This is a genomic window from Curtobacterium pusillum (genome assembly GCF_007680845.1).
GTDB lineage: Bacteria > Actinomycetota > Actinomycetes > Actinomycetales > Microbacteriaceae > Curtobacterium > Curtobacterium pusillum_B.
The window spans coordinates 54761-107306 of sequence record NZ_VEIY01000009.1 but is presented as its reverse complement, the minus strand read 5'-3'; the positions used below and the strand labels follow the sequence as shown (position 1 = coordinate 107306).

Annotated in this window: 48 protein-coding genes; 21 read left to right on the top strand and 27 right to left on the bottom strand. The window is 70.9% G+C overall.

The features are described from left to right. Positions 1-120: 120 nt before the first annotated feature. The 5 genes from FS825_RS16855 to FS825_RS16835 form a co-directional block, all read right to left on the bottom strand. Positions 121-1062 carry an ROK family protein gene (locus tag FS825_RS16855; protein ID WP_260981292.1) on the bottom strand — a complete coding sequence of 314 codons (942 nt, stop codon included), beginning with the start codon at positions 1060-1062 and terminating at the stop codon, positions 121-123. Then, on the bottom strand, positions 1059-2768 hold the full coding sequence (locus tag FS825_RS16850; protein ID WP_144715296.1) for a dipeptide ABC transporter ATP-binding protein: 1710 nt from the start codon (positions 2766-2768) through the stop codon (positions 1059-1061). Before FS825_RS16850 ends, FS825_RS16855 begins: the two co-directional genes overlap by 4 nt. Beyond that, a complete protein-coding gene (locus FS825_RS16845; RefSeq protein ID WP_144715294.1) occupies positions 2769-3662 on the bottom strand; it encodes an ABC transporter permease in 894 nt (297 codons plus the stop codon). Between the two features lie 55 nt (positions 3663-3717). Then, entirely contained in the window at positions 3718-4677 is a 960-nt protein-coding gene (locus tag FS825_RS16840) for an ABC transporter permease (protein ID WP_144715292.1), read from the bottom strand. 96 nt (positions 4678-4773) lie between these two features. Next, positions 4774-6570 carry a peptide ABC transporter substrate-binding protein gene (locus tag FS825_RS16835; protein ID WP_144715291.1) on the bottom strand — a complete coding sequence of 599 codons (1797 nt, stop codon included), beginning with the start codon at positions 6568-6570 and terminating at the stop codon, positions 4774-4776. Between the two features lie 217 nt (positions 6571-6787). On the opposite strand from FS825_RS16835, the gene FS825_RS16830 reads away from it, so the two are divergent. From FS825_RS16830 to FS825_RS16815, 4 genes are read left to right on the top strand one after another with little or no spacing between them, the layout of a single operon-like run. Further along, positions 6788-7972, top strand: a complete 1185-nt coding sequence (locus FS825_RS16830) for an ROK family protein (protein ID WP_144715289.1) — start codon at positions 6788-6790, stop codon at positions 7970-7972. Next, a complete protein-coding gene (locus tag FS825_RS16825) occupies positions 7965-9488 on the top strand; it encodes a M81 family metallopeptidase (RefSeq protein WP_144715287.1) in 1524 nt (507 codons plus the stop codon). The genes FS825_RS16830 and FS825_RS16825 overlap by 8 nt, the downstream gene beginning before the upstream one ends. Next, on the top strand, positions 9485-10216 hold the full coding sequence (locus FS825_RS16820) for a copper homeostasis protein CutC (protein ID WP_144715286.1): 732 nt from the start codon (positions 9485-9487) through the stop codon (positions 10214-10216). The genes FS825_RS16825 and FS825_RS16820 overlap by 4 nt, the downstream gene beginning before the upstream one ends. A 51-nt stretch (positions 10217-10267) precedes the next feature. Beyond that, on the top strand, positions 10268-11515 hold the full coding sequence (locus tag FS825_RS16815; protein ID WP_144715284.1) for an MFS transporter: 1248 nt from the start codon (positions 10268-10270) through the stop codon (positions 11513-11515). Between the two features lie 74 nt (positions 11516-11589). Here the strand turns inward: FS825_RS16815 and FS825_RS16810 are convergent, their stop codons facing one another. The 5 genes from FS825_RS16810 to FS825_RS16790 all read right to left on the bottom strand — a co-directional run bounded on the left by FS825_RS16810 (position 11590) and on the right by FS825_RS16790 (position 16289). Then, a complete protein-coding gene (locus FS825_RS16810) occupies positions 11590-12249 on the bottom strand; it encodes a TetR/AcrR family transcriptional regulator (protein WP_144715282.1) in 660 nt (219 codons plus the stop codon). Between the two features lie 270 nt (positions 12250-12519). Beyond that, positions 12520-13668, bottom strand: coding sequence for a Fic family protein (locus tag FS825_RS16805; protein WP_222126957.1), 1149 nt, complete (start codon positions 13666-13668; stop codon positions 12520-12522). 137 nt (positions 13669-13805) lie between these two features. Further along, the gene (locus tag FS825_RS16800) at positions 13806-14660 is read right to left on the bottom strand and encodes a LamG domain-containing protein (protein ID WP_144715278.1); all 855 of its coding nucleotides are present in this window, start codon (positions 14658-14660) and stop codon (positions 13806-13808) included. Further along, entirely contained in the window at positions 14657-15541 is an 885-nt protein-coding gene (locus tag FS825_RS16795) for a S26 family signal peptidase (protein WP_144715276.1), read from the bottom strand. Before FS825_RS16795 ends, FS825_RS16800 begins: the two co-directional genes overlap by 4 nt. A gap of 94 nt (positions 15542-15635) precedes the next feature. Then, positions 15636-16289, bottom strand: a complete 654-nt coding sequence (locus tag FS825_RS16790) for a COG1361 family protein (RefSeq protein ID WP_144715274.1) — start codon at positions 16287-16289, stop codon at positions 15636-15638. A 173-nt stretch (positions 16290-16462) separates the two neighbouring features. On the opposite strand from FS825_RS16790, the gene FS825_RS16785 reads away from it, so the two are divergent. Continuing rightward, on the top strand, positions 16463-16909 hold the full coding sequence (locus tag FS825_RS16785) for a MarR family winged helix-turn-helix transcriptional regulator (protein WP_186377310.1): 447 nt from the start codon (positions 16463-16465) through the stop codon (positions 16907-16909). A gap of 42 nt (positions 16910-16951) precedes the next feature. Here FS825_RS16785 and FS825_RS16780 read toward each other — a convergent pair whose 3' ends face one another. After that, positions 16952-18112 (bottom strand): epoxide hydrolase family protein, encoded by a 1161-nt coding sequence (locus tag FS825_RS16780; protein WP_144715270.1) that lies wholly within the window; start codon positions 18110-18112, stop codon positions 16952-16954. A 100-nt stretch (positions 18113-18212) separates the two neighbouring features. Between FS825_RS16780 and FS825_RS16775 the strand changes: the two genes are divergently transcribed. Then, a complete protein-coding gene (locus FS825_RS16775; RefSeq protein WP_144715268.1) occupies positions 18213-18866 on the top strand; it encodes a TetR/AcrR family transcriptional regulator in 654 nt (217 codons plus the stop codon). Positions 18867-19009: 143 nt separating this feature from the next. Next, positions 19010-19618 carry a hypothetical protein gene (locus FS825_RS16770; protein WP_144715266.1) on the top strand — a complete coding sequence of 203 codons (609 nt, stop codon included), beginning with the start codon at positions 19010-19012 and terminating at the stop codon, positions 19616-19618. Positions 19619-19744: 126 nt separating this feature from the next. Here FS825_RS16770 and FS825_RS16765 read toward each other — a convergent pair whose 3' ends face one another. Beyond that, on the bottom strand, positions 19745-20011 hold the full coding sequence (locus FS825_RS16765; RefSeq protein WP_144715264.1) for a hypothetical protein: 267 nt from the start codon (positions 20009-20011) through the stop codon (positions 19745-19747). An 81-nt stretch (positions 20012-20092) separates the two neighbouring features. On the opposite strand from FS825_RS16765, the gene FS825_RS16760 reads away from it, so the two are divergent. The 9 genes from FS825_RS16760 (at position 20093) to msrA (ending at position 31613) form a co-directional block, all read left to right on the top strand. Continuing rightward, positions 20093-20914 carry an aldo/keto reductase gene (locus FS825_RS16760; RefSeq protein WP_144715262.1) on the top strand — a complete coding sequence of 274 codons (822 nt, stop codon included), beginning with the start codon at positions 20093-20095 and terminating at the stop codon, positions 20912-20914. A 204-nt stretch (positions 20915-21118) separates the two neighbouring features. Then, positions 21119-22735 carry an amino acid permease gene (locus FS825_RS16755; RefSeq protein WP_144715260.1) on the top strand — a complete coding sequence of 539 codons (1617 nt, stop codon included), beginning with the start codon at positions 21119-21121 and terminating at the stop codon, positions 22733-22735. A 54-nt stretch (positions 22736-22789) separates the two neighbouring features. Beyond that, positions 22790-23629: an urea amidolyase associated protein UAAP1 gene (locus tag FS825_RS16750; RefSeq protein ID WP_144715258.1), complete on the top strand. Its 840-nt coding sequence runs from the start codon at positions 22790-22792 to the stop codon at positions 23627-23629. Further along, positions 23629-24318, top strand: a complete 690-nt coding sequence (locus tag FS825_RS16745) for an urea amidolyase associated protein UAAP2 (protein WP_144715256.1) — start codon at positions 23629-23631, stop codon at positions 24316-24318. The genes FS825_RS16750 and FS825_RS16745 overlap by 1 nt, the downstream gene beginning before the upstream one ends. Beyond that, complete coding sequence (gene uca, locus FS825_RS16740) at positions 24315-27953, top strand: urea carboxylase (protein ID WP_144715254.1); 3639 nt, start codon at positions 24315-24317, stop codon at positions 27951-27953. The genes FS825_RS16745 and uca overlap by 4 nt, the downstream gene beginning before the upstream one ends. Then, entirely contained in the window at positions 27950-29647 is a 1698-nt protein-coding gene (atzF, locus tag FS825_RS16735) for an allophanate hydrolase (RefSeq protein ID WP_144715252.1), read from the top strand. Before uca ends, atzF begins: the two co-directional genes overlap by 4 nt. A 23-nt stretch (positions 29648-29670) precedes the next feature. Then, the gene (locus tag FS825_RS16730; RefSeq protein WP_144715250.1) at positions 29671-30363 is read left to right on the top strand and encodes a TetR/AcrR family transcriptional regulator; all 693 of its coding nucleotides are present in this window, start codon (positions 29671-29673) and stop codon (positions 30361-30363) included. Between the two features lie 48 nt (positions 30364-30411). After that, complete coding sequence (locus FS825_RS16725; RefSeq protein WP_144715248.1) at positions 30412-31002, top strand: biotin transporter BioY; 591 nt, start codon at positions 30412-30414, stop codon at positions 31000-31002. 89 nt (positions 31003-31091) lie between these two features. Beyond that, positions 31092-31613 carry a peptide-methionine (S)-S-oxide reductase MsrA gene (gene msrA / locus FS825_RS16720; RefSeq protein ID WP_144715246.1) on the top strand — a complete coding sequence of 174 codons (522 nt, stop codon included), beginning with the start codon at positions 31092-31094 and terminating at the stop codon, positions 31611-31613. 13 nt (positions 31614-31626) lie between these two features. Here the strand turns inward: msrA and FS825_RS16715 are convergent, their stop codons facing one another. The 3 genes from FS825_RS16715 to FS825_RS16705 are packed head-to-tail and all read right to left on the bottom strand — an operon-like array spanning position 31627 to position 34191. Next, entirely contained in the window at positions 31627-31986 is a 360-nt protein-coding gene (locus tag FS825_RS16715; protein ID WP_144715244.1) for a UBP-type zinc finger domain-containing protein, read from the bottom strand. A 37-nt stretch (positions 31987-32023) separates the two neighbouring features. After that, positions 32024-33025, bottom strand: a complete 1002-nt coding sequence (locus tag FS825_RS16710; RefSeq protein WP_144715243.1) for an aldo/keto reductase — start codon at positions 33023-33025, stop codon at positions 32024-32026. Positions 33026-33078: 53 nt separating this feature from the next. Continuing rightward, on the bottom strand, positions 33079-34191 hold the full coding sequence (locus tag FS825_RS16705; protein ID WP_144715241.1) for a 5-methyltetrahydropteroyltriglutamate--homocysteine S-methyltransferase: 1113 nt from the start codon (positions 34189-34191) through the stop codon (positions 33079-33081). Between the two features lie 65 nt (positions 34192-34256). Here FS825_RS16705 and FS825_RS16700 point away from each other — a divergent pair, with 65 nt between their 5' ends. Continuing rightward, positions 34257-35297 (top strand): LacI family DNA-binding transcriptional regulator, encoded by a 1041-nt coding sequence (locus tag FS825_RS16700; protein ID WP_144715240.1) that lies wholly within the window; start codon positions 34257-34259, stop codon positions 35295-35297. 66 nt (positions 35298-35363) lie between these two features. Here the strand turns inward: FS825_RS16700 and FS825_RS16695 are convergent, their stop codons facing one another. From FS825_RS16695 to FS825_RS16680, 4 genes are read right to left on the bottom strand one after another with little or no spacing between them, the layout of a single operon-like run. After that, entirely contained in the window at positions 35364-37754 is a 2391-nt protein-coding gene (locus FS825_RS16695; RefSeq protein WP_144715238.1) for a glycoside hydrolase family 31 protein, read from the bottom strand. Between the two features lie 11 nt (positions 37755-37765). Continuing rightward, positions 37766-38677, bottom strand: coding sequence for a carbohydrate ABC transporter permease (locus tag FS825_RS16690; RefSeq protein ID WP_186377309.1), 912 nt, complete (start codon positions 38675-38677; stop codon positions 37766-37768). Continuing rightward, on the bottom strand, positions 38674-39630 hold the full coding sequence (locus tag FS825_RS16685; RefSeq protein WP_144715236.1) for a carbohydrate ABC transporter permease: 957 nt from the start codon (positions 39628-39630) through the stop codon (positions 38674-38676). The genes FS825_RS16690 and FS825_RS16685 overlap by 4 nt, the downstream gene beginning before the upstream one ends. Before the next feature lie 25 nt (positions 39631-39655). Then, positions 39656-40930 (bottom strand): ABC transporter substrate-binding protein, encoded by a 1275-nt coding sequence (locus FS825_RS16680; protein ID WP_144715234.1) that lies wholly within the window; start codon positions 40928-40930, stop codon positions 39656-39658. A gap of 131 nt (positions 40931-41061) precedes the next feature. On the opposite strand from FS825_RS16680, the gene FS825_RS16675 reads away from it, so the two are divergent. Next, complete coding sequence (locus FS825_RS16675) at positions 41062-41526, top strand: heme-degrading domain-containing protein (RefSeq protein ID WP_144715232.1); 465 nt, start codon at positions 41062-41064, stop codon at positions 41524-41526. A 109-nt stretch (positions 41527-41635) separates the two neighbouring features. On the opposite strand, the gene FS825_RS16670 is transcribed toward FS825_RS16675, so the two are convergent. Next, entirely contained in the window at positions 41636-41935 is a 300-nt protein-coding gene (locus FS825_RS16670; RefSeq protein WP_144715230.1) for a Dabb family protein, read from the bottom strand. Next, complete coding sequence (locus FS825_RS16665) at positions 41932-42867, bottom strand: TolB family protein (protein ID WP_144715228.1); 936 nt, start codon at positions 42865-42867, stop codon at positions 41932-41934. The genes FS825_RS16670 and FS825_RS16665 overlap by 4 nt, the downstream gene beginning before the upstream one ends. 66 nt (positions 42868-42933) lie before the next feature. On the opposite strand from FS825_RS16665, the gene FS825_RS16660 reads away from it, so the two are divergent. Beyond that, complete coding sequence (locus tag FS825_RS16660; RefSeq protein WP_186377308.1) at positions 42934-44025, top strand: GntR family transcriptional regulator; 1092 nt, start codon at positions 42934-42936, stop codon at positions 44023-44025. Positions 44026-44079: 54 nt separating this feature from the next. Here FS825_RS16660 and FS825_RS16655 read toward each other — a convergent pair whose 3' ends face one another. From FS825_RS16655 to FS825_RS16635, 5 genes are read right to left on the bottom strand one after another with little or no spacing between them, the layout of a single operon-like run. Beyond that, positions 44080-45138 carry a glycoside hydrolase family 76 protein gene (locus FS825_RS16655; protein ID WP_144715224.1) on the bottom strand — a complete coding sequence of 353 codons (1059 nt, stop codon included), beginning with the start codon at positions 45136-45138 and terminating at the stop codon, positions 44080-44082. Beyond that, positions 45135-46391: an ABC transporter substrate-binding protein gene (locus tag FS825_RS16650; RefSeq protein WP_144715222.1), complete on the bottom strand. Its 1257-nt coding sequence runs from the start codon at positions 46389-46391 to the stop codon at positions 45135-45137. The genes FS825_RS16655 and FS825_RS16650 overlap by 4 nt, the downstream gene beginning before the upstream one ends. Before the next feature lie 47 nt (positions 46392-46438). Continuing rightward, positions 46439-47386 carry a carbohydrate ABC transporter permease gene (locus tag FS825_RS16645; protein WP_144715220.1) on the bottom strand — a complete coding sequence of 316 codons (948 nt, stop codon included), beginning with the start codon at positions 47384-47386 and terminating at the stop codon, positions 46439-46441. Beyond that, positions 47383-48384 (bottom strand): carbohydrate ABC transporter permease, encoded by a 1002-nt coding sequence (locus FS825_RS16640; RefSeq protein ID WP_144715218.1) that lies wholly within the window; start codon positions 48382-48384, stop codon positions 47383-47385. The genes FS825_RS16645 and FS825_RS16640 overlap by 4 nt, the downstream gene beginning before the upstream one ends. Next, a complete protein-coding gene (locus FS825_RS16635; protein ID WP_144715217.1) occupies positions 48381-49703 on the bottom strand; it encodes a glycoside hydrolase family 125 protein in 1323 nt (440 codons plus the stop codon). Before FS825_RS16635 ends, FS825_RS16640 begins: the two co-directional genes overlap by 4 nt. Before the next feature lie 129 nt (positions 49704-49832). On the opposite strand from FS825_RS16635, the gene FS825_RS16630 reads away from it, so the two are divergent. Both FS825_RS16630 and FS825_RS16625 read left to right on the top strand, forming a co-directional pair. Next, the gene (locus tag FS825_RS16630; RefSeq protein WP_144715215.1) at positions 49833-51377 is read left to right on the top strand and encodes a glycoside hydrolase family 76 protein; all 1545 of its coding nucleotides are present in this window, start codon (positions 49833-49835) and stop codon (positions 51375-51377) included. 58 nt (positions 51378-51435) lie between these two features. Beyond that, a complete protein-coding gene (locus FS825_RS16625) occupies positions 51436-52236 on the top strand; it encodes an alpha/beta fold hydrolase (RefSeq protein WP_144715213.1) in 801 nt (266 codons plus the stop codon). Here FS825_RS16625 and FS825_RS16620 read toward each other — a convergent pair. Beyond that, the gene (locus FS825_RS16620; protein WP_260981291.1) at positions 52233-52541 is read right to left on the bottom strand and encodes an ArsR/SmtB family transcription factor; all 309 of its coding nucleotides are present in this window, start codon (positions 52539-52541) and stop codon (positions 52233-52235) included. The two genes, FS825_RS16625 and FS825_RS16620, sit on opposite strands and share 4 nt — an antisense overlap. Between the last annotated feature and the right edge of the window lie 5 nt (positions 52542-52546).

The following is a 52546-nucleotide window of genomic DNA, read 5'->3' as shown; positions in this document are numbered from 1 at the left end:
GATCAGGTGGTTCGGGCCGGTTCGCGTTGTGGTCGGGCGGGCGTCAGCGCGCGCGGGGTTCGGAACCAGGTTCCGGAGCGGCAGGGCATGCGGCGGCCGCGGAGGACGCCGCAGGGCGCGTCAGCGCGCGGGCGCACCGCCGAGCACGAGGTCGCGCACCTGGGCGGCGGCGCCGAGGGCCACCGCGTCCGACCCGAGCGTCGACTGCGCCAGGCGGATCCGGGCACCGCTGACGGGGGGCTCCAGCGCGATCGCCGCGGTGATCGGCGGCTCGAGCAGGTCCCACGAGCGGGCGATCCCCCCGCCGATGACGACCGTGGTCACGTCGAGGATCCCCGCCGTCAGCAGGGCAGCACGGGCGAGCCCCCATCCCGCCCGCTCGAACACCGCGGCAGCGTCGGCGTCCCCGGCGCGGGCGGCGTCGGCGACCTCGCGGACGGACAGCCGTCGGCCGGACCGCTCGGCGTACCGGTCGGCGATCCCGCGGGCGCCGGCGATGGTCTCGAGGTGCCCGATCTGCCCGCAGGTGCACAGCGCGTCGCCGAAGCCCGGGACGTGCCCGATCTCACCGGCGGCACCTCGGGGACCGGCGAACAGCGAACCGCCGAGCACGAACGCTCCGCCCACGCCGGTACCGAGGGTCATCCCGAGGACGTCGGACTCCCCCGCGACCGCGCCGGCCGCGATCTCGCCGAGGAGGAACGCGTTCACGTCGTTGTCGAGCGTCGCCGGCACGCCGAGCGCCGCGGTCACGGCGTCGGTCACGCCGTAACCGGCCCAGCCGGTGAACGAGTTGCCCGTCACGAGCACCGTTCCCGTGCTCGCGTCGACGACGCCGGCAGCGCCCACCCCGACACCCGTCAAGGAGGCGCGGTGCCGGTCGAGCAGTTCGGTCACCGCCCCGAGTGCGGCGGTCACGATCGCGGCCCCGCCCGCGTGGGCGGGCGTCGGCAGGTCGATGCGGTCGAGCACCTCGAGGGTCGGCGTCGCGAGGACGACCTTCGTGTTCGTCCCACCGACGTCCACGCCGGCGACGACCGCGTCCGGTCCGATGCCGATCACGCGGTCACCGCCGCGAGGGTCGCGAGCCGCTCGGCCCGACGTTGCCGTTGCACGATCGGGTCCGGGACGGGGACCGCGGCGAGCAGTCGGCGGGTGTAGTCGGTCGTCGGGTGCAGGAGGGTGGAGCCGGTGGCGCCCTGCTCCTCGACGACGCCCTGGCGCATCACGACGACGCGCTCGGCGAACTGCTGCACGACGGCGAGGTCGTGCGAGACGAACAGGCACGCGAACCCGAGGTCGTCCTGCAGCTCGCGGAGCACCTCGAGCACGGTCTCCTGCACGCTGACGTCGAGCGCACTGGTCGGCTCGTCGGCGACGAGCAACCGCGGCGAGAGGACGAGGGCGCGGGCGAGCGAGACGCGCTGCCGCTGGCCGCCGGAGAGCTCCCGGGGTGCACGTGTCGCCAGGGTCCGGGGCAGCCGGACGGCGTCGAGCACCTCGTCGATGCGGCGTCGCCGGTCGGCCGAGGACATCCCGCGGCGGTGCACGGCGAGCGGTTCGGCGATGCACTCGGCGACGGACATGCGGGCGTCGAGGGAGGCGACCGGGTCCTGCAGCACGACGCCGATCCCGGAGCGGAGCGCGCGCCGGTCACGGCCCTTCGCCCGTCGCAGGTCCGAACCGAACAGGTGCACGCTGCCGGACGTCGGCGTGATGAGGCCGAGCGCGACCCGGGCCGCGGTGGACTTGCCCGAGCCGGACTCCCCGACGAGGCCGATGGTCTCGCCGGCGTGCACCGCGATGTCGATCCCGCTCAGGGCGTGGACGGCGCGCGCCCCGCGCCCGAACGTCACCGAGACGTCCCGCAGGTCGACCACCGGGGCCGCGTCGCGCCTCCCGTCCAGACCACCGACCGAGGCGGCCGACGCGACGGACCCGACCGACCCGGCCGACGCGACGGACCCGACCGATCCCGCGGGAGCGACCGCGAGCCGCGGCACCGCCGCCAGCAACCGCTTCGTGTAGTCGTGCTGCGGACGGAGGAGGACGTCCTCGACCCCGCCCGTCTCGACGATCTCGCCCTGCAGCATCACGGCGACCCGGTCCGCGAAGTCCGCGACGACGCCCATGTTGTGCGTGACGAGGAGGACCCCCGTGCCGGTGTCGGCCGCGAGCCGGCGGAGGAGCTCGAGGATCTCGGCCTGCACCGTGACGTCGAGCGCGGTCGTCGGTTCGTCCGCGATGAGGAGCTTCGGCGAGTTCGCGATCGCCATCGCGATGACGACCCGCTGCCGCTGCCCGCCGGACAGCTGGAACGGGAACGCCCGCGCACGCTGCGACGGCGACGGGATGCCGACGCGGGCGAGGAGCTCGACGGCCTGCTCGGACGCGTCCGCCGCGGAGACGTCGCCGTGGTTGCGGATCACCTCCGCGATCTGCGCGCCGACGCGGGTGAGCGGGTCGAGGGCGGTCGCCGGCTCCTGGAAGACCATCGAGACGGTGCTCCCGCGGAGGCCGCGGAGGGCGGTCTCCGGGGCGCCGACGACCTCGTGGCCGTCGACGACGGCGCTGCCGGTCGCGGTCGCGTTGCCGGAGAGCAGCCCCATCGCGGCGAGCGCGACGGTGGACTTGCCCGAGCCGGACTCGCCGACGAGCGCCAGGGTCTCGCCGGGCTCGACGTGCAGGGAGACCCCGCGGACGGCGTCGACCGTGCCGGACTCCGTGCTGAAGGCGACCCCGAGGTCGGTGGTGGTCAGGATGGACATCTATCGGCCCCTCACGTCGAAGGCGTCCCGGAGCCCGTCGCCCACGGCGTTGAACGCGCAGACGACGAGGATCACGGCGAGACCCGGCGGCACGATGAGCCACCAGCGCCCCGAGTAGGCGGCGGTGAGTCCCGCCGAGAGCATGCCACCCCAGTCCGTCGCCGGCGCCTGCACCCCGAGGCCGAGGTACGAGACGTAGGCGACGAGGAGGATCGCGTCGGCCACCTGGAACGTCGCGGCGACGACGATCGTGGACACCGAGTTCGGCAGCAGGTGCCGGCCGATGGCGCGGGCGTGCGACCCGCCGATCGCGCGCAGGGTGAGGACGTAGTCGCGGTTCTTCAGCGTCAGGGTCTCCGCGCGGATGAGTCGGGAGGGCACGAGCCACGACACGAGGCCGAGGATCACGATGAGGCCCCACACTCCCGGCGTCGTGATCGCGGAGATCACGAGGAGGATGAACAGCGCGGGGATCGCGATGCCGGCGTCGACCACGCGCATCATCACGGCGTCGACCCAGCCGCCCACGTACCCGGCGACGGATCCCCAGAGCGTGCCGACGACCGTGGCGAGGATGCCCGCGGCGATGCCGACCATGAGCGACACCTTGCCGCCGAACATCAGGCGACCGAGGACGTCGTGCCCGACGGCGTCGGTGCCGAGCAGGTGGGCGGCGCTCGGGCCGAGGTTCGCCTGGGACAGCTGCGTGTGCGTCTGGTCGGTCGGGTACAGGAACGGTCCGACGAAGCAGAACAGCACGATGACGACGATGACGACGAGGCCGACCACGGCGAGGGTGTTGTGGCGGAAGCGGCGGACGGCGAGCTTCCACCCGCTCGACGCGACGACCACGGGAGCTCCGGGCGCTTCCGGGGCCAGTTGCACGGCGCTCATGCGCGGACTCCCATCACGTCGTTGGTGGACGCAGTGTCGATGATGGACGCGGCGCTCATGCGCGGCCTGCCTTCACTCGGGGGTCGATGAGGGACTGCGCGACGTCGGCGAGCAGCGTGCCCACGACCGTCGCGATGGAGATGACGAGGACGCAGCCGAGCAGGGTCGGGTAGTCGGAGGACTGCGCCGCGTTCCAGAACAGCAGCCCCATGCCGGGGTAGTTGAAGAGCTGCTCGGTGACGAGCGCCCCGCCGAAGAGCACCGGCAGGTAGTACCCGAGCATCGCGACCACCGGGGTGAGCGAGTTCCGGAACACGTGCCGCCGGAGGATCGTCACGGTGGAGGCGCCGCCGGCACGGGCCGTGCGGACGTAGTCCTCCCGGAGGTTCTCGAGCGTCGAGGCCCGCATGTACCGGCTGAACACCGCGATCATCGCGAGGGCTCCCGTGACGACGGGGAGCACGAGGCCGGCCGGGTCCTGGAAGACCTCGGCGAGCGTGTTCCCGCTCGGCGCCTGGGACGGCAGCCACGGCAGCTGCTGGCTGAAGACGATGATGAGGACGAGCCCGAGGAAGAACGCCGGCGTCGAGTAGAAGACGAAGGCCAGGGCGGTGGCGGTGTAGTCGACCGCGCCGTTGCGGCGGACCGCCTGCCACATGCCGACGGGGATCGCGATGACGAGCCCGAGCACCGCGGACATGCCGGTGAGGACGAGGGTCTTCGGGAGTCGCTCGGCGATGAGCTGCGACACCGGTTCGTTGAGCGTGTACGAGGTGCCGAGGTCGCCGGTGAGCAGTCGGCCGAGGAACCGGAGGTACTGCACGGGGAGCGCCTGGTCGAGTCCCTGTGCCTGGTTGAACGCGGTGATCTGCGCGGCCGTCGCGGAGACGCCGAGGACGCCGCGGGCGGGTCCGCCGGGCAGCGCGTGCAGCAGGCAGAACACGACGATCGTGACGATGAGGATCACCGCGAGCGCCTGCAGGACGCGCCTGGTGAGGTAGAGAGCTGTGGTCATGCGGCTTCCGTTGGTCGGTTGGTGCGTGAGCCGGTCTGGAGGCGCGGTGCGGGTCGGACCCGCACCGCGCCTCCAGACGGTGGTCGCGTCAGCGGCCTACTTGCTCCACTTCCACTGGGCCGGGTGGAAGTTCGCGAGCGAGTCCTGGTCGAACCCGGTCAGACCCTTCTTGACGACCGAGATCTGGTAGTCCGGGCTGGGCAGCCAGATGACGGGCAGGTCCTTCGCGACCGCTGCGCTGTAGTCCTGCACGGCGGAGGCGTCGGGCGAGGTGGTCGTCGCGTCGATGAGCGCGTCGACCTCCTTGTTGGAGTAGCTGCCGAAGTTCGCCGAGCCGGCGGTCTGGAAGAGCGACTCACCGGTCGGGTAGGCCGGGAAGTACCAGCTGCCCGCGGTCCCGAAGAACGACAGGTCCCAGTCGCAGCTGGCCTCGTCGCTCGTGCAGGTGGGCGTCTGCGACAGCACGCTCGAGACCGGCGCGGTCTTGATGGTGAAGCCGATGCCGCTCTTCGCGAGCGAGGACTGGATGGCGCTCATCATGTTGTCGGTGACGGTGGAGCCGGACTGCGAGAGCACCTGCATGGTGAACTTCGTGCCCTCCTTCACCCCGTCGCCGCACTGGCTCGCCGAGGTGCCCGGGTCGGTGCAGACCATCGTGCCGCCCTTCTCGGTCCAGCCGTGGCTGGTGAGCAGCGCCTTCGCCTTGCTGGTGCTGAACGGGTACGGGTTGTCCTTCTGCGTCTGGGAGACGTAGTCGGACTCCTGCGCCTGCGGGATCGGACCGTAGGTCGACGTGGCGGTGCCGTTGAAGACGACCTTCGACAGGGACTTCTGGTCGACCGACATCTGGACGGCCTGGCGGGCGTACAGCTGCTTGAAGACGGCGCCCATGGTCGGGTTGTTGAAGTTGTACGGCATGTACGTGATCGCCCAGCCGGTCCACGGCTCGACGTCGTAGCCCTTCTGCGTGAACGAGGACTTCTGGTCCATGTCGGTGGCGTTGATGTAGCCGTAGTCGACCTCGCCGGAGCGGACCGCGTTGACCTCGGCGTCCGCCGTCGTGAACGGCAGCAGGTTGACGGTCTTGATCGAGGGCTTCTCGCCGCCGTCGTACTTCGTGTTGGCGGTCAGCGTGACCTTGCCGGCCGTCGTGAAGGACTGCACGCCGTACGGGCCGGAGATCGTCTTCCACAGGTCGTCGCTGGCGTAGTCGGAGATCTTGCCGGCAGCGGTGTTGAGGTACTTCCACACCTGCTTGGCGCCGGCGGTGGTCTCGTCCGCGTTCCCGACCGAACCGCTCGCACTGGTCTTGTCCCAGGTGTGCTGCGGGAGCGGGACGATGTGGCTCAGCTGGTTGGCGAGCATCCAGTCGGAGTTGTACGCCTTGTCGAACGTGATCGTGAAGTGCGTGTCGTCGACCGTCTTGAACGAGGTCCAGTTGTCCGGCGCCTTGCCCTCGGAGTAGGAGCCCCACTGGTCCTTGTTCGCCTTGATCAGGTTGAACCAGAACTCGACGTCGCGGCTCGTGATCGCCTTGCCGTCCGACCAGTGCCGGTCGCCGAGGGTTACGGTGACGCTCTTGCTGTCGGCGGCGAACTTCGCGTCCGTCGCGATGGAACCGTCCTTGTTCCACGCGATCTTGCCCGTCGACCCGTCGTAGGCGACGAGCGGCTCGTAGAGCGACTGCGCGATCGAGCCGTTGTTCGTGTTGAGGTGTGCCGCGGTGCCGATCGGCAGGATCCAGTTCGGCGTGAAGTTGGCGGGCAGCGCGTAGTTGATCGCGTCGGACTTCGTGCCGGAGGTGGCGGAGCCGCCCCCGGAACAGCCGGCGAGCAGGGCGCTCACGGCGATCGCCGCTCCGGTGAGGAGCGCCCAGCGACGGGGCTTGGACATGCGGTGTCTCCTTGTGCGAGGGACTTCGGGGAGTGGTGCACGGGGTGCCGGATCGGCACGAGGACAGTCAAGGACCAAAGCGATTGGAAAAACAAACATCTGGATGTAAAAACTGCGTTACTGCCGATCGGACGAAAGGGTGCCCGGCGCGGAGTGGCCCGTAGGCTCGCGGCAGGCCGGGTCCTCCGGCCGCCTTCCGCCCGGATTGGAGAAAGTCGTGCCGGACCTCAGCGCCCGAGTCCTCGAGCTCGTCGCCTCCGGGCAGGCCGCCAGTCGCACCGAGATCGCGAACCTCCTCGGGGCCGCACCCTCGACGGTGTCGCACGTGGTCGCCCAGCTCCTGTCGCACGGGTTGCTCGCCGAGGAGGGCACCGACGTCTCGACCGGCGGACGACCCCGGAAGGTGCTCCGCATCGGCGGAGCCGACGAGTACGCGGTCGCCGCCGACGTCGGCGGCGGACACGCGCGCATCGGCATCGTCCTGCCGGGAGGCGCGCTCGAGCAGGTCGCGAACGTCCCGTTCGCGCTCTCCGACGGTCCGGCCGCCGGCCTGGCACGCCTGGCAGCGCTGCTCGAGCGGCTCGCCGACGACCGCGGTCGCGAGGGCCTCCGCGGCGTCGGCCTGAGCCTGCCCGGGCCCGTCGACGTCGAGGCCGGCGTGGTCGACCTGCCGAGCCGGATGCCGGGGTGGAACGGCTTCCCCGTGGCGTCCTGGCTCACCGAGCGCTTCGGCTTGCCGGCGATCGTCGACAACGACGCGAACTGCATGGCCGCCGGCGAGCAGACCGTGCAGGACCCCGCGCGCCGGCAGACCATCACCATCAAGGCCGGATCGGCGATCGGGGCCGGGATCGTCATCGACGGTCGGCTCTACCGCGGCGCCACCGGCTCGGCCGGGGACATCACCCACGTGCGCATCGACGCCGCCGGGGACACCCCGTGCTCGTGCGGCAACACGGGGTGCCTCGAGACGGTCGCGTCCGGGGCGGCGCTCGTCCGGATCCTGTCGTCCGCCGGTGTCGACGTGACCTCCACCGCGGACGTCGTCCGCTTGGCGTCCGACGCGCACCCCGAGGCCACCCGCGCGGTGCGGCTGGCCGGCCGGTACCTCGGCGAGGTGCTCGCCGCCAACGTGAACTTCTTCAACCCGGACGCCGTGTACCTCGGCGGCATCCTGTCCACCCTCGACCCGTTCATCGCCGCGGTCCGGAGCCAGCTGTACGAGAGCTGCCACCCCCTCATGACGCAGCACCTCGCCATCGAGCCGGTGTCGCTCGGGCCCGATGCCGGGCTCGTCGGCGCCGGTCAGTTCGCCCTGCAGCGCGGGCTCGCCGCCTCGTTGCAGGAACTGTCCACCCCCATCCCCCAGTCGACCACCAGGAGCAGGAGCGTCCGTGTCTGAGACCACCACCCCCCGCCGTCCCGTCATCGCGATCGCCGGGCTCGCCATCGAGACCTCGACCTTCACGCCGACGAGGACCCACGCGGCGGCGTTCCACCCTGATCGCGGGGACGAGGTCGTGGCGCGGTACCCGTTCCTGGCGTCGTACGCCGACGCCGCCGACTTCCGCGGTGCGCTCATCGGGCACGCGCTCCCGGGCGGGATCGTCGACCGGGAGTCGTACGAACAGCTCGCCGCGGAGATCGTCGCGCGGCTGACGGACCTCGGACCGGTCGACGGGCTCTGGTACGACATCCACGGCGCGATGGTCGTCGAGGGACTGGACGACGCCGAGTCCGACCTGCTCGGACGGATCCGGGCGGTCGTCGGCCCCGACGTCATCGTGTCGGCGTCGATGGACCTGCACGGCAACGTCACCGCCGAGCTCGCCCACCAGGTCGACCTGGTCACGTGCTACCGGATGGCCCCGCACGAGGACGCCATGGAGACCAAGGAGCGCGCCGTCCGGAACCTGGTCGACGTGCTCACCACCCGACCCGTCGGGCAGCAGCGCCCGGTGAAGGCCTGGGTGCCGATCCCCGTCCTGCTGCCGGGCGAGCAGACGTCGACGCGCATCGAACCAGCGGCGTCGCTGTACGCGCAGGTGCCGGTCGTCGAGCAGACCGACGGTGTCCTCGACGCCGCGATCTGGGTCGGGTACGCCTGGGCGGACCAGCCCCGGGACCGCGCCGTGACGGTCGTCACCGGCTGGGACACCGACGCCGTCACCGCCGGCGCCGAACGGCTGGCGCGGGCGTTCTGGGACGTCCGCGAGGACTTCGAGTTCGTGGCGCCGACGGGCACGTTCGACGAGTGCCTCGCCGCAGCGCTCGCCCCCGGAGCCGCCCGGCCGTACTTCATCTCGGACTCCGGCGACAACCCGACCGCCGGAGGCTCGGGCGACATGACGTGGGGGCTGACGCAGGTGCTGGCGAACCCGGCGTTCGCCGCCGCGGACGGCCCGACCGTGATCTACGCCAGCGTCCCCGGCGCCGAAGCGGTCGCCGCCGCCGTGGAGGCCGGTGTCGGCGCCACCGTGACCGTGACCGCCGGAGCGACGGTCGACGCCGTCCACGCCGGACCCGTCACCATGACCGGGCGGGTGCACGCGATCAAGCACGGCGACCGCGACGCCGAGACCGAGGTCGTCCTGCAGGTCGGCAGCGTCTTCGCGATCCTCACGAAGCTCCGGAAGCCCTACCACCACGAGCACGACTTCACCGACCTCGACCTCGCCCCGCGCGAGGCCGACGTCGTCATCGTGAAGATCGGCTACCTCGAGCCGGAGCTGTTCGACATGTCCGCGGACTGGATGCTCGCGCTCACCCCCGGTGGCGTCGACCAGGACCTCGAGCGGCTCGGGCACCACCGGATCGCACGGCCGATGTTCCCCTACGATCGAGTGTTCCCCGATGCGCCGGACCTGACCGCCAGGATCATCCCGGCCTCGGACCAGCCCCTCGGAGTCGTTCGATGACCGTTGCCCTCGAGATCGCCGTCACCTCGCCCGCGGGGGCGATCGTCGCGCGGGACGGCGGTGCCGACCGGGTCGAGCTCTGCGTCGGACTCGAGCTCGGCGGGCTCACCCCGTCCCAGGCCCTCGTCGAGACCACGCACGAGACCGGGATCCCGGCGCACGCGCTCGTCCGGTGCCGTCCGGGTGGCTTCGTGCACGATGCCGACGAGGTGGCGCTCATGGAGCGGGAGGTCCGCACGGTCCTCCGCTCCGGCGCCGCCGGCGTCGTGGTCGGGGCCCTGCGCCCGGACCGCACCCTCGACGAGGACGCGCTCCGACGCTTCGTGGCCGCCGCCCGTTCGGTCAGCGCCACCGCCGAGGTCACCCTGCACCGGGCGATCGACCACGCGGTCGACCCCGTCGCGGCCGCCGCGACGCTCGCGGACCTCGGGTTCACCCGCGTCCTGACCTCCGGGGCGGCCCTCACGGCCCTGACCGGTGCGGCCACGATCGCCCGCATGGTCGAGGCCGCCGGTCCCGTGCAGGTGATGGCGGGCGCGGGCGTCGTCCCCGCGGACGTCCCCGCCCTCGTCGCCACCGGGGCCGCTGCCGTGCACCTCTCCGCGAAGCGCCCCGCGGCGGACAGCGCCCACGCCGGGGTGCCGATGGGCGGCGCGGACGACGGGTCGGCGCACTTCGTCACCGACGCCGAGGTGGTGCGGGCGGCGCGACGGGCCCTCGACGCCTGACGTCCACCGTCATGCGGGAATGGCCGGCCCCCGCCGCTGCTTGACGCCCGCATGACCTCGTCAGCAGAGCGCCGCGGATGGCTCAGTGTCCTCTCCGTCGCACTCGGTTCGTTCGTCCTCGTCCTGTCCGAGTTCCTCCCCATCGGCCTCCTCCCGGCGATCGCCTCCGACCTCGACGTCAGCATCGGGACGGCCGGCCTGATGGTCGTCGCCACCGGGCTCGTCGGGGCCGTGGCCGCACCGGTCGTCACCGTCCTGACGTCACGCGTTGACCGCCGGGTCGTCCTCGTGTCGCTCACCGTCCTGCTCGTCGTGGCCGACGGACTCGCCGCGATCGCGCCCTCGTTCCCGGTGCTGCTCGTCGCCCGCATGCTGCTCGGCGTGGGCATCGGCGGCTTCTGGGCGATCGGCGCCGGCATCGCGGGACGTCTGGTCCGCCCGGACGTCGTGATCCGCGCCACCTCCCTCATCACCGCCGGCGTCTCGGTCGCGACCGTCGTGAGCCTCCCGCTCGGTGCGCTCGTGTCGTCCCTGGCCACCTGGCGGCTCGCGTTCGTCATCGGCGGCGCGCTCGGTCTCGTCGCCCTCGTGCTGCAGCTCGCGATGCTGCCGCGGATCCCCGCGCAGCAGCAGGTGCGGTTCGCGACGCTCGGTTCGCTGCTCCGCCTCCCCCGCGCGCGCGTCGGGCTCATCGCCGCCGCGTTCCTGTTCGCCGCGCAGTTCGCCGCGTACACCTACATCGCGCCCTACCTGCAGGAGCTCGTCCGGGTCGGTCCGGACACGATCACGCTCGCTCTCCTGGTGTTCGGCATCGCCGGCATCGTCGGGAACTTCGCCGCGGGCTTCACCCTCGGCCGGAGCATCCTCGGCACGCTCGGCGTGGCGAAGTTCGTCCTCGCCGGCGCCGTCGTGCTGCTCCCGCTGCTCGCGCACTCGGTGGTCGGCGTGTTCGTCCTGCTCGTCGTGTGGGGCCTGGTCTGGGGCGCGCTGCCGCTCGGGATGCAGACGTGGATGTCGTCCGCGTCGCCGGCCGGGTCCGAGACGGGGCTCGCGCTCTTCGTCACGACGATCCAGCTCGCGATCGCCGCAGGTTCGGTGCTCGGGGGTGCCGCGGTCTCGTCGTTCGGGCTGGCGGCGGACTTCTGGCTGTCGGGCGGCGTCGCCGTCATCGGCGCGGTCGTCCTGGTCGCGCTCGGGCTGCGGCGGTCGAACGCCGTGCCGGTCGCGACGGCCGGACCGGCGGCCACGCCCGAACCGGGGGCGACGCCGACCGCTCCGGTCGCCGTCGTGTGCCCGTGACCCTGCCGAGCTGAGCCGGTGGCGGACGGGAGGCGCGGTGCCAGCCGGCACCGTCCCTCCAGGCTCCGCTGCGGTCAGTCGACCGGGTGCTCGACCTCGTGACGGAAGACGTCGTGGAGTTCGTCCCGCCCGATCGGTCCCCCGGGGAGCGGGTGCCGGCCATCGCCGGACCGGAGCCCGTCGAGGACGATCCCGATCTGTCGACCGAGGATCCGGTCGGCCTCGTCCGGCGGCAGGTTCGAGTAGCCGCCGATCCGGAACGCGGCGAAGGTGACGTCGTTCGCGTTGACGTCCGGCCGCAGGGTCCCCTCGGCCTGGGCCGCGCGGACCACCGCGTCGAGGCGCTCGGCCCAGCCCGCACTCAACTGCCGGTCGTCGTCGAGGGCCACCATCTTGCGGTTCAGCCGGGGGATCGCCGGGTGTTCCTGCAGGACGTCGACGATGCCCGTGACGAGCGCGACCACGGCGTCCCAGCCCGTGCGCTGCGCGGCCACCCGTTCCTCCACGCGCCCGAACTCGGCGATGAGCCGCGCGTGGAGGGCACGGACGACCTCGTCGATGCCCGGGTACCGGCGGTAGAGCGTCGCGATCCCGATGCCGGAACGCTGCGCGAGCTCCACCATCGTCGGGTCGGCGTCGTGGACCGCGTAGTGCGCTTCTGCGGCCGCGAGGATCGCCTCGCGGCTGCGTCGGACCTCGACGCGCTCGGCACGTGTACGCGCTGTTGCGGACATGAGAAGACCCTAATCGTCCGATTCAAGTGGAGACTTGACTCCGCTTAGTGTGCCCCCTATCGTCGCTGGAGGCACCGCCCCTCGGTGGTCGTCAGGACGTGCCGGACCGCTCCGGCCGCCCTGGTCCTGACGCGCACCGTGCACCCGGACGCGGCGGAGCCGACGTCGGCGACGGACCGCACCCTAGGCGGACCGGAACCGCCGACCGGTGTTGCCGCCGAACCCGAACGGCGGCAGCACCGGTCGACCGATCGTCGGGTCGGTCTCGGGTCAGCTGCGTCGCCCGGCGCGGGCCGCGAAGGCGTCGAGCGCCTGCAGCACTTCGTCGTTCCGGTACAGCACGCCGTGGCGGTACTCGTTCTTCGACACGAGGATGCCCGCTTCCACCAGTCGGACGATGTGGGGGTACGCGTTCCGCGGGGCCACCCGCATCTCGGTGGCCAGGACCGTCGCGTTCAGGACCGGCTGGCGAGCGACCACTTCGAGCGCCCGCCACACGCCGGAGTCCCGCCGTGCCGTCACCCGTTCTCGCCAGCCGGAGCGGATGCGTCGGATGTCATCGACGAGCTCCCGGGCGTTCTCGATCGCCACGAAACATGCCTCGGCGACGCGCTGGATGATCGGTTCGACGTCGCCGAGCCGGTACGAAGTGAGCGCGGCAACGTAACCCTTGGTGTCCGTCAGGAGCCCAGCCGACACCGGGACCGTCACGTTGTTGGTGAGCTCATCGGATCGCAGCATCGCCTGGAGCAGCGCTCGCCCGGTCCGACCGTTGCCGTCGGTGAACGGGTGCACCGTCTCGAACTGCGCGTGCGCGATGGCCACCTGCGCGAGCCGCGGGAGGTCGATCCTGCGGGCGAACGCCATGACGTCGTCCACGAGCTCCGGGACGCGTTCCCACGCGGGGGCAACGTAGTCGGCGCCTGCCGGTGATCGTCCGTTCGAGCCGATCCACACGGGCTCGGTGCGGAACGCGCCCGCCTCGTGGTGCTCGTCGTGTTCCATGAGGACGCGATGCATCTCGAGCACCGTTCCCGTGGTGAGCTGGTCGGAGAGTTGGATCGCCGTCTGCATGGCGCGGGTGTTCGACACGATCTCGCTGGCGTTCCGCTTGCCGGGGGCGCCGATCTCTGCGGTGAAGATCTGCCTCGCGGACGCCGTCAAGTGCTCGATCTGCGACGAAGCAGCTGCCTCGGATCGCAGGAGCAGTGAGGCGAACGGTGCCAGCTCAGCACCGAGCTCAGCATCGAACCGCGCAAGCGCTGTCGATGCTTCGTCCGCCAGCGTTGCGACCACGTGGCCGAGTTCGACCGGCAGCTCCGCGATGTGAGCGGGGACGGCTGCTGCGTACCGTTCGACGAGCCGATCGCGACGGGCGGCACGGGGGCCAGCATCCGCGTGGCGGCTCTGCCATTCCATGTCTTCGAACGCCAGCGATGGCCAAGTCCTCGGCATCGGAGCCCTTCACTGGATCGACAGATCTTCTGAGGTAAGCAAGTATCTCAGAAGATCTGCCGGGGATGTTCTCGGATCGGAACCGAACGGACGGTCTCGGGTCAGCGTCCCGCCGCGGCGTGGTTCGCGACCTGCGTCGCCGTGAGCACCGTGCTGTAGACCGCCGCGTACCGCATCGACCCCGTGAAGGCGAAGTTCGCCGGCTGTCCCGGCCACCCCGAAACGGTGTCGTACCCGACGCGGAAGTAGCCCGTGTAGTTCTCCGGGGCCGTGTACGCGGTGTTCGACGCGACGAGCACCCCGTCGGCGTACAGCCGCATCCCGGTGCTCGCCGACATCGTCGCGACCATGTGGTGCCACGCGCCGTCGTTGTAGGCCTTCGGCGAGGTGACGACCTGCGTCGTGCCGTTGTAGCTGCCGAAGACGAGCTGGCCGCTCGTGTTGAGGTAGACCTGGCGGTCGTGCTGGCCCGAGGCGCTGACCTGGTTCGAGCCGAAGCCGACGAGCATGCCGCCCGCGACCGTGGTCTTGAACCAGACCTCTTCCGAGAAGGTCGTCGGGTTCACGTACGACTTCGGGGTCGACACGAAGCTCGTCGAGCCGTTCAGGACGTACGAGCTGCCGGTGTCCCGCGGGCAGGCGTTCGGGCTGGGTGTCTGCGCGACCATCGACCCCTGGTAGGTGCCGTTGAGTCCCTTGCCGGACCAGTCGGTGGCCGTCGTCGATCCGGACGCCTCGGTGAGCTTGTAGGCGAACAGCGCGTTCGTGGTGTCGGCGCCGACGGCCGCCGTGCACGTGAAGTACGGCGCCGTCGCGGCGCTGTTGGCGCTGTTCGTGATGACGGCACTGAACGCCGAGCGGGTCGGGGCGAAGGCGTTGAGCAGGGCGACGACCGCGAGCGCGACGACGAGGACGGCGGCGATGACCCGGCCGTCACGGAGGTGTCGGAGGTTCACGAGGCACGCACCGCCTCGACCCGTCCGACGGACAGGCAGAGCACGAGCGGGACGAGGCAGGCGGCGATGAGCAGCGCCCAGCCCCCGACACCGAGGTCGATGTTCGAGGTGAGCTGGTAGTGCCCGTGCTTCGACAGCTCGTGGATGACCATGCGTCCGACCTGGCCGTCGACCAGGTGGACGCTCTCGGCACCGTGGGCCTCGACCCGCACCGGGAACATCCCGGACGAGACGATGGTCGCTTCGACGCCACTCGGTGACGACGTGTTCGTGATGGTGGTCACGTTGACGAACGGCTTGAGGACGAACGCGGCGTACGAGGTGGTGAGCGCCGCTCCGGCGATCCGCAGGCAGGTGCGGGTGACGCGGTCCGTGAAGACGCTCGTGAGCGTCCAGATGACCAGCGTCCCGATGAGCAGGAGCGGTGCGGCTCGGAACAACCAGCCGAGGTTCGGGACGAGGAGGACCGGGGCGCCGACGACGTTCTCCTGGGTGAGCGTCCACGGGTCGGTCGCGCCGTTCACGTCACCGCGGGTCTGCAGTCCGCCGTCGGCGTCGATGTCGATGATGCGGTGCGTGTAGACGACGCCGGGGTTCGCGGCCGTCTCGAAGGACACGATGTCGCCGACGTGCAGCGTGGCGACGTCGACGGGGAGGTCGAGGACGAGCGTCCCGACGGGTGCGGCCTCGCCCATGGACGGGGTCTCGACGACGAACCACCGGCCACCGGCGGAGAGGAACAGCACGGCGCCGGTGAGCAGCACGGCCGCGATCAGGGCGACGGACCAGGCGAGCACGGTCTCGAACCGGGTCGCGGTGCGGCCGCCGATCAGCGGGCGGTCGAGCGTGCCGCTCAGCGGGATCGCTGCCGTCTGGCTCATCTGCTGCTCCGCTCGGGAAGTGGTGGGAAGAAGGGGAGGCGACGCTCGGCCGGAAGGGGGTCGGCCGAGCGTCGCCGGTCAGGGGCGGGAGGGACTAGGCGGTGAAGGTCCAGGTCATCGGCACCGAGGCGGAGAGGCCCTGGTACGTGTTGCCGGCCGAGGAGTCGAGCGTCACGGCGAAGTTGAACGGGATGCTCGTCCCGGCGGCCGGGGCGGCCGGCATGGTGAAGGCCGAGGCTGCGGCGCCCTTGAAGCTGGCGAGCGTGCCGCTGAACACCGTCGTGGCGCCGGAGGTGATGACGAGGTTCATCTTCGCGCAGAGGTCGGTCGCGGTGCCGTTGATCGACCCGTTGGCCGACTGGGTGCAGGTCGCACCAGGCGTGAGGGTGAAGGTCGCGGCGTTCGCGGTCCCGGTGTTCTTGATCGAGATCGCCGTGTTGACGGTGTTGCCCGGGGTCATCGTGGTGCTGCCGCCGAACTTGTTGATGGTGGAGCAGGTCGCGGCGTTGGTCGAGACCGAGCCGCCGTCGGTGCTGAGGCACGTGACCGAGGCGCCGGCGTTCTGCTCCTGCATGATCAGCGTGCCGCTCGCGGCCGTGTTGCTGCTGTTGGTGATGCTCGCGGCGAACCCGGAGAGGGTGCCGGTGAGCGAGAGGGAGAGCAGGACCGCGGCGAAGATGCCCGCGAGGAGCGCGACGGGGGCGAAACGGATCCGCTTCAGTGCGGAGGTGCGGAGCTTGTCGGACACGGGGTACCTCTTCGGTCTGGGTTCAGGGAGTGGGGATGGAACTTCGGGTGAAGCAGACGGTTCGGGTTCGCTTGCTTGATCATCAAGATAGTCAATGCTTCATCAAGTTGACCACTCGTATACTTACCCCAGTGCGAGGGACGTGCCCGCACCCGACGCGGAACGAGGAACCCGTGACCCACCCCGGCGCCACCGACGCGGCCGACCTGATGGTGGCGTTCGACGCCGTGGTGCGCGCGAACGCGAGCCTCGTCAGCCGGCTCAGCGCCCGTGCCGGCGTGCACGAGAACGCCCTGCGCGCCCTGGTGCTCATCAGCGACACCGGGTACTCGACGCCGACCGAGGTGGCCGGGTACCTCGGCCTGACCTCCGGCGCGGTGACGAACCTCATCGACCGGATGACGACCGCCGACATGCTCGAGCGCGCCCCGAACCCGAACGACCGGCGCGGGTCCCTGCTCCGCCTGCTGCCGGACGGCGAAGCGGTGGTCGAGGACTACCGGCGGCGGTACGCCGAGCTGCTCCGGGCAGTCGATGCGGGCCACGACGGCGACCTGCTCGCGGTCCTGAGCGAGCTCGCGACGAACCTGTACGAGCAGGCGGGCGAGGCGTCGCGCTGACCCTCCCGCGACCCGGCCGGCAGCCGCCGTCGCGCTTCGGCTTCAGCGCAGCGAGCGCAGCCCCGTACGGAGCTCCTCCACGAGGACCGCCGGCTGCTCGAGCGCCGCGAAGTGCCCGCCGGCGGCCGCCTCGCGAAAGTGCACGAGATCGCTGTACGCGGCCTCGACCCAGCTCCGCGGCATCCGGGGGACGTCCTTCGGGAAGACCGTCACCGCGACCGGCAGCTCGAGCCTCGGCCCGGACATCGTCGCCGTCCGGTTGTCCCAGTAGATCCGGGCCGATGACGCAGCACTGTTCGTGAACCAGGTGAGCGAGACGAGGTCGAGCATCGCGTCGACGGCGATCGCGTCCTCGGCGAGGCCGTCGTTGTCCGTCTTCGACTGGAACTTCTCGTAGATCCAGGCGGCCTGGCCCACCGGTGAGTCCGCGAGGGCGAAACCGACCGTCTGCGGCTTCGTCGCCTGCAGGTGGTTCGATCCGCCGAGCTCGCCCGCGTAGCGCGCCAGGCCGTCGGCCGCTCGTCGCTCCTCAGCCGAGAGCACGTCCGGGATCGTCGCGGGCACGGCGTACGGGGTGCTCAGGTGGATGCCGACGAGCCCGTCCGAACGCCGAGCACCGAGCGCCGTCGTCACCGCCGATCCCCAGTCACCCCCGTGGGCCGACCACGATCGGTAGCCGAGCCGCGCCATCAGCTCCGTCCAGGCAGCCGCGATGCGGTCGACGTCCCACCCCCGGCCCGTCGGCTTCCCCGAGAAACCAGCACCCGGCAGCGACGGGATGACCACGTCGAACGAATCCGCCGCGTCCCCACCGTGCGCGACCGGGTCCGTGAGCGGACCGACGAGCGGGAGGAAGTCGGCGACGGATCCCGGCCAACCGTGGGTGAGGACCAGCGGCATCGCACCGGGGTTCCGGGAGCGCACGTGGACGAAGTGCACGTCGAGTCCGTCGATCGTCGTGACGAACTGCGGCCAGGCGTTCAGCTCGGCTTCGAACCGTCGCCAGTCGTACTGCCGCTCCCAGTACCCGGCGAGGCCACGGAGGTTCTCACTCCGCACCCCCTGCGACCAGTCGGGCACCGTCTCCGGATCGGGCCACCTGGTCGCGGCGAGACGCCGTCGGAGGTCGTCGATCGCCGCCTGCGGCACGTCGACCCGGAACGGGCGGACGTCATCTGCGGGTCGTGTCGTGAGTGGGGTCATGGTTCGGAGCTCCTCGCGGGTCGCGTGCATTGCACATCGGTGTGCAATGCCATCGTGACGCAGCCGCCTGCATTGCACAAGAGTGTGCAATGATCGGAGCGTGACGATCGACGGACCTACCAGGGGCGGCTCGACCGAGACCGAGGACCGGATCCTCGAGGTCGCGCTGGAGGTGCTCGGGAAGGACCCCGGTGCGAGCATGACCGCCGTCGCCACCGCCGCGGGCGTGGTCCGCCGCACCGTCTACGGGTACTTCCCCGCACGGTCCGATCTCGTGCTCGCGCTCACTCGACGCGCCGCCGGCGACATCGCCGGCGCGCTCGAGGACACCATCGCGAACGACACCTCGGCCCGGGCGGACGAGCTCTGGGCCCGCTTCGTCGGACGCCTCTGGCCACTCACCGACCGCTACCGGGTGCTCGTCACGCTCCGACGCGGCGAGTTCGGGGAAGACATCCACGCACTGCTCCGGCCGGTCGATCGAGCCCTCGCCGACCTCGTCGAACGCGGTCACACGGAGGGGGTGTTCGGGCGCCACCTCCGGGCGGACGTGCTCAGCCAGGTGGCGTGGTCGGCCGTGTTCGCCATCGCCGACCACGCGACGGACGGGCGGCCCGCAGCGCCGGGGGAACCCGGGGCGCGGCCCGCGATCGTGACGAGCCTGCTGATGCTCGGCGTCCCCGAAGGTCGTGCCGCCAGCCTCGCCGACGGGGCCGACGAGTTCGACGAGCCCGACGACTCCATCACCGGCTGACGCGGATCGCCAGGACCGAGCGCTGCGAAGGCCCACAGGTGCCGCCAGGAAGCGACGATCGCTCGGACTCTCGGCGTGCGACCGGTATAGCGTCTGGGCCGCGCCGTCGCTCGGCGTCCCGACACCCGAACGGAGCGCACACCGTGGACCGGATCCGACGACTTCCCCTCCCCGCCCTCCTGCCGATCGTGTTCGTCGTCGTGGGCGCCCTCTACTTCCTCCTGGGGTTGTTCAGCAACCCGTCCGGCATGCACGTGGTGGCGCGGCTCATCGGAGCGCTCTTCTACGCCGTCGCGATGACCGCGTTCTTCGGCATCGCGATCGCGATCCGACGACGGCGAGCCGGCGGAGCAGACGCTGTCAACGCCATGCGGCACACGATCCGCACGGGCGAGCTCCCCGCCGATGCCGACACAGCCGCGTGGACGTCCGAGCTCGAGCGCTACCGCGTCCGCTACCGTCGGAACCGTTGGTCGGTCCCGGTGATGTTCGTGCTCTTCGCCGCGCTGAGCGTGTACCTGGCCGCGTCGGTCAGCCCGTTCTGGTGGCTGTTCCTGCTGTTCTTCGTCGGGTCGTGCGCGTACGCGATGTGGGACACGCGACGGGCGCTCCGGAACCTGGACACCGCGATCGCCGAACTGCAGCGCCGTCCGGTCGGAACCGGCGCGGCGACCGGCGCAGCGGTGCCAGCACCGACCGTGGGCGCGTCGTGGACCCTCCCGGAATCCGTGGATCGGGACCGAGACTCGTAGCCCCGGGCGGCGACGGGTTGCTCCGAACCACGTCGACGACGTCGAACCAGCCCCGGGGCGTGGTTCGGTGTCGCATCCGTGGTTCGACCTGCGCCATCGGGCGTCCCGCCAGGACCGCGGCCGGCGTCACCGCCAGGTCCGCGCCACCACCCAGCCGTCCCCGTCGGGCGCGATGTCCACCACGACGACGTCGTCACCCCCGTCGGCACTGACCTGGAACCGCCACCCCACCGTCCGCTCCGGCGCGTGCGTCATCGCGGTCGGCAGGAACTCCGCCGTCGCGGTCAGCCGCGTCGGGCTGTCACTCACCCGCCACCGACGGTCGCGCCAGACCATCCGCTGCGGCACCCCGCGCTCCCACCACACGGTGGCGACCTCGTGCGTGAGCATCATCCCGACCTCCTGATTCGAACGTGTGTTCGAATGCTACGCGGTCGGAGCGACACCCGCGCTCCCCGGCGTACTGTCCGTCCCATGCCCGCACTCATCGACACGTTCACCCTGTCCAACGGCCTTCACATCCCGAAGATCGGCTTCGGCACCTGGCAGATCCCGTCCGGTGACGACGCCTACGACGCCACGAAGACCGCGCTCGAGCTCGGCTACCGGCACATCGACACCGCCCTCGCGTACGGCAACGAGGCGAGCGTCGGCAAGGCCGTCCGGGACAGCGGCATCCCCCGCGACGAGCTGTTCATCACCACGAAGCTCCCCGCCGAGATCAAGACCGCGTCGGGTGCGCGCGACGCGTTCGAGGAGTCGAGCCGCAACCTCGACCTCGGACACGTCGACCTCTACCTCATCCACGCGCCGTGGCCGTGGTCGGACATGGGCAGTGACCACCGCGACGGCAACGTCGAGGTCTGGAAGGTCTTCGAGGAGCTCTACGACGCCGGCCGCACGAAGAGCATCGGCGTGTCGAACTTCGTCGTCGCGGACCTCGAGGACCTGCTCGGTCGCACCGACGTGGTCCCGCACGCGAACCAGATCCGCTGGTTCATCGGCAACACGCAGGACGAGACGACGGCCTTCGACCGCGAGCACGACATCCTCACCGAGGGCTACTCGCCACTCGCCACCGGCGGGCTGCTCGAGAACGCCGAGATCCGCGACATCGCGGCGAAGTACGACAAGAGCGTCGCGCAGGTCGCGATCCGGTACCTGCTCGAGAAGGACGTACTGCCGCTGCCGAAGTCGACGACCCCGTCGCGCATCGCGGAGAACGCGGACGTGGACTTCGTCCTGTCGACGGAGGACGTGGCCGCGCTGGACGCGCTGGAGGACACGACGGACTGACGTCGGTCGCGGACGCGACCAGGAAGCCGACGGGAGGCGCGGTGCCAGCTGGCACCGCGCCTCCCGTCCGTCGTCGCGGAACGTTTACACAACGCCGCGTCCCGTCACGAGGACGAAACAGACGGGCAACGGCGACGACACAGCAGCGCACGACACTTGCCTTACCTGTCGCTCGACAGGTACCCCGCGAAAGGTCAGGCAGCCATGCGCTCTCCCGAAGCTCCGCTCCACGCACCACGCGCCACCACGTCCGCCGACACGCAGGGCCTCGCCCGCCTCGGCTACGAACAGGAACTCCACCGCGGGGTCGGTTCGTTCTCGTCCTTCGCCGCCGGGTTCTCGTTCGTGTCGATCCTCACCACCGTCTTCCAGCTCTTCGGTCTGGGCTTCGGGCTCGGCGGCGCGGCGTTCTTCTGGGCCTGGCCGCTCGTCTTCGCCGGCCAGCTGCTCGTCGCGCTGAACTTCGCGCAGCTCGCCGCGCGCTGGCCGATCTCCGGCGCGATCTTCCAGTGGTCGAGCCGGCTCGCGGGTGCCCGGTTCGGGTGGTTCACCGGGTGGACGATGATCATCGGGCAGGTCCTCACCGTCGCGGTCGCCGCCATCGCCGTGCAGGCCGTCCTCCCCGCGATCTGGAGCGGCTTCCAGGTGGTGGGCGGCTCCGGCGCCGACCCGTCGCTGGCGTCACCGACGGGTGCCGCGAACGCGGTGGTCCTCGGGCTGGTGATGCTCGTCGTCACCACGGTCGTCAACATCCTCAGCGTGCGACTCATGGCGCGTGTCACGAGCTTCGGCGTGCTCGTCGAGATCATCGGCGTCGTCGTGCTCATCGTCGCGCTCTTCCTGCTGCCGCACCGGTCCCCGGCCGTGGTGTTCACGACCGAGGGGTACGCCGGCCCGACGAACGAGCCGTACGTCTGGGCGTTCCTGGCGTCGTCCCTCATGGCCGCCTACGTGATGGTCGGCTTCGACTCCGCGGGCGAGCTCGCCGAGGAGACCCACAACCCGAGGCGCACCACCCCGAAGACGATCATCCGCGCGCTCACGGTGTCCGGCCTCGGCGGCGGACTGCTCATCATCGGTGCGTTGATCGCCGCGCCGAGCCTGACCGACGGCAAGCTCGCCACCCAGGGGCTCGCGTGGGTGATCACGTCCGCGCTCGGTGACGTCTTCGGACGCCTGCTCCTCTGCACCGTCGCGGTCGCCGTGTTCGCGTGCACCCTCGCCGTGCAGACCGCCGGCGCACGCATGGTCTTCTCGATGGCCCGCGAGCAGGCGCTCCCCTTCCACCGCACCCTCGCCCGGGTCTCGCCGCGCACGGGCACGCCGATCGCGGCGTCCATCGTCGTCGGGGTCGGCGCGGGCCTCGCCCTCGCGATCAACATCGGGCAGTCCGCGATCTTCACGGCGTTGTCGAGCCTCTGCATCGCGATGCTCTACCTCGCCTACCTCGGCGTGACCGGCCCACTGCTCGTGCAGCGCATCCGCCTCCGCCGGACCGGGCTGCCCACGGGGGTGGACGAGGACGGGAAGCCACTCTTCACGCTCGGCCGGTGGGGCATCCCGGTGAACGCCCTCGCCGTCGTCTTCCAGATCGGCATGGCGGTCAACCTCATCTGGCCGCGCCCGGAGATCTACGACCTCACCGGGCACTCCTGGTGGCTGCAGTACAGCGCCCTGCTGTTCATCGGCGCGGTCCTGCTCGTCGGGTGGGCGTGGTCGTCGTGGCGCCACCGCGCCCACGGCCCGCTCGCGCTCGCCGAGGTCCCGAACACCGCCCCGGTCCCGACGAGCGCGACCGCGACCGCGACCGTCGAAGCCTGACCGGCCCACCCCGACCCGCCCGACCCGACCCACGTCTGCCACGAACGGACCAGCATGCGCGACCTCCACCAGACCGACAGCGTGACCGCCTCGCGCTCCGATGCCCGAGCGCAGTCCGGATCGCAGTCCGAGTACATGCCGTACCTGCCGGCGTCGACGTCGCCGTTCGCCCCGGACGGCGTCGACCCCGCGCAGCTGGTGTGGGCGGAGACGGTCGCGCCGGGCGGGTACACCCACAAGGTCCTCGCCCGGGGGTCCCGGATCCGGTTCGACGACCCGACCGGCGACGCGTGCGCCAACGTGCTCGTGTTCAACGCCCTCGAACCGTGGGAGCGGCTGAACGTCGCCGACACCCAGAAGATCCCGTGGCAGGCGTACCTCGGCCAGGGCTCCCCGCTGCTCAGTGGTGACGGCCGGGCGCTGGCGAGCATCGTCGAGGACACGTCCGGTCACCACGACGCCTTCTGCGGCACCTCGACCGACGCCTGGAACGAGCGGAAGTACGGCGACGCCGCTCCCGAGGGGCCGTCGCCGAGCGGGCGGTCCCTGTTCGCCAAGGCGGCCGCCAAGCACGGGCTGACGAAGCGCGACCTGCCGCCGAGTATCTCGTTCTTCCAGGGCGTCACCGTCGACCTGGAAGGCGCGATGACGTTCACGGGCTCCGCCGGCCCCGGGTGCCGCGTCACCCTCGTCGCCGAGCTGCCGCTGCTGGTGCTCGTCGCGAACGTCGCGCACCCGATCGACCCACGGCCGGACTACGCCGTCGGCCCGCTGCGTGTGCACGCCTGGCGCGGGGAACCGACGACGGCCGCCGACGAGCGGTTCTCCGCGACGCCGGAGCTCACCCGCGCCTACCTGAACTCCGTCGACTACGCGGAAGCGCGAGGCTGCTGATGACCACGACGACCACGACCGTCCCCGTCGGCGCCGTCCACGCACCCGACGTCCCGCTCGACTGGAGCGAGTCCCTCGTCCCCGGCACCGTCGTCCGCGACGACCGGGTGGCCCCGCTCGCGCCGTGGTCCGCCGTGGTCCGTGCCGGCGAGGTGCTCACCATCGTCGACGTCGGTGGCAACCAGAGCGCCGACTGCCTCGTCTACGACGCCCACGACCCGGACGAGCGGTACAGCGTCCCGGACACCCTCGCGGCGCAGGGCAATGCCTACGTCCGCACCGGCACCGTCCTCATGTCGAACGAGGGCCGTCCGCTCATGACCGTCGTCGGCAACGAGATCGACCGCCAGGACACCATCGGCGGCGCGTGCTCGAAGGAGTCGAACACGCTCCGGTACGGCCACCACACCCAGTACCAGCACGGCTGCCGGGAGAACTTCCTCGCCGAGGCCGGCCGGCACGGACTCGGCGCCCGCGACCTCGTGTCGAACCTCAACTGGTTCATGAACGTCCCGGTCGAGTCCGACGGCGCCCTCGGGATCGTCGACGGGATGAGCGCACCCGGCAAGCGCGTCGCCGTCCGGGCAGAGCGCGACGTCCTCGTGATCGTCTCGAACTGCCCGCAGATGAACAACCCCTGCAACGACTTCTCCTGCACGCCCCTCCGAATGATCGTGGTCCAGCCGTGAGCGCCTCCCTCTCCACCGACACCCTCCTCGTCGCGAACCGCGGCGAGATCGCCCGCCGCATCATCCGCTCGGCCAAGGCGCTCGGCATGCGCACCGTCGCCGTCTACTCGGACGCCGACCGCGCCGCCCCGCACGTCCGCGAGGCCGACGTCGCCGTCCGGCTCGGCCCGGCGCCCGCACGGGAGTCCTACCTGCGCATCGACGCCGTTGTCCAAGCGGCGCTCGACACCGGCGCGGGACTCGTCCACCCCGGCTACGGCTTCCTCTCCGAGAACACCGACTTCGCCCGCGCCTGCGAGGACGCCGGCATCCGGTTCGTCGGTCCGACCTCGGACCAGATCGTGCAGTTCGGCGCGAAGCACACGGCCCGGGAGCTCGCCGCCGCCGCGGGCGTCCCCATGCTCGCCGGCACCGGACTGCTCGCGAACGTCGAGGACGCCGTGGAGCAGGCCGAGCGGATCGGGCTGCCCGTGATGCTCAAGGCCACCGGCGGGGGCGGCGGGATCGGCATGCAGGCCTGCTCGACCCTCGACGAGGTCCGCCAGGCGTACGCGAGCGTCGAGCGCACGGCGACAGCCGCGTTCGGTTCGGCCGGGATCTTCCTCGAGCGGTTGGTCCGGCCGGCGCGACACGTCGAGGTCCAGCTCTTCGGTGACGGCGAGGGTCGCGTCGCCGTGATCGGCGACCGCGACTGCTCACTCCAGCGACGGAACCAGAAGGTCATCGAGGAGGCACCGGCCCCGGCGCTTCCCCAGCGGGTCCGGGAGGCGCTGCACACGTCAGCCCGTCGGCTCGCCGAGAGCGTCGGGTACCGCAGTGCCGGCACCGTCGAGTTCGTCTACGACCCGGTGCGCGAGGAGGCCTCGTTCCTCGAGGTCAACACGCGGCTCCAGGTCGAGCACCCCGTCACCGAGGAGGTCTACGGCGTCGACCTCGTCGAGCTCATGCTCCGGCTCGCGCGCGACGGTGCCGCCGGCATCGACGACGCCGTCTTCGACGAGGAGTGGACCCCGACCGGCCACGCCGTCGAGGCTCGCGTGTACGCCGAGGACCCGGCGAAGGGTTCCCTGCCCTCGAGCGGCCTCGTCACCCAGGCCGTGTTCCCCGAGCGCCCCGGGATCCGTGTGGACGGCTGGGTCGAGACCGGATCCGAGGTCTCGGCGTTCTACGACCCGATGCTGGCGAAGGTGATCGCCACGGGCGAGACCCGCGACGACGCCCTCGACCTGCTCCGCGACGCCCTCGGCGACACCCGCGTGGACGGCATCGTCACGAACGCCGGGCTCCTCCGGACGCTCGCCGACGACCTCGAACTCCGCACCGCGACGCACTCGACGTCGACGCTCGACGAGACCGACGACCCGGACCCCCGGATCGACGTGGTCGTCCCGGGCACCATGACGATGATCCAGGACCTGCCGGGCAGGGTCGGGTACTGGCAGGTCGGCGTCCCGCCGAGCGGCCCCTTCGACGCGGCGTCCTTCGCCGAGGCGAACCGCGCGGTCGGCAACCCGGACGGTGCACCGGCGCTCGAGATCACGGCGAGCGGTCCGACGCTCCGGTTCTCCACCGCGGCCGTCGTCGCACTCACCGGGGCGCCGGCACCGACCACGCTCGACGGCGAAGACGTCCCGCTCTGGGAGCCGGTCGACGTCGCAGCCGGTCAGACGCTCGCCATCGGCACCGCGGCGGGGCCCGGGCTCCGCAGCTACCTCGCCGTGCGTGGTGGCTTCGACGTCCCGACCTACCTCGGCTCCGCAGCCACGTTCACACTGGGCGGATTCGGCGGCCACGCCGGTCGCGCGCTGCTCGCCGGTGACGTCCTCCGCCCCGGCTCACCGGACTCCGACGCACCGCACCCCGCGTTCCCCGCCGGTGCGCGCCTCGGTCTGGTCGGCGGCCCCACCCCGGACGACCGTCGCACCGCGCTGACGGACACGTGGGAGATCGCCGTCACCGAGGGCCCGCACGCAGCGCCCGACTTCTTCACCCGCGCCGACCTCGACGTGTTCTACGCCACCGACTACGGCGTGCACCACAACTCGGCGCGGACCGGCATCCGGCTCATCGGCCCCCGGCCGGGCTGGGCGCGGACCGACGGCGGCGAGGCCGGACTCCACCCGTCGAACATCCACGACACCCCCTACGCGGTCGGTGCGATCGACTTCACCGGCGACACCCCGATCATCCTCGGCCCGGACGGGCCGTCACTCGGCGGGTTCGTGTGCCCCGCCGTGGTCGCGAGCGGCGACCTCTGGAAGCTGGGCCAGCTGCGCCCGGGCGACACCGTCCGGTTCGTGCCCGTCCGCGAAGCCGACGCCGCCGCGCTCGAGGCGAACCGCGCCTCCCGGACCGTCCCCCGCACCGGAGGTGACGGCGACGACGGGGTGATCGCGCGCCTGGACGCGACCGACGCCCGACCGGCGGTCGCCTACCGACGCGACGGCGACGACAACGTCCTCGTCGAGTACGGCGACATGACCCTCGACATCGCCCTGCGGATGCGGGTGCACGCACTCATGACGCGGTTGCAGGAGGAGGCTCCGAAGGGGATCCTCGACATCACACCGGGCATCCGGTCGCTCCAGGTGCACACCGATGCGAACGTGCTGAAGGCGAGCACGATGGCGGGGCTGCTCCGCGAACTCGAGGACGAGATCCCGCCGACCGACCAGCTCGTCGTGCCCTCCCGGACGGTGAAGCTGCCGCTGTCGTGGGACGACCCGGCCACGCGGCTCGCCATCGAGCGGTACATGAACGGCGTGCGGAACGACGCCCCGTGGACCCCCTGGAACATCGAGTTCATCCGCCGGATCAACGGCCTCGACAGCGTCGACGACGTGTTCCGCACGGTGTTCGACGCGAGCTACCTCGTGCTCGGGCTCGGCGACGTGTACCTCGGCGCCCCGGTCGCGACCCCGCTCGACCCCAGGCACCGTCTCGTCACCACGAAGTACAACCCGGCCCGGACCTGGACGGCGGAGAACTCCGTCGGCATCGGTGGCGCCTACCTCTGCATCTACGGCATGGAGGGGCCCGGCGGCTACCAGTTCGTCGGTCGCACGGTGCAGATCTGGAACCGCTTCCGCCGCGGCGGACTGTTCCAGGACGACCCGTGGGCACTCCGGTTCTTCGACCGGATCGAGTGGTACCCGGTGGGTGCCGACGAGCTGCTGGAGCTCCGCGCCGAGACCGACGCCGGCCGTGGGGAGTTCGAGACCGTCGACGGCGAGTTCTCGATCGCGTCCTACAACCGCTTCCTGTCCGAGAACGCCGGCTCGATCGCCGACTTCCGCGCCCAGCAGGCCCGCGCGTTCGGCGAGGAGAAGGAGCGGTGGCGCGCCTCCGGGGAGTTCGACGTGCGGGACGAACCCGCCGTGGTGCTGCCGGACGAGGTCATCGTGCCGGCCGGGGCCACGGCGGTCACCGCACCGTTCACGTCGACCGTGTGGCAGGTGGACGTCCGGCCGGGCGACCGGGTCGACGCAGGCCAGAAGATGCTCGCCGTGGAGGCGATGAAGATGGAGTCGATGGTGCACGCACCGGTGGAGGGACACGTGTTGGAGGTCTACATCAAGCCGGGCGACCAGGTCGCCCCGGGACAGGTCCTCGCCGCGATCGGAGCGGCAGCGTGAGCCGCGCTGCCGCGGCCCGCGCCGACGGTGCCGCCGCCCGTGTCCACGACGCCTACGACCGGATCGACGCGGTGGACCGCCCCGAGGTCTGGATCACCCTCCGTGACCGGGACGCCGTCCTGGCGGAGGCCGAAGCCGTCGACCCGACGCTCCCACTCGCCGGACTCCTGTTCGCCGTGAAGGACAACATCGACGTCGCCGGGCTCCCGACCACCGCGGCCGCCCGGTCGTACGCCTACGAGCCGACGGTCGACGCCACGGCCGTCGCCCGGCTGCGGGCCGCCGGCGCGGTCGTGGTCGGCAAGACGAACCTCGACCAGTTCGCCACCGGCCTGGTCGGCACGCGGTCGCCGTTCGGCGCCGTCCGGAACGCCTGGGACCCCTCCCGCATCTCGGGCGGCTCGTCGAGCGGATCCGCCACCGCGGCCGCCCTGGGGATCGTGGACTTCGCGCTCGGCACCGACACCGCCGGCTCCGGGCGGGTGCCGGCAGCGCTGAACCACCTGGTCGGCGTGAAGCCGACGAAGGGCATCGTGCCGAACACCGGGGTCGTCCCCGCCTGCCGCTCCCAGGACTGCGTCACCGTCTTCGCACCCGGGCTCGACCGCGCACGGACGGTCGCGGAGCTCATGGCGGGCCCGGACGGCCGTGACCCGCTCGCCCGCGAAGACCTCGCCCTCGCCGACCTGCCCGCGGTCCCGCGGATCGCCATCCCGCTGCCCGCGCAGCTCGAAGGACTGGCACCCGGGTGGGCAGACGCCTTCGGGTCAGCAGTCGACCGGTTCCGTGCGCTCGGCCACGAGGTCGTCGAGGTCGACATCGCCCCGCTCCTCGACGCGGCCGCGCTGCTGTACGACGGCGCCTTCGTCGCCGAGCGGTACGCGGCGGTCGGCGCCCACATCGACGCGCACCGCGACCTGGTCGGCGACGACCTCGACCCGACCGTGGCGGCGATCGTGCTCGGTGGCGCGACCCCGACCGCGGCCGAGCTCTTCGCCGACCAGGAGCGCCTGGACGCGCTCGGCGCCGCCGGACGGATCGCGCTCGAGGGCACCACCGCGCTCCTCACCCCCACCACGACGTGGCACCCCACCCTCGCCGAGGTCGCGGCGGACCCGGTCGGCGCGAACAGCCGGATGGGTCGGTACACGAACTTCGCGAACCTGCTCGACATGGCCTCGATCGCCGTCCCCGCCGGGTTCGTCGACGGGCTGCCGTTCGGCGTGATGCTCACCGGGCCGGCGTTCACCGATCGTCGTCTCGCGGCACTCGCCGCGGCGTTCGCCGCACCGACGGTCGACCTGCTGGTCGTCGGTGCGCACCTGCGGGACCAGCCGCTGAACGGCCAGCTGGTCGCGGCTGGCGGGACGTTCGTCCGGGAGGCGCGCACCGCCTCCGACTACCGGCTGTACGCGCTCGACACGGTCCCACCCAAGCCCGGGCTGGTCCGGACGCCGTCCGACGCGGGCACCGGCGGCATCGCCGGCGAGTTGTGGCGGCTCCCCGCCGCGGGCTTCGGGACCTTCGTCGCCGCCCTGCCCGCGCCGATGGCGATCGGCACCGTGACGCTCGCCGACGGGTCGGACGTCACCGGGTTCACCGTCGAGTCCCACGCCGTCGAGGGTGCCGAGGACATCACCCACCACGGCGGGTGGCGCACGTACCGCGAGCACACGGTCGGAGGACGCTCGTGACGGCCGGCTGCGAGGATGGCGGCATGCCCGCAGACGACCGGCCCGCCCGCCTCGGCCGACCGAGAGCCCAGCCCGACACGGCGTCCGGGCTGAGTCCCCGGGACCAGATCCTCGACGCGGCCGCCGCCCTGTTCGTCGAGAACGGGTTCAGCGCCACCTCGACGCGCGCGATCGCCGAGCGGGTGGGCATCCGTCAGGCGTCGCTGTACTACCACTTCGCCGGCAAGGACGACCTGCTCGTCGAGCTGCTCACCACTTCGGTCCGGCCGAGCCTCGACGTCGTCCGCGGCCTGGTGGACAGGGTCCCGGGGTCGGTCTCCGCCGCCGGTGCGCTCGCCGCCCTGGTCCTCATCGACGTCGACACGCTCGCCCGCACGCCCCACAACATCGGCACGCTCTACATGCTCCCCGAGGTGCAGGGCGACCGGTACGACGGCTTCCGTGCCGACCGGCAGGAACTCCAGGACACGTACGGCCGACTCGGGACACTCGCCGCGACCGCCGACATCCGTGCCACCGTGACCCCGGAGCGGCTCGGCGGGATCCTCATCCAGCTCGCCGAGACGGTCATCCAGCTGCGTCGCGACCGCGAGGTCGACGACCAGGACCGCGAGGCGATCACCGGGACGTGCCTCCGCGCGTGCGGCCTCACGCCCGACGCCGTCGCCACCGCACGACGGGACGCCACCGCGCTGCTCACCGCAGCGAGCGTCTGATCCCCCGTCCCACGCTCCCACACGCTCCGCTTGAACCGAGGACCAGCCATGACCGCACTCGCCACGCCCCGTCCGCTCGCCGACGTCCTGCTCCCCCGCACCACCGCCGTCAGCACAGCGCTGGTCGTCGGCGGAGCCCTGCTGACCGCCGGTGCCGCCCAGGTCTCCGTCCCGCTCTGGCCGGTCCCGATCACCGGACAGACGCTCGCCGTCCTCCTCGTCGGAAGTGCCCTCGGTGCCCGTCGCGGAGCCCTCTCGATGCTCGTCTACGCACTGCTCGGAGCGGTCGGGCTGCCGGTCTTCGCCGGGGGCGACGCCGGTGTCGGGGTGCTCGTCGGACCGACCGGTGGCTACGTCGTCGGGTTCATCGCCGCCGCAGCGCTCGTCGGCTGGGTCGCGGAGCGGTTCGGGGACCGAACGCTCCGCGTGGCCCTGCTGTCGTTCGCACTCGGCACCGTCGTCACCTTCGCCGCCGGGATGGCCTGGCTGGCGGTGTCGCTCGGGCTCGACGTCCAGCAGACGGTGGCGTACGGGCTCACCCCGTTCGTCATCGGTGGTGTCGCGAAGACGCTGATCGGCGCCGGAGTGGTCTCGCTCGGGTGGAACGTGGCGAACCGGCGCCGCGACGCCCGCCGCTGACGGACACTGCAGTCGGGAACACGCGGGCGCCGACGCCGGTTGCATGGTGTGGTGCCGCAGCCAGCGGCACGAGAGCCCAGGAGGCCACCATGACCACCACCGAGACCGCCATCCTCGCCGGAGGCTGCTTCTGGGGAGCGCAGCAGCTCCTCCGCCGTCGTCCGGGCGTCATCAGCACCCGCGTCGGCTACTCCGGCGGCGAGGTCGAGAACGCGACCTACCGCAACCACGGTGACCACGCCGAGTCCGTCGAGATCGTCTTCGACCCGTCCGTGATCTCGTACCGCGACCTGCTCGAGTTCTTCTTCCAGATCCACGACCCGTCGACGAAGAACCGGCAGGGCAACGACGTCGGCCGCAGCTACCGTTCGGCGATCTTCTTCACCTCACCCGAGCAGGAGCAGGTCGCCCTCGACACCATCGCGGACGTCGACGCCTCCGGCATCTGGCCCGGCAAGGTCGTCACCGAGGTCGTCGCGGCCGGCCCGTTCTGGGAGGCCGAGGAGGAGCACCAGGACTACCTCGAGAAGTACCCCGCCGGCTACACCTGCCACTTCGTGCGTCCGGGCTGGAAGCTCCCGCACCGCGACGAGGCGACGGCCGCCGTCTGACGGCCCGGGCGGATCAGCGCGATCCGCCCAGCAGTTCCAACCAGTCCCCGGGCAGGCGGTCAGCCGGCCCGGGGACCGACTGTTCCACCGGGTGGCTCGTCGGCGCCGCGAGTTCGAGCCCCTCGAAGCGGGTGTCGTCGCGGTAGTCCCACGCCCAGGTCTCGCCGGGCTCGTAGCTCTGGATGACGGCGTGGCCGGTCTCCTCCCAGTGCCGGGTGGCGTGGGTGTTCAGCGAGTCGTCGCAGCAGCCGACGTGGCCACAGGCGGCGCAGCGGCGCAGGTGCACCCACCACGAGCCCGTCGCGTCGCACTCGACGCAGCCCGCTCCGCTGGGCGCGACCTCGGGGTGGATCATCTCGTCCTGGTCCGTCATGCTGCCCATCCTGCCCCGGGCGGCCCAGCCGCGCCGATCAGCCGCGCGGCACCAGTGCGTCGATCGCCGCGAGCTCGTCGTCGGACAGCGGAGCACCCGCGAGCGCGTCGAGCGTGCCGTCCAACTGCCGGACGCTCGACGCCCCGACCAGCGCCGACGTCACGGCCGGCTGCCGGAGCACCCACGTGATGGCGAGCTGCGCGAGCGTCTGCCCGCGCGCCGCGGCGATGTCGTTCAGCGCCCGCACCGTCGTCAGGTAGTCGTCGTCGATCCGGTCGGCGCCGAACCACCGGCCCTCCGCCGCACGGGAGCCCTCGGGCACGGATCCGTCCAAGTACCGGTCGGTGAGCAGGCCACCCGCGAGCGGTGAGAACACGATCGCCCCGGTCCCGAGCCGTTCGAGCTCGTCGAACAGGCCGGCCTCCGGCGTGCGCTCGAACATGCTGTAGCGCGGCTGGTGGATGAGCAGGTGGACGTTCTCCGCGGCGAGCGCCTCGGCCGCGGCGGCGGTCTGCGCCGGGTCGTAGTTCGAGATGCCGGCGTAGAGGGCCTTGCCGGAGCGGACCGCGGTCACGAGGGCGCTGACCGTCTCCTCGATCGGGGTCTCCGGGTCCGGGCGGTGCGAGTAGAAGACGTCGACGTACTCGAGGCCGAGCCGTCGGAGCGACTGGTCGAGCGAGGCGAGCATGTACTTCCGGGAACCACCGTCGCCGTACGGACCGGGCCACATGTCGTACCCGGCCTTGGTCGACACCACGAGCTCGTCCCGGAACGGACGGAGGTCCGAGTCGAGGATGCGGCCGAACTGCTCCTCGGCCGACCCCGCCGGCGGACCGTAGTTGTTCGCGAGGTCGAAGTGCGTCACACCGCGGTCGAACGCGTGCAGCACGATGTCGCGCTGCGTGGCGAGCGGACGGTCGGCGCCGAAGTTGTTCCACAGCCCGAGCGAGATGCGCGGGAGCAGGAGTCCGCTCCTCCCGACGCGCTGGTACGGGAGCCGCTCGTAGCGGTCGTCGGCGGGACGGTGGAGGTCAGGCATCGTTGCTCGTTCCGGTTCGGTGACAGGCCGCGGACGACGCTACCGTGTCCGCGCTACCGCCAGACGCGGCCGGCTACCTCGACCACGCTGCGCACCTTCGCCCACTGCTCGTCCTCGGTGAGCACGTTGCCCTCCTCGGTGGAGGCGAACCCGCACTGCGGGCTGAGCGCCAGCTGCCGGAGCGGGGCGTGCTCGGCGGCGTCCCGGATCCGCTGCTCGATCACGGCGGGGTCCTCGAGCTCGCCGGTCTTCGACGTGACGAGGCCGAGCACCACGACCTGGTCGCCCTCGGGCAGGAACCGCAGGGGCTCGAACCCACCGGCCCGGTCGCTGTCGTACTCGAGGAAGAAGCCGTCGTACCCGGTGTTCCCGAGGAGCTGTTCCGCGACCGGCTCGTACCCGCCCGACGCGATCCACGTCGACCGGAAGTTGCCACGGCACACGTGCGTGGTGACGACGAGGTCCTCGGGTCGGCCGTCGAGGACCCGGCGGATGATCGACGAGAACCGCTCCGCGATGCCGTCGGTGTCGATCCCGCGCTCGCGCGCCTTCGCCATCTCGACGTCGGAGCAGGCGTACGCCCACGCGGTGTCGTCGAGCTGCAGGTACCGGACGCCCACGGCGTACAGCGCGGCGATCGCGTCGCGGTAGGCCTCGACGAGGTCGTCCGTGATCGCATCCCGGTCGGCGTAGTGGTCGGTGCGGATCTGGTCGGCGTCGAGGCGGAAGTCGAACACCGTCGGGGCGGGGATCGTGAACTTCGGGGTGAGTCCCCGTGCCTCCGCCTCGGCGACGACGAACGCGGCGTCCTGGACGAACGGGTGGTCGGCGGGGAACGACACCGGCCCGGTGACGCGCATGCCCTTCGGCGTGGTGGTGACGCCCTGGAACGCGATGCCGTGGTCGAGCTCGACGACCTCAACGCCGGTCAGGCCGCCCCAGAAGTCGAGGTGCCACCAGGCGCGACGGGCCTCACCGTCCGTGGCGAGCTCGAGGCCGGCGGCCCGCTGAGCGTCCACGAGCGCGCGGATCGACTCGTCCTCCACACGGCGGAGTGCTGCCGCGTCGAGGTCACCGGCGGCGAAGGCCGCTCGGGCCTCCTTGACCGGTGCGGGTCGGAGGAAGCTGCCGACGACGTCGGCTCGGAAGGGCGGGCGCGGGGACATCCGTCGATGATACCGAGCGGAACGACCCCACCCACGGCACCACGGCACGCCGGTACGGTGAGCGGATGGGCAAGGTCACGCTGCAGGACGTCGCGGAGCACGCCGGCGTCTCGATGAAGACCGTGTCCAACGTGGTGCGCGGCTACCGGCACGTCAGCCCGGCGATGCGTGACCGGGTGCAGGCAGCCGTCGACGAGCTCGGCTACCGCCCGAACGTCTCTGGCCGGACCCTCGCCACGGGTCGGTCGAACATGCTCGCGTTCGCGTTCCCCGACCTCCGACGCCCGTACTTCGCCGAGCTCGCCCACGTGTTCTCGCGCGTCTGTGCCGAGCGCGGCTACCAGCTCCTGCTCGAGGAGACCGGCGACTCGGCGGACGGAGAGCGGTCTGCGGTCCGCGGCCGTGAGGCGGGGGTCGTGGACGGCGTCGTCATCCACCCGCAGATCCTCTCCCCCGAGTCGATCGACCGGGTCCGCGGGGACACCGCCGTGGTGTTCCTCGGCGAGGACGTCCGGCCGCCCTCCGCCGACCAGGTCGCGATCGACAACGCCCGCGCCGCTTCGGACGCGGTCGCTCACCTCGCGGCCCTCGGGTGCCGCCGCATCGGGTTCTTCGGGCACGAGTCCGGCCCGGAGTCGAGGACGTCCGGCTTCCGGTTGGACGGCTACCGGACGGGGCTCGCCGCCGCCGGACTCACCGCGGAGTTCCTCGTCCCGCGCGAGGTCGGGGACGCTGCCGGCGCCGAGGACGCATTCGGCCGCGCGCTCGACGACGGGCTCGACGTGGACGGGCTCCTCTGCCGTGACGACCTCGCGGCCGTGGGCGTCCTCCGCGCCATGCGGCTGCGCGGCCTCGAGGCACCGCGCGACATCGCGGTGATCGGCTGGGACGCCATCGAGATCGGGTCGAGCCTCGCGCCCAGCCTCACGTCCGTCGCCCCGGACACGGTCGCGCTCGCGGAGACCGCGCTCGACCTGCTCGTCGAGCGGATGGACGGCGTCGAGACCGCCGGTCGCTACGTGACCGTCGGCCACCGGCTGCTCGTGGGCGAGAGCGCACCGTACCCGGACGGTTCGACTGATCCCGCGGCGCACCGACGCGCGTGAGGATGAGACTGGAGGCGCGGTGCGGGCCCGCACCGCGCCTCCAGTCGCATGCGCGTCAACGGCGGATCACCGCTCGCCCGGGTGCACGCTCCCGAGCAACTCGACGACCACGTCGCGGAGCGATCCCGGCAACCCGACGGTCCCGAGCTCGACGATCCGGTCCGCCCTCGGCAGGTCCTTCGTGACGATCTCCCACGCGGCCAGCTTCTCGGGGTTGCCGGCCTGCGCACCCTCGAGCACCCGTCGGATCCCGTCCCGCGCGTCCAGCCCGACGACGGGCGTCCCGGCGAGCGTCAGCGTGGCACCGGTCGCGGTGTCGGCCGCCAGGTCGACCGAGAACCGGTCGACCGACCGGGCGTCGACGTGCTGCCCCTCGGCGGGGGCAGCGAGGAAGGTGATGCGCCAGCGCCGTTGCTCGGGCACGACGTCGAGCGCCCCCTCGGTCGGGTGGACGCGGAACGCTGCGTGAGGGTGGTCCCACTCCAGCCGTGTCCGTGCCGTCTCCCCTTCCGACCCCTCGCGGTCCTCGATGAGCGTGAAGGAGCCGGAGGTACCCGGTGCGACGAGCACCTCGAACGCTGTCGGGTTGGCGGTGGCGTCCGGTTCGTCCTCGGTGGCGAGCGGCAGCACGCCGCCCTCGCGCAGCAGCACCGGAACGGTGTCGATCGTGCGGTGCAGGTCCACGAACCGGTCCCCGGCGTGCGCGGTCCCGGTGAACACGTCGGTCCAGGTGCCCGGCGGCAGCCAGGCCCGTGCCGTCCCGTGCAGCGAAGCGGGGTCGCGCGGCTCGACGATCGGCGCGACGAGCAGTTCCGACCCGAAGGCGTAGGTGTTCGGCACCTGGTAGGCCTCGTCCCGCCGGGGTTCCAGGTGGTAGAGCGGGCGGACCAGCGCGGTCCCGTCGGCCGACCGATGGTTCATGGTGTGCAGGTACGGGACCATCCGGTGCCGGAACCGCAGGGCTGCACCCATCGCCGTCCGCGGCTCGGCGGGGAACGCCCACGGCTCCTTGCGGATGAAGGGGTTGTTCGCCGAGTGCAGCCGCATGATCGGTGAGAACACGCCGAACTGCACCCAGCGGGTGGCGAGTTCGTCGTCGCGGACGCCGCGGGTGTGTCCGCCGATGTCGTGGCTCCACCACGGGTAGCCGATGTTCGCGGCGGTCGCGGTGAACTCCGGCTGGAACGCGAGCGACGCCCACGACACGACGGCGTCGCCGGAGAAGCCGACGGCGTACCGGTGACTGCCTGGCCCGGCGTAGCGGGAGAACGTCATGCCGGCGCCGCCGTCCCGGGCGGAATCCAGCAGGTGGAAGTGGTTGAGGAGCCACAGCGGGTCGACGCCCGGGAGCCCGGTCGTTCGTCCCTGCTGCCAGTCGATCCACCAGAAGTCGACGCCCTGCTCCTCGAGCGGGCGGTGCAATCGCTCGAAGTACGCGCCGACGAAGCGCCGGTCGGTGAGGTCGAACGGGATCGCTTCCTCGGTCTCGGGGTCGACGCCCATCGCCTGCGCGACGTCGGGGTAGGCATCCTCGAACGCGCGGACGCCGTCCGCCGGGTGCAGGTTGAGCGTGGTGCGCATCCCACGGCGGTGCAGCTCGGCGAGGAACGCCCTGGGATCGGGGAACAGCGAGGGCTCCCAGGAGTAACCAGTCCACCCGTTGCCGAACCGTGGCGGCACCGAGTCGACCCGGTGCCAGTCCATGTCGATCACGGCGACGGAGAACGGGAGTCGTTCCGCGGCGAACCGGTCCAGCAGCTCGAGGTAGGAGGTGTCGCTGTACGGGTGGTACCGGCTCCACCAGTTGCCGAGCGCCCAGCGCGGCAGGAGGGACGGTGCGCCGGAGATCCGGTGGTAGGCGCGCAGCGCGTCGGAGAAGTCGCGGCCGTACGCGAACACCGTGACGTCGCGTCGGCCGGCGATCCTCGTGCCGATCCAACCGTCGTCCGCGAACAGGAACGACTCACTGTCGTCGAGGACAGCGATGCCGTCCCGCGCGAGGATCCCCGCTTCGAGCGGCATCCGGCCGTCGACGTCGTCGAGCGTCCGTCCGGTGCCGCCGAGGTCCCGCGGCTCCTGGCCCCAGCGCCACCGGTTCGCGTCCGGACCGATCGTCTCGACGACCAGGCCGCTCGGGGAGAACGGTTGGCCGTCGTAGCGGAGCCGGGCGCGGGCGGTCGTGACGACGACTCCGTCGGCTCCGGCGTCCGCCCCGGCGCTGCGATCGGTGTCCGCGCCGCCACCCGTCCGCTCCACCCGGAACGCGGGGACTGGCAGTTTGCGCCGGATCGCGAAGGTCGACGCGCGGTCCTCGAACCCGCCGTCGTCGCTCCACTCGACGCGGAAGGCGCCCTCGTCGAGCACCGTCACCCGCCAGTGCTCCCCCGTGACGACGGCCGCGGGGTCGGCGACGGGGTCGGAGCCGGGGAAGGGGCGGACGGTGTCCTTCGTGCTCATCGGTGCTGCTCCTAGCTCTTGACCGCGCCCTGTGTCACACCGCTGATCACCCAACGCTGCGCGAACAGGTAGACGATGATCGTCGGCGCCATCGCCATGAGGTACGAGGCGAACGCGACGTTGTAGTTCGTGCCGAACTTGCTCTGGAAGATGTTCTGCACGACGGGCAGCGTCTGCAGCGTGGGGTCCGCGGTGATGAGCGACGGCATCATGAAGTCGTTCCAGGATGCCAGGAAGGCGAAGATGCCGACCGTGGCGTTCATCGGTCCGAGGAGCGGCAGGATGATCCGCCAGAAGATCTGCCACGTGGACGCTCCGTCGATCCTGGCGCTCTCCTCGAGCTCGACCGGGATGGACCGGAGGTACGCGGAGTAGAGCAGCACGCTGAACGACAGTTGGAACATGGCGTGCAGGATCCCGACGCCGATCGGGTTGTCGAGCCCCATCTGTGCGGTGAGCTTGATCTGCGGCAACGCGACGACGGGGAACGGCAGGAACATCGCCGCGAGCAGGTACACGAAGGAGTACCGGAAGAACCGCTTGTGCCAGTTCCGGACGATCGCGTACGAGGCGAAGGAGCTGAGCAGCAGGGTCGCGACGACGGTCAGTGCGGCGACGCCGAGCGAGACCGAGAACGACACCGGGAAGCGGGTGAGCTGCCACGCCTCGGCGAAGGAGCCGGGGTTGAACGGGAACGGCAGCGAGAGCGCGTTCCCGTCGACGCTCTGCTTGCTCGTCTTGAAGGCCATCGCGACCGTGACGTACAGCGGGACGAGCACTGTGAGCGCAGCGAGTCCGAGGACGACCGTGAGCGTCCAGTTCGTGCCACCGAGGCGCCGGCGGTGACCGCGTCCCGTGCGGTCCTGGCGGCCGGTGGTGACCGCGCGGGTGTCGGTCGGTGGGCGGGTGTCGATCGTGGTCATGCGAGTCGCAGGTTCCTTCCGCGGGTCGCCGCGAGCTGCAGCACGGAGATGAGGACGGTGATGATGAAGAACACGGTCGCGTTCGCCATCTGGTAGGCGTAGTCGCCACCGGTGAAACCGCCGAAGATGGTCATCGCCACGCTGCTCGTGGCGCTGCCGGGGCCGCCGTTCGTGAGGCCGACGATGACGTCGTACGCGCCGAGGTACCCCTTCACACCCAGCACCGTGTTGATCACGATGAAGCCGCCGAGGAGCGGGAGCGTGATCGCGCGGAGCTGCTTCCACCCCGTCGCGCCGTCGAGGGCACTGGCCTCGTAGAGGTCCTCCGGGATCGACGTGAGTCCCGCGGTGTAGATGAGGAGCGCACCCGGCACCGTCTGCCACGCGGAGACGATGACGATCGCGAGCCAGGCGAGGTTCGGGTCGCCGAGGATGCTCTGCTCCAGCGGCCCGAACCCGACGCTCGTGGCCAGGGCGGGCACCGTGTTCGAGAAGAGGAAGTTGAAGACGTAGGCGACGATGATCCCGGAGATCACCATCGGGATCACGAAGATCGACCGCAGGCCGGCAGCGAACCGGATGCGCTTCGCCAGGGCGATCGCGAGCGCCAGGGCGATGACCTGCGTGACGATGACGGTGACGACGGCGAACCCGAGCGTGAAGCCGTACGAGGCGATGATCGACGGGTCGGACACGAGCGCCCGGTAGTTCTCGACACCGAGGAACTTCCACGCCCCGAAGCCGAGGTAGTCGGTGAAGCTGTAGAAGATGCCGACGCAGGCCGGGGCCACGACGAAGGCGGTGAACAGCACGAGCGCCGGGACGAGGAAGAAGTAGTACATGCCCTCGGTGCGGTGGAGGGAACCGACGCGTCGGTGCGTGCGGGAGGCGGCGGTCGCCGGCCCGGACGTCGCCGGGTCGGTGTCGCGCGCGAGCGGGGTCTGCATGGTCATCGGAACTCCTGTGTCCTGGTCCGGCTCAGACCGTCGCCGAACGGCCGGCGAGACGCCGCCAGTCCGAGTCGAGCCGCTGCAGCATCGAGGTGAAGTCCCCGCTCCGGATCGCCGTCTGCAGGTAGTTGCCGAGCGGGATGGAGGTGGGGATGAAGGTGCCGGCGCCCTGGTAGAACGCAGCGTCGTCGACGTACCGCTGCAGGCCGGCGAGCCGCTCGTCCTGCTGTGGGGGTGCGTCCTTCGTGGTCGAGTAGGCGAGGTTGTCGCGGTTGTAGCCGTCGATGATCTCGGGCTGCATGAGGAACTCGACGAGCTCCTGGGCTTCGTCGAGGTGCTGCGTTGCGGTCGGGATCCACAGCCCGAGGTCGATGTTCACCCGGGCCTGGCGCTCCGACGGGTCGTTCGAGACCGGGAGCGCGAAGGTCCCGACCTCGAGCTTGTCGTCGATGAGCGCGATCTGCCCGAGCGCCCACGGCCCCTGCAGGTACATCGCGGCCTTGCCCTGCCCGAACGCGAGGTTGCCGTCGGCGTAGGCGCGGGTGGCGTGGTCGGGGTTGAAGAAGGACGAGATCGTCTTCGCGCGCTCCATCGGGACGGCGAAGTCCTTCTCGAACGAGACTGCGGAGTCCGGTCCGACGTCGGTCCCCAGCGCCTTCATCTTCCGGAAGAAGCTGCCGGTGTCGACCAGGCTGCCGACCGAGTAGTCGAACAGGCCCTGCCACAGGGTCCAGGTGTCGCGGTCGGTCGCGTAGATCGGCGTGACGCCGGCCTTCTGGAGGGTGCGGCACACCTCGACGAAGTCATCCCACGTCGTGGGTACGGGCAGTCCGTGGTCGGCGAAGATCTTCTTGTTGTAGATCACGCCCGCCGCAGCCAGGGAGTACGGCAGGACGCTCGTGCGTCCCGGGTAGGTGGCGTACTGGTTCGTCAGTCCGTCGATGCTCGGTCGGATGCGTCGCGCCGACGGCAGGTCGCCGAGGTCGCGGAGCACGCCGCGCGAGATGTACCGCGCGAGCTCGAGGTTGTCGTTGAAGCACCCGACGTCGGCGGGCTCGCCGCGGACGAACTGCGGCGCGATCGCGGTCGTGCTGTCGTGCACCACCGAGATGCGGGCGTGCTGCTTCTCGAACTTCCGCAGGAGGTCGTCGAAGTACGCGATCACCTCCTGCTTCTGCTCGTAGAAACGGATCGTCGTCGTGCCGCTGCTGGCGGCCGGACGGGGCGCGGCGCACCCCGCGAGCGTCATGGTGCCGAGTGCGATGCCGCTCGCCGCACCGGCGAGGAACCCCCGCCGACTCACGGCCGCGAGTGTTCCGGTCCTGCTTCCCACCATCGGGTCTCTCCCTCGTGCGCGTCGTCGCGCTCGTTCCTGTTTACAGCGCTGTAAACAGGAAGTCAACGTTGTAATCGGGGTCGTGGAAGACTCGCCCCATGTCCGACCGCATCGCCACCCTCGAGCAGCAGGAGCGCGCGCTCGTGCTCGAATCGTTCACCCACGACGACGCCTGGGACCTCGGAGTCCTCCTCCGGGAGCACGCCCACGGGGCCGGTCACGCCGTCGCCATCGACATCCGCCGACCGGGCCTCCGCTTGTTCCGCGCGGCCCTCGCCGGCACCACCCCCGACCAGGACTCGTGGATCGACCGCAAGGCCGCCGTCGTCCTCCGGATGGAGCAGTCCAGTGCGTTGGTCGACGCCCGGCTCGCCGCGGACGGCGTCGACCCCGCGGCGATCGGGTGGCTCGGCGCAGAGTACGCGGTCACCGGCGGATCTTTCCCGATCCGGGTCCGCGGCGTCGGGGTGGTCGCGGCCGTCACCGCGTCGGGACTGTCCTCGGACGAGGACCACGACCTCGTCGTCGCGGGGCTGCGCGCCTTCATCGCGTCGCGTCCCTGACGCGCACCGGGACGATCTGGAGGCGCGGTGCGGGCCCGCACCGCGCCTCCAGTCGGACCGTCGGTCGCGTCTCACGGGCGCCGCGCCTGCTCCGCCGGCCTCCGTCTGCTCAGGCAGGCAGGGGGACGAAGTCCAGCTCCTGGAACGACGTGACCTCGTCGGCCCACCGCGTGGCGACGAACCCCTGGTGCGCGGGGTGCTCGTCGTACGCCGTGTACGCGTCCTGGTCGGCGAAGCCCATCGAGAACTGGAACCGGAAGTCGCTCTGCGTGGAGACCTGGCGCGACACCGTGAAGTCGCTGACGCCGGGGATGGCCGACAGCGTGGTCCGAGCGGCCTCGAGGAACGCGGTCTCGTGCCCGGAGCCAGGCTCGTGCACGAGCGTGAAGCAGACGGTGTGGACGATCATGCGCGCTCCCCGATCGGGTAGTCGACGAACGCGAACGCGGATCCGTCCGGCGCCCACCCGTTGACGTTGAGGGTCCCCTGCCCGCCGTCGAGCTCGACGATCGTCTCGGCGGCCTGCCAGACCTCCGGACCCCAGTCGCTCACGCTGCCGGGTCCGGAGACGAGCCGCAGTCGGACGTGCTTGTCCGCCGGGTGCCCCTGGGTCCCGGGCGGGAAGGAGAGGTACACCGCCGCGTCCCCGGTGGGGGCGGGGTGCGGGAACCAGTTGACGTGCTCGTCGACCGTGAGCTGCTCCAGTCCGGAGCCGTCCGGCCGCACCCGCGCGACCTGCGCGTGGCCAGCACCGAACTGTTCCGTGTTGAACAGGATCCACGTGCCGTCCGGGGTCCACTCCGGGCCGTCGGCGGCGGCCGGTTCCGTCGTCACCGCGCGGTCAGCGCTGCCGTCGACGGCCATGGCCCGGATCGTGCCGGAGGACCACACGGTGTCGCTCGACTCGTCCAACCGCACGTACGCGAGCTCGGTGCCGTCCGGGCTCACCCCGTGCAGGAAGTGCAGGCCGCCGTCCTCCGAGGTGACCCGCGTCGCCGGGCCGCCCGCGAGGGGAGCCGACCAGATGTGGAAGTCGTTCGCGCTCACGTGCACGGTGACGCCGTCCGGATCGAGGACGTGGTCGTTGTTGAGCGGCGGGACGCCCTCGAGGTCGACCTGCTGCGGCTTCCCCGAACCGTCGGCCGGCAGGGTCCAGAGGACTCCGTCGGCGTTCACGACGAGGCGGCCGTCCGCGGTCCAGTTCGGGGCCTCGTACAGCCGCTCGGTGGACTCGTGCACGGTGGTCACGGTGCGGTCGGCACGGTTCCAGATCCGGATGCGGCAGGACTGGCCGGGGGCGAGGAGGCGTCCGGGTGGGGTGGGGGTGGCGTCGTTGCTCATGGTTGGTCAGCCAATCTGTCGGAAGAACACTGTTACCGTATGCTCAATAGACGGATTGGGGCATCGATGCTGTACCAGTCGACGTACGACGACCTCCGCGACCGGATCCGCTCGGGTGAGTTCGCCGTCGGGGACCGCCTCCCGTCCGAGGCGGAGCTCCTCGCACACTACGAGATCAGCGCGATCACCCTCCGCCGCGCACTCGACATGCTCCGCGAGGCAGGCTACGTCGAGCGCCGCCCCCGCGTGGGGACGACCGTCGTGAGCGTCGAGCCGGCCGCCGCGGCCACCCCGACCGACGTCGTCGAGATCGGCGTCGTCCTCACCAACTTCGACGACACGTTCGGCACCCGCGTACTCGAGGGCATGCTCGACGAGGCCGGCTCGGACGCGCACGTGATCCTCAAGCGGACGCACGGCGACCACGACGCCGAGGACACCGCGATCCGGGCGTTGTCCCGCCGGGCACAGGGCCTGATCGTGCTGCCGAGCAGCTCGGAGTTCATCCCGCCGGCGGTCCTCGAGCTCCTCCCGGTGGGGTTCCCGGTGGTGATCCTCGACCGCCGGTACGAGGGCATCCCCGTCTCGGACATCTCGACCGACAACATCGCGGCCGGCTCGGCGGCGACCGAGCACCTGTTCGGGCTCGGTCACCGAGCCGTGGCACTGGTGACCTCGGACAGCCGGGTCACGTCGAACGACGACCGTCGCCGGGGTTGGGTCGGCGCGCACGCCCGCAACGACAAGATGCTCGACGACGGGTTGGCCTTCCACGGCATCGAGTCGACGCTGCCGGGGTCGACGGACCGGCCCGAGGACGACGTCGCACGGCTCGTGTCCTTCATCGAGGCGCACCCCGAGGCGACCGGGTTCGTCGCCGGCGAGTACAACATCGCCCTCCTGCTCCGGGATGCGTTGGAGCAACTGGGCAAGCGGATCCCGGAGGACGTCTCGGTGGTGTGCTTCGACCACCCCGACGCCACCTTCGACCGGCGGCTCTTCCGCTTCACGCACGTCGCCCAGGACCAGCCCGGTGTCGGCCGACGTGCCGTCGAGCAGCTGTTGCGCCAGGCGCGAGGCGAGGCCGGGTCCCGGAAGATCCTCGTCCCCGCGCAGCTGGTGCTCGGAGCGTCGACGGCGCCGCCCGCGGGGCACTGACGACGAACCGGTCGGCACCGACGCGGACGTCGATGCCGACCGGCGGGCCCTCGACTACGGATCGAGACGGGCGCGCAACTCGGTCGCCATCGCGGCGCTGAGCTGCGTCGAGTACGGCACCTGCCCGTCCGCCGGGCCGTTCCAAGTGTTGGCCGCGGGACGGTCGAGCCCGTCGGGCAGGCTGCCCCAGAGCGAGTCGGTGCTCGCACGGACGAAGTCGACGATCGTGCGCCGTCGAGCATCCGCCTCGGGGAGGTGCTCGAGCAGGAGCCCGACGTACCGGTAGTAGACGCCCTTGAAGAGCCCCTCGTCGCCGCCGTCCCCTTCCTGCCGGAACACGACGCCGTCGGAGAGCTGCTCGATCGCCGTGGTCGCGGTGCGTGCAGCCACCTCGTACAGGGCTGGGTCCGCGAGCGCACCGGCGAGCTCCACCGCCGCCCCGACGTACAGGCCCTGGTTGTACGTGAACCGCCACTGGGTGTCGATGCGGCCGTCGTCCTCGCGGTTGATGCCGTCCTCGACGAAGCCTTCCGCGTCGTCCACGAGTGTCCGGGTGATCCAGTCGAACGACCGCCGGGCGTGGTCGAGGAACCGGGGTTCGCCGGTCCGGGCGTGCAACCGCACGCCGAGGATGACGAGCGGCCCGTTCGCCGGGGTGTTCTTGTAGGCGAGCTGCTGCTTCCGCCAGGCGAGGCTGGCACCTCCGGTGTCGTTCCACCCGTGCTCGACGCAATGGTCGAACAGCGCCACGGCGTCGTCGAGGTACCGCGGCTCTCCGCTCGCGTCGTGCAGACGCAGGGTCGCGAGCGCGAACCAGAGCATGTCGTCGAAGTAGTCGTTGAACAGCGAGCCGCCGTTGCGTTCGACGATGTTGCGGTGCACCGCTCGTGCCTGGTCGAGCCGTTCCGGGCTCCCGCTGCGCTCGTGCGCGTCGAGTCGCACGTCGATCAGGTGCGCCAGCCACCAGTAGTTGAACGTGCTGTCGTCGCTGTGCTCGACGGGCCAGGAGTTGTGCAGGTACTGCGGCCACGGTGCTCCGTAGAGCTGCCCGAGGCTGTCCTGGATCCGGTCGGCTCGGTCCGACCAGGTGGCGGTCGTGGTGGTCGTCGTCACTTGCGGTTCTCCTCGAGGATGCGGTCGCCCTGCTTCGCGGCCTGTGACAGCGCCTGCTGGGCGGTGAGCTGCCCGGACATGAACTTCTGGAGCGCGGGGGTGAGCGCCTTGCCCTCGACGTCGCTGTACCCGGCGACGTCGGGGCGCACCTTCGCGTAGTCGAGGGTCTTCACGAACCCGGCGTACCGCGGGTCGTCCGTGAAGAACGGGTCGTTGGCGGACGCGCGGTTGGCGGGGATCCACCCCGAGATCTTCGCGAACTTCACCCCGTTGGAGGCCTTCGTCGCCCACCACTTCTCGAACGCCCACGCACCGTCGGCGTTCTTCGCACCCGTCGGGATGACCAGACCGAAGCCGCCCATCACGGCGCCCTTGTCACCACCCGGACCGGCGACCGGTTCGGTCACGGCCCAGTCGAGGCCGTCGGCCTTGTCGAGGTTCGGGACGTCCCACGGGCCGTCGTACTTCATCGCGGCTTGCCCGGCGGCGAAGACGTCGCTGCTGTCGCCGAACCCGTTCGTGTAGACGCCGTCGTCGAGCAACGACTTCCAGAAGTCGAGGACCTCGACGCCCTGCGGGCTGTCGAACGCGGTCTTCGTGCCGTCCGCGTTGAGGAGCTTCCCACCGGCCTGCTGGAGCCACATCGAGAACAGGCCGGGGTCGTTGAGCATGAACCCGGACTGCTTGAGCTTGCCGCCCTCCGTGACCGTGAGCTTCTTTGCGTCGCTCTTCAGCTCGTCCCACGTCGTCGGTGGGGTGAGGCCGGCCTTGCTGAACAGGTCCTTGTTGTAGACGAGCGACCGGTTGTCGACCAGCAGCGGCAGCCCGTAGAGCTTGCCGTCGGACCGCATCTCGGTCAGCGCCTGCGGGTAGAACTCCTTGGTGTCAACGTCGTCGGCCTTCACCCGGTCGTCGATCGACTGGAGCGCCCCCTTCGGCGCGTAGAGCGAGGTCTGGTAGCGGTCCCAGAGCACGAGGTCGGGGACCTGCCCGCCGGCGATCGCGGTGAGGAGCTTCTGCTCCACGAGTTCCTGCGGGACGTACTTGACCGTGTACTGCTTCTGCGACTTGTTGAACGCCGCGGTCATCTGGTCGATCTGCTTGACCTGGTCACCCGACCAGGAGCCCCACATGGTGACCTGCTGTCGGCCGCCGGAGCCGGTGGCCCCGCTCGATCCGGAGGAGCAGGCGGTGAGGACCAGCGCCGCTGCCGCGAGGGCGGCCGCAGCGCCGAGGAGACGTCGTGACTTCATTGTCGATTCCTTCTTGGGTGGAGGTGAGGAGGGGAGGGTCGGAGGACTCACTTGTTGCCGGCGAAGGAGATGCCCTCGATGATCCAGCGCTGAGCGAGGATGAACACGACCAGGACGGGGATCATCGTGATGACGGTCCCGGCCATGAGCGGCCCGTAGTTCGTCGTGTAGTTGTTCACGAACCCGGCGAGGCCGACCTGGACGGTCATCATCTTCGGGTCGTTGAGGACGATGAGCGGCCAGAGGAAGTTGTTCCACCCGGCCTGGAAGCTGAGCAGTCCGAGGACGGCGAGCCCCGCCTTCGTGAGCGGGAAGTAGATCAACGCGAAGATCCGGAACTCGCCGGCGCCGTCGATGCGTGCCGCCTCCCCGAGCTCGTCGGGCAGGGACTCGAAGAACTGCTTCATGAAGAAGACCGCGAAGGCGCCGGCCGCCCCGGGGACGATGACGGCCCAGTAGGTGTTGATCAGGCCGAGTCCGCCGTTGCCGCTGAGGTCGTTGCCGCCGAGGAGCGGGAAGTGTCGCAGGACGAGGAAGGTCGGGATCATCGTGACGATGCTCGGCACCATGAGCGACGAGAGGAACGTGACGAAGACGGCCTGCCGACCGGCGAACCGGAGCTTCGCGAGCGCGTACCCGGCGAGCGACCCGAAGAACAGGTTCGCGACGGCTCCGCCGACGCCGAGGATCAGCGTGTTCACGAAGTACCGGCCGTACGGCACCGTGGTCACGGCGTCGACGTAGTTCTGGACGGTCGGGCTGGCAGGGATGAGCGACAGCGAGTGCGCGAGGATCTCCCCCGCGGGCTTCAGGGACGTCGCGAGGGTCCAGACCAGCGGCGCGACGGTGACGACGCTCACGAGGACGACGCCGACCCACCACGCGACGGTCGCGGTGCGTTTCTTCACGGCCGCTCGTCGCCGGAGCTGCTGACGGTCGGGGGTGCGACGGTCCTGCTGGACGGAAGACGCGGTGGGCACGGTGCTGGCGGTCATCGTTCGGTGTCCCGGTTCGTGAGGCGAGCGTTGGCGAGGGAGAACGCGAGGATGATCACGAACAGGATGAACGACAGCGCGGACGCGTAGCCCATCTGCAGCGACCCGAACCCGCGGTCGTAGATGTAGTAGACGATCGTGACGGTGGAGTTCCCCGGCCCGCCCTTGGTGAGGACGTAGGCCTGGTCGAACACCTGGAACGCGTTGATGATCAGCAGCGTCGACACCAGGAAGGTCGTCCGGCGGATGCCGGGCAACACGACGTACCGGAACACCTGCCACGCGTTCGCGCCGTCGAGGCGTGCAGCTTCTCGGAGGTCCGGGGACACGCCCTGCAGCCCGCCGAGGAAGATCATCATGTTGCCGCCGAAGCCCGCCCAGACGCTCATCAGGACGATGGCGAACATCGCCCAGTGCGAGTCGTACAGCCACGCAGGTCCGTCGATCCCGAACCAGCCGAGCGCGGCGTTCAGGAGCCCGTGCTGAGGGTTCAGGACCCAGTACCAGACCGTGGCCGTCGCGACCGTGGAGGACACCACGGGGATGTAGAACAGCGTCCGGAAGATCCGGACGGCACGGCCACTCCGGTTCAGGAGCAGGGCGGTCGCGAGCGCGATGACCAGGCCCAGCGGGACGTACAAGACCGTGTAGTACACGGTGTTGCGGAGTGCGATCCAGAAGAACGGGTCGGTGACGATGTTCGTGTAGTTCTCGAAGCCGACCCAGTCGAGCTTGCCGATGACGGCGTAGTCGCTGAGGCTCACCACGGCCGCGACGACGACCGGCAGTGCGGTGAACAGCAGGAACAGCGCGCCGGGCAGGGCGAGGAACACCCATGCGGCACGGGTCTGCTGCTTGCGGGTGGCGCTGACTCCCTGACCGCGCTCCGGCGTCCGTCGTCGACGGCGACCACCTGGAGGCGCGGCGTGCGTACCGGGGTCGGCCAGCGCCTCCTGGCCGGTCACCGCCTGCTGTCCGGGTGAGGTGAGGACGCTCATCTCGCGCCTCCGTCCACGGCCGCCGCGGCGGCGACGGTGGCCGTCGGTCGCCGCAGCCCCGCCAGGTCGAGCACGAACTCGCAGAACATCGCGTTCGCCCACGAGAACCAGGGCCGCGTGTACGACTCGGGGTCGTCGACGTCGTACGACTCGTGCATGAGGAGCGTCCCCGCGTGGGTCGAGCAGAGCTGGTCCAGCAACGCTGCCCGCTCGTCCTCGGACGTCGCGGTCAGCCCCTGCACCGCCAGCGCGATGGGCCACACGTTGCGACCAGGGGTGTGGGGGCTGCCGATCCCGCTGCCGGCGGCTCCGGAGAACCAGGACGGGTTCGTCGGCGACAGCACGGCGGCCCGGGTCCGCAGGTAGAGGGGGTCGTCGGCGTCGCACCAGCCGAGCATCGGGAGCGACAGCAGGCTCGGGACGTTCGCGTCGTCCGCGACCAGGGCACCACCGAGGCCGTCGACCTCGTAGGCGAGGACCCGGCCGTGCTCGGGATGGTCCACCACGCCGTGGTCACGGACGGCCCGGTCGATCTCGTCCGCGAGAGCAAGCGCGCGTCCGGCGAGGTCGCGGTCGTCGAGGACGGCCGTCGCGAGCTCGGCGACCAGTCGCAGGGCGACCACGGCGAAGGCGTTGCCCGGGATGTTGTACCCGAACGCCGTCGCGTCGTCGCTCGGACGGAACGCGCTCCACGTCAGACCGGTCGGGACCGTCAGCGGTCCGCGTCCGTCCCGGACGAGGGTGTCCGACGGGAGCAGCGGGTCGGGGCGCTCGAACCGGTACGTCGACCGCGCCTCGTGGTCCTGCTCGGTCGTCCAGACGTCGATGGCCGCCTCGGCCACCTCCCGGAACCGGACGAGGTGGTCCGTCCGTCCGGTGCGGCTCCACAGCGCGTGTGCGAGATGGACGGGGTAGCAGAGCGAGTCGATCTCGTACTTCCGTTCCCACACGCCGTCGCTCATCGCGGTGTGGTCGTCCTGGTGCCCGGCGCCGTCCGCCGAGCGGTTGAAGGCGTTCGCGTACGGGTCGAGCAGGACGAACTCCTGCTGCCGTCGTGAGATGCCGGCGACCGTGTCGGCGAGTCCGTCGTCGTCGCTGACGAAGTGCAGGTACGGCGTCAGCTGCGCCGTCGAGTCGCGGAGCCACATCGCGGGGATGTCGCCCGTCACCATGAACACCGTCCCGTCGGGCTGCGGGGTGATCGTCGTCGAGAGGGTGTTCGCGAAACAGTTCGTGAAGAGTCCCCCGACTGACGGGCCGAGTCGGTCCGTCACCTGTCTGGCGACCGCTGCGACGAGGTCGTCGTGTGTCTGAGCCACGTTGCTCCCTTGACTTCTTCCGATGATCCTCCAACTATATTCATTAGCCGGATCCGCGCAAGAAGTAGATTGAGTATACTTTTTGTGGTGCGCAGGGCATCGGGATCGACTCGGATCGAAGGGGATCCCATGCAGCACAAGCTCATCGGCCTCGTGGTGGCGGGAGCCATCGCGAGCGCCGGACTCACCGGTGTCGGCCTCGCGGCGACCCCGGACCACGCGGCAGCGCTGACGACCACGCAGGCGACCGACTCCTACGACGCCTTCGTCGACACGTACTGGGACCCGGACGCGAAGTACTTCTTCACCTACAGCGACCACCAGGTGCACAGCGAGCACGCGGTCGGGCCGCAGGGTGGGCTGTACACCGACTACTGGTGGGAAGCGCAGAACTGGGAAGCAGTCATGGACCGGTACGAACGCTCCCACGACAGCGCGAGCCGCCAGATGATCGACGACGTCTACGACGGATGGGTGGCGGCCTACCCGGACTTCCGCACCAACGACTGGAACGACGACATGGGCTGGTGGGCCCGCGGCAGCATCCGTGCCTACGAACTCACCGGGGAACAACGCTTCCTCACCGAAGCGGAGGACATCTTCGGGTACATCGCCCAGTACGAGGACACCACGTACGGCGGCGGCATCTGGTGGAAGAACGTCGACGTCGGCAACGGATCCGCGAACGAGAAGAACGTGGCCACCAACGGCACCGCCGTGTGGACGGCCCTCCGTCTCTACGCCGCGACGGGCGACACGACCTACCGCGACACCGCGGAGCGGATCTTCTCGTGGCTGCACAGCAACTTCTACAACGGCGGCCACATCCGCGACCACGTCAGCGGCACCGGCCAGTTCACGGACTACGACTGGACCTACAACCAGGGCCAGTACGCCGGCGCCGCTCTGCAGATGTACCTCGCCACCAACGATGCGCAGTACCTCACGCAGGCGACTACCGCCACGGACTGGGCCGTCGCGAACCTGACGACCGCGGGCACGTTCCTCGACGAGGGCACCAACGACACCGAGGGGTTCAAGGCGATCCTCACCCGGGACATCCGCGCCCTGATCGACGACGCCGGTCAGACGCAGTACGAGCAGGTCCTCACGGCGAACGCCTCCCAGGCGGCGAACCACGTGTCGACCGAAGGCATCGGCGGACCGGACTGGAACGCCCCCACGCCCTCCATCGCCTCCACGCCGCAGCAGTCACTCGGTGCCGCGGCGACCGTCGCCATCACGCAGCAGGGAACGCCGGACGGCTCCACCGCGGTGGTCCAGGGCGACGGCGTCTACCAGGCCGAGAACGTGGACCACCCGAACATCGGTACCGAGGCGTCGAACGCCGGGTACACCGGCCGCGGGTACCTCGCTGGCTGGAACACCGACGGCGCCGCCGCGACCTTCCACGTCAACGTCGCGAGCGCCGGCACGCACGCGGTCACGTTCCGCTACGCGGCTGCTGCCGGCACCGCCGTCCGGGCCGTCAGCGTGAACGGATCGGCGCCCGTCAACGTCACGTTCCCCGGGACCTCGTCGTGGTCGACGTGGAACACCGTGACGGTGGACCTGCCGTTCAGTGCAGGGTCCGACGCGCTCGTCGTCGCCGACACGGCGAGCAGTGGGAGCACGAACTACCTCAACCTGGACGCCGCGACCATCGGGCTCTGACCGACGCCCGTGCGGGCCCCGGGCGACCACCCGTGGGCCCGCACGGTAGCGTCAACGTGTGCTCGCGTTCGCCCGTGGCTCCGGCCGTCCCCTCGTCGTCCTCCACGGTTTCGGCGTCGACCACCGGATCATGTTGCCGCTCGAGCGGATGGTCGGCGACCTGCCGTGGCGCAGGCTCTACCTCGACCTCCCCTGGGCAGCAGGAGCGCCCCGTTCGACCGCGGCCAGCGCGCTCGACGTCGCGAACGAAGCCATGACCGGGATCCGTGAGCTCCTCGACGACGAGCCGTTCGCCCTGATCGGACAGTCGTTCGGAGGGATGCTCGCCCGCCACATCGCGCACGAGCTGCGCGGGCAAGTCCTCGGTCTCGCCACGATCGCCGGCGTCTTCGAGGCGGACCACAGCGCCCGCCGTGTTCCCGAGCGCACGGCCCTGGTCGTCGAACCCACCGCGCTCGAACGTGCCGGTGATGTGCGCGAAGCGTTCGAGACGACCCACGTCGTGCAGACGAACGAGACCCTGGACGCGTTCCTGACGTCCGTCCTCCCCGGCGAACGGGCTTCGGACCAGTCCGTGATGGACCGCATCGCCGAGCGGTACGACCTGCCCGTGAAGCCGGAGGTCGCTCACCCCGAGCCGTACACGGCCCCGTCCTTGCACCTGTTCGGCCGACAGGACGACGTGGTCGGACACGAAGACGGCTGGTTCTTCCGTGACCACTACCCCCGAGGCACGTACGCAGTGCTCGACGCCGCGGGCCACGGCGTCCACCTCGAACGTCCGGCATTGACCGCCGCTCTGCTCCGGGACTGGCTCGATCGGGTCGACGACGTCGAGCGGTGGCCGAACGTCCTCTAGCGCGCGCCGGCGAGCGCTGCGAGCAGTCCGGGGAATCGGGCCTCGATGTCGTCGCGACGGAGCGAGACGCCCTTGCGGTTGCCGTAGCTGAGGTCGTACGTCAGTCCGGCCTCGCGGAGGACGCGGAAGTGGAAGGTGCTCGTCGCCTTCGTGACCGGGAGTTCGAAGCTCACACAGGTGCGCTCGGTGCCGATCGGCTCCTGCAGCAGCGTCAGGACGACCCGGCGGCGGTTCTCGTCGGAGAGGGCGCTGAGCACCTTCCCCAGCTCGAGTTCCTCCCGCTTCGGAAGGGGCTTGTCGGTCACGTCGA

Excerpts from the sequence above, each read along its gene's own strand:
- FS825_RS16705 (WP_144715241.1), bottom strand. The coding sequence starts at position 34,191 with ATGTCCCCGCGCCCGCCCTTCCGAGCCGACGTCGTCGGCAGCTTCCTC.
- FS825_RS16845 (WP_144715294.1), bottom strand. The coding sequence starts at position 3,662 with ATGAGCGCCGTGCAACTGGCCCCGGAAGCGCCCGGAGCTCCCGTGGTC.
- FS825_RS16760 (WP_144715262.1), top strand. The coding sequence starts at position 20,093 with ATGCCCGCACTCATCGACACGTTCACCCTGTCCAACGGCCTTCACATC.
- msrA (WP_144715246.1), top strand. The coding sequence starts at position 31,092 with ATGACCACCACCGAGACCGCCATCCTCGCCGGAGGCTGCTTCTGGGGA.
- FS825_RS16755 (WP_144715260.1), top strand. The coding sequence starts at position 21,119 with ATGCGCTCTCCCGAAGCTCCGCTCCACGCACCACGCGCCACCACGTCC.
- FS825_RS16690 (WP_186377309.1), bottom strand. The coding sequence starts at position 38,677 with ATGACCACGATCGACACCCGCCCACCGACCGACACCCGCGCGGTCACC.
- FS825_RS16745 (WP_144715256.1), top strand. The coding sequence starts at position 23,629 with ATGACCACGACGACCACGACCGTCCCCGTCGGCGCCGTCCACGCACCC.
- FS825_RS16730 (WP_144715250.1), top strand. The coding sequence starts at position 29,671 with ATGCCCGCAGACGACCGGCCCGCCCGCCTCGGCCGACCGAGAGCCCAG.
- FS825_RS16765 (WP_144715264.1), bottom strand. The coding sequence starts at position 20,011 with ATGATGCTCACGCACGAGGTCGCCACCGTGTGGTGGGAGCGCGGGGTG.
- FS825_RS16805 (WP_222126957.1), bottom strand. The coding sequence starts at position 13,668 with ATGGAATGGCAGAGCCGCCACGCGGATGCTGGCCCCCGTGCCGCCCGT.
- FS825_RS16700 (WP_144715240.1), top strand. The coding sequence starts at position 34,257 with ATGGGCAAGGTCACGCTGCAGGACGTCGCGGAGCACGCCGGCGTCTCG.
- FS825_RS16640 (WP_144715218.1), bottom strand. The coding sequence starts at position 48,384 with ATGAGCGTCCTCACCTCACCCGGACAGCAGGCGGTGACCGGCCAGGAG.
- FS825_RS16715 (WP_144715244.1), bottom strand. The coding sequence starts at position 31,986 with ATGACGGACCAGGACGAGATGATCCACCCCGAGGTCGCGCCCAGCGGA.
- FS825_RS16650 (WP_144715222.1), bottom strand. The coding sequence starts at position 46,391 with ATGAAGTCACGACGTCTCCTCGGCGCTGCGGCCGCCCTCGCGGCAGCG.
- FS825_RS16660 (WP_186377308.1), top strand. The coding sequence starts at position 42,934 with ATGCTGTACCAGTCGACGTACGACGACCTCCGCGACCGGATCCGCTCG.
- FS825_RS16820 (WP_144715286.1), top strand. The coding sequence starts at position 9,485 with ATGACCGTTGCCCTCGAGATCGCCGTCACCTCGCCCGCGGGGGCGATC.
- FS825_RS16695 (WP_144715238.1), bottom strand. The coding sequence starts at position 37,754 with ATGAGCACGAAGGACACCGTCCGCCCCTTCCCCGGCTCCGACCCCGTC.
- FS825_RS16840 (WP_144715292.1), bottom strand. The coding sequence starts at position 4,677 with ATGACCACAGCTCTCTACCTCACCAGGCGCGTCCTGCAGGCGCTCGCG.
- FS825_RS16675 (WP_144715232.1), top strand. The coding sequence starts at position 41,062 with ATGTCCGACCGCATCGCCACCCTCGAGCAGCAGGAGCGCGCGCTCGTG.
- FS825_RS16725 (WP_144715248.1), top strand. The coding sequence starts at position 30,412 with ATGACCGCACTCGCCACGCCCCGTCCGCTCGCCGACGTCCTGCTCCCC.
- FS825_RS16630 (WP_144715215.1), top strand. The coding sequence starts at position 49,833 with ATGCAGCACAAGCTCATCGGCCTCGTGGTGGCGGGAGCCATCGCGAGC.
- FS825_RS16815 (WP_144715284.1), top strand. The coding sequence starts at position 10,268 with ATGACCTCGTCAGCAGAGCGCCGCGGATGGCTCAGTGTCCTCTCCGTC.
- FS825_RS16750 (WP_144715258.1), top strand. The coding sequence starts at position 22,790 with ATGCGCGACCTCCACCAGACCGACAGCGTGACCGCCTCGCGCTCCGAT.
- FS825_RS16685 (WP_144715236.1), bottom strand. The coding sequence starts at position 39,630 with ATGACCATGCAGACCCCGCTCGCGCGCGACACCGACCCGGCGACGTCC.
- FS825_RS16835 (WP_144715291.1), bottom strand. The coding sequence starts at position 6,570 with ATGTCCAAGCCCCGTCGCTGGGCGCTCCTCACCGGAGCGGCGATCGCC.
- FS825_RS16780 (WP_144715270.1), bottom strand. The coding sequence starts at position 18,112 with ATGACCCCACTCACGACACGACCCGCAGATGACGTCCGCCCGTTCCGG.
- FS825_RS16670 (WP_144715230.1), bottom strand. The coding sequence starts at position 41,935 with ATGATCGTCCACACCGTCTGCTTCACGCTCGTGCACGAGCCTGGCTCC.
- FS825_RS16645 (WP_144715220.1), bottom strand. The coding sequence starts at position 47,386 with ATGACCGCCAGCACCGTGCCCACCGCGTCTTCCGTCCAGCAGGACCGT.
- FS825_RS16795 (WP_144715276.1), bottom strand. The coding sequence starts at position 15,541 with ATGAGCCAGACGGCAGCGATCCCGCTGAGCGGCACGCTCGACCGCCCG.
- FS825_RS16665 (WP_144715228.1), bottom strand. The coding sequence starts at position 42,867 with ATGAGCAACGACGCCACCCCCACCCCACCCGGACGCCTCCTCGCCCCC.
- FS825_RS16850 (WP_144715296.1), bottom strand. The coding sequence starts at position 2,768 with ATGTCCATCCTGACCACCACCGACCTCGGGGTCGCCTTCAGCACGGAG.
- FS825_RS16710 (WP_144715243.1), bottom strand. The coding sequence starts at position 33,025 with ATGCCTGACCTCCACCGTCCCGCCGACGACCGCTACGAGCGGCTCCCG.
- FS825_RS16810 (WP_144715282.1), bottom strand. The coding sequence starts at position 12,249 with ATGTCCGCAACAGCGCGTACACGTGCCGAGCGCGTCGAGGTCCGACGC.